General features: G+C 69.2%; 55 protein-coding genes (2 of these 55 only partly in view). 22 read left to right on the top strand and 33 right to left on the bottom strand.

Annotated features, from left to right (window positions below; translation table 11 throughout):
- On the top strand, positions 1-869 hold the 3' portion of the coding sequence (locus LCY71_RS04175; protein ID WP_225335113.1) for an amino acid ABC transporter permease. Its footprint begins 154 nt before the window's first position; the window shows 869 of its 1023 coding nt (coding positions 155-1023); its start codon lies beyond the left edge, outside the window; its stop codon occupies positions 867-869.
- Between the two features lie 188 nt (positions 870-1057).
- Here LCY71_RS04175 and LCY71_RS04180 read toward each other — a convergent pair whose 3' ends face one another.
- Positions 1058-4063, bottom strand: coding sequence for a DUF7282 domain-containing protein (locus LCY71_RS04180; protein ID WP_225335114.1), 3006 nt, complete (start codon positions 4061-4063; stop codon positions 1058-1060).
- 534 nt (positions 4064-4597) lie between these two features.
- Here LCY71_RS04180 and LCY71_RS04185 point away from each other — a divergent pair.
- Entirely contained in the window at positions 4598-5137 is a 540-nt protein-coding gene (locus LCY71_RS04185) for a prolipoprotein diacylglyceryl transferase (protein ID WP_225335115.1), read from the top strand.
- Positions 5138-5400: 263 nt separating this feature from the next.
- The gene (locus LCY71_RS04190; RefSeq protein WP_225335116.1) at positions 5401-6192 is read left to right on the top strand and encodes an alpha/beta fold hydrolase; all 792 of its coding nucleotides are present in this window, start codon (positions 5401-5403) and stop codon (positions 6190-6192) included.
- A gap of 21 nt (positions 6193-6213) precedes the next feature.
- On the opposite strand, the gene LCY71_RS04195 is transcribed toward LCY71_RS04190, so the two are convergent.
- The 3 genes from LCY71_RS04195 to LCY71_RS04205 form a co-directional block, all read right to left on the bottom strand.
- A complete protein-coding gene (locus LCY71_RS04195) occupies positions 6214-7464 on the bottom strand; it encodes an MFS transporter (RefSeq protein WP_225335117.1) in 1251 nt (416 codons plus the stop codon).
- 113 nt (positions 7465-7577) lie between these two features.
- Positions 7578-8243: a class I SAM-dependent methyltransferase gene (locus LCY71_RS04200; protein ID WP_225335118.1), complete on the bottom strand. Its 666-nt coding sequence runs from the start codon at positions 8241-8243 to the stop codon at positions 7578-7580.
- Positions 8244-8295: 52 nt separating this feature from the next.
- Positions 8296-8847: a hypothetical protein gene (locus LCY71_RS04205; RefSeq protein WP_225335119.1), complete on the bottom strand. Its 552-nt coding sequence runs from the start codon at positions 8845-8847 to the stop codon at positions 8296-8298.
- A 115-nt stretch (positions 8848-8962) separates the two neighbouring features.
- On the opposite strand from LCY71_RS04205, the gene LCY71_RS04210 reads away from it, so the two are divergent.
- From LCY71_RS04210 to LCY71_RS04225, 4 genes are all read left to right on the top strand, one after another.
- Positions 8963-9496 (top strand): hypothetical protein, encoded by a 534-nt coding sequence (locus tag LCY71_RS04210; RefSeq protein WP_225335120.1) that lies wholly within the window; start codon positions 8963-8965, stop codon positions 9494-9496.
- A gap of 305 nt (positions 9497-9801) precedes the next feature.
- Positions 9802-11199 carry a hemolysin family protein gene (locus LCY71_RS04215; protein ID WP_225335121.1) on the top strand — a complete coding sequence of 466 codons (1398 nt, stop codon included), beginning with the start codon at positions 9802-9804 and terminating at the stop codon, positions 11197-11199.
- Between the two features lie 151 nt (positions 11200-11350).
- Positions 11351-11962 (top strand): translation initiation factor IF-2 subunit beta, encoded by a 612-nt coding sequence (locus LCY71_RS04220; RefSeq protein ID WP_225335122.1) that lies wholly within the window; start codon positions 11351-11353, stop codon positions 11960-11962.
- Between the two features lie 144 nt (positions 11963-12106).
- Complete coding sequence (locus tag LCY71_RS04225) at positions 12107-13672, top strand: sensor histidine kinase (protein WP_225335123.1); 1566 nt, start codon at positions 12107-12109, stop codon at positions 13670-13672.
- A 54-nt stretch (positions 13673-13726) separates the two neighbouring features.
- On the opposite strand, the gene LCY71_RS04230 is transcribed toward LCY71_RS04225, so the two are convergent.
- The 3 genes from LCY71_RS04230 to LCY71_RS04240 form a co-directional block, all read right to left on the bottom strand.
- Complete coding sequence (locus LCY71_RS04230; RefSeq protein ID WP_225335124.1) at positions 13727-14734, bottom strand: sodium:calcium antiporter; 1008 nt, start codon at positions 14732-14734, stop codon at positions 13727-13729.
- Positions 14735-14829: 95 nt separating this feature from the next.
- Positions 14830-15576 (bottom strand): BGTF surface domain-containing protein, encoded by a 747-nt coding sequence (locus LCY71_RS04235; protein ID WP_225335125.1) that lies wholly within the window; start codon positions 15574-15576, stop codon positions 14830-14832.
- A gap of 50 nt (positions 15577-15626) precedes the next feature.
- On the bottom strand, positions 15627-16424 hold the full coding sequence (locus LCY71_RS04240; RefSeq protein ID WP_225335126.1) for a cupredoxin domain-containing protein: 798 nt from the start codon (positions 16422-16424) through the stop codon (positions 15627-15629).
- A gap of 210 nt (positions 16425-16634) precedes the next feature.
- Here LCY71_RS04240 and rnhB point away from each other — a divergent pair, with 210 nt between their 5' ends.
- A complete protein-coding gene (gene rnhB, locus LCY71_RS04245; protein WP_225335127.1) occupies positions 16635-17267 on the top strand; it encodes a ribonuclease HII in 633 nt (210 codons plus the stop codon).
- Positions 17268-17702: 435 nt separating this feature from the next.
- Here the strand turns inward: rnhB and LCY71_RS04250 are convergent, their stop codons facing one another.
- Positions 17703-19280, bottom strand: a complete 1578-nt coding sequence (locus tag LCY71_RS04250; RefSeq protein ID WP_225335128.1) for a preprotein translocase subunit SecD family protein — start codon at positions 19278-19280, stop codon at positions 17703-17705.
- The gene (secF, locus tag LCY71_RS04255) at positions 19277-20146 is read right to left on the bottom strand and encodes a protein translocase subunit SecF (protein WP_225335129.1); all 870 of its coding nucleotides are present in this window, start codon (positions 20144-20146) and stop codon (positions 19277-19279) included. The genes LCY71_RS04250 and secF overlap by 4 nt, the downstream gene beginning before the upstream one ends.
- Positions 20147-20276: 130 nt before the next feature.
- Between secF and LCY71_RS04260 the strand changes: the two genes are divergently transcribed.
- The gene (locus LCY71_RS04260; protein ID WP_225335130.1) at positions 20277-20582 is read left to right on the top strand and encodes a DUF7968 family protein; all 306 of its coding nucleotides are present in this window, start codon (positions 20277-20279) and stop codon (positions 20580-20582) included.
- 12 nt (positions 20583-20594) lie between these two features.
- On the opposite strand, the gene LCY71_RS04265 is transcribed toward LCY71_RS04260, so the two are convergent.
- Together LCY71_RS04265 and LCY71_RS04270 are read right to left on the bottom strand one after the other, a co-directional pair.
- Entirely contained in the window at positions 20595-21056 is a 462-nt protein-coding gene (locus LCY71_RS04265) for a DUF5812 family protein (protein ID WP_225335131.1), read from the bottom strand.
- A gap of 70 nt (positions 21057-21126) precedes the next feature.
- Positions 21127-21810, bottom strand: coding sequence for a DUF8056 family protein (locus LCY71_RS04270; RefSeq protein ID WP_225335132.1), 684 nt, complete (start codon positions 21808-21810; stop codon positions 21127-21129).
- Positions 21811-21900: 90 nt separating this feature from the next.
- Between LCY71_RS04270 and LCY71_RS04275 the strand changes: the two genes are divergently transcribed.
- From LCY71_RS04275 to LCY71_RS04285, 3 genes are all read left to right on the top strand, one after another.
- Positions 21901-23199, top strand: coding sequence for a phosphoglucose isomerase-related protein (locus tag LCY71_RS04275; RefSeq protein WP_225335133.1), 1299 nt, complete (start codon positions 21901-21903; stop codon positions 23197-23199).
- Between the two features lie 80 nt (positions 23200-23279).
- The gene (locus tag LCY71_RS04280; RefSeq protein ID WP_225335134.1) at positions 23280-24041 is read left to right on the top strand and encodes a CPBP family intramembrane glutamic endopeptidase; all 762 of its coding nucleotides are present in this window, start codon (positions 23280-23282) and stop codon (positions 24039-24041) included.
- Between the two features lie 64 nt (positions 24042-24105).
- Entirely contained in the window at positions 24106-24249 is a 144-nt protein-coding gene (locus LCY71_RS04285; protein WP_225335135.1) for a ribbon-helix-helix protein, CopG family, read from the top strand.
- Here the strand turns inward: LCY71_RS04285 and LCY71_RS04290 are convergent.
- Together LCY71_RS04290 and LCY71_RS04295 are read right to left on the bottom strand one after the other, a co-directional pair.
- Entirely contained in the window at positions 24246-24704 is a 459-nt protein-coding gene (locus LCY71_RS04290) for an NOB1 family endonuclease (RefSeq protein WP_225335136.1), read from the bottom strand. The two genes, LCY71_RS04285 and LCY71_RS04290, sit on opposite strands and share 4 nt — an antisense overlap.
- Positions 24705-24944: a PRC-barrel domain-containing protein gene (locus LCY71_RS04295; RefSeq protein ID WP_225335137.1), complete on the bottom strand. Its 240-nt coding sequence runs from the start codon at positions 24942-24944 to the stop codon at positions 24705-24707.
- A gap of 190 nt (positions 24945-25134) precedes the next feature.
- Between LCY71_RS04295 and infB the strand changes: the two genes are divergently transcribed.
- Both infB and LCY71_RS04305 read left to right on the top strand, forming a co-directional pair.
- Positions 25135-26949 carry a translation initiation factor IF-2 gene (gene infB, locus LCY71_RS04300; RefSeq protein WP_225335138.1) on the top strand — a complete coding sequence of 605 codons (1815 nt, stop codon included), beginning with the start codon at positions 25135-25137 and terminating at the stop codon, positions 26947-26949.
- Between the two features lie 222 nt (positions 26950-27171).
- Positions 27172-27360, top strand: coding sequence for a DUF8015 family protein (locus tag LCY71_RS04305; RefSeq protein WP_225335139.1), 189 nt, complete (start codon positions 27172-27174; stop codon positions 27358-27360).
- 87 nt (positions 27361-27447) lie between these two features.
- Here the strand turns inward: LCY71_RS04305 and LCY71_RS04310 are convergent, their stop codons facing one another.
- The 5 genes from LCY71_RS04310 to truA form a co-directional block, all read right to left on the bottom strand.
- The gene (locus tag LCY71_RS04310) at positions 27448-27801 is read right to left on the bottom strand and encodes a DUF5811 family protein (protein ID WP_225335140.1); all 354 of its coding nucleotides are present in this window, start codon (positions 27799-27801) and stop codon (positions 27448-27450) included.
- A gap of 110 nt (positions 27802-27911) precedes the next feature.
- Positions 27912-28382: a pyruvoyl-dependent arginine decarboxylase gene (locus LCY71_RS04315; protein ID WP_225335141.1), complete on the bottom strand. Its 471-nt coding sequence runs from the start codon at positions 28380-28382 to the stop codon at positions 27912-27914.
- A 281-nt stretch (positions 28383-28663) separates the two neighbouring features.
- The gene (gene pan2 / locus LCY71_RS04320) at positions 28664-29887 is read right to left on the bottom strand and encodes a proteasome-activating nucleotidase Pan2 (protein ID WP_225335142.1); all 1224 of its coding nucleotides are present in this window, start codon (positions 29885-29887) and stop codon (positions 28664-28666) included.
- A 90-nt stretch (positions 29888-29977) separates the two neighbouring features.
- Positions 29978-31780, bottom strand: a complete 1803-nt coding sequence (pepF, locus tag LCY71_RS04325; RefSeq protein WP_225335143.1) for an oligoendopeptidase F — start codon at positions 31778-31780, stop codon at positions 29978-29980.
- A gap of 101 nt (positions 31781-31881) precedes the next feature.
- Positions 31882-32676, bottom strand: a complete 795-nt coding sequence (gene truA / locus LCY71_RS04330) for a tRNA pseudouridine(38-40) synthase TruA (RefSeq protein ID WP_225335144.1) — start codon at positions 32674-32676, stop codon at positions 31882-31884.
- Between the two features lie 126 nt (positions 32677-32802).
- Here truA and LCY71_RS04335 point away from each other — a divergent pair, with 126 nt between their 5' ends.
- Complete coding sequence (locus LCY71_RS04335) at positions 32803-33333, top strand: GNAT family N-acetyltransferase (RefSeq protein ID WP_225335145.1); 531 nt, start codon at positions 32803-32805, stop codon at positions 33331-33333.
- 12 nt (positions 33334-33345) lie between these two features.
- Here the strand turns inward: LCY71_RS04335 and hisS are convergent, their stop codons facing one another.
- From hisS to LCY71_RS04365, 6 genes are all read right to left on the bottom strand, one after another.
- The gene (gene hisS / locus LCY71_RS04340; RefSeq protein ID WP_225335146.1) at positions 33346-34650 is read right to left on the bottom strand and encodes a histidine--tRNA ligase; all 1305 of its coding nucleotides are present in this window, start codon (positions 34648-34650) and stop codon (positions 33346-33348) included.
- Between the two features lie 145 nt (positions 34651-34795).
- Positions 34796-35974 (bottom strand): SDR family oxidoreductase, encoded by a 1179-nt coding sequence (locus LCY71_RS04345; protein WP_225335147.1) that lies wholly within the window; start codon positions 35972-35974, stop codon positions 34796-34798.
- A 271-nt stretch (positions 35975-36245) separates the two neighbouring features.
- Positions 36246-36830 (bottom strand): DUF7411 family protein, encoded by a 585-nt coding sequence (locus LCY71_RS04350; protein ID WP_225335148.1) that lies wholly within the window; start codon positions 36828-36830, stop codon positions 36246-36248.
- Entirely contained in the window at positions 36831-37181 is a 351-nt protein-coding gene (locus LCY71_RS04355) for a DNA-binding protein (protein ID WP_225335149.1), read from the bottom strand. It abuts the gene before it with no gap.
- Between the two features lie 1154 nt (positions 37182-38335).
- On the bottom strand, positions 38336-39271 hold the full coding sequence (locus LCY71_RS04360) for a phosphotransferase family protein (protein ID WP_225335150.1): 936 nt from the start codon (positions 39269-39271) through the stop codon (positions 38336-38338).
- Between the two features lie 187 nt (positions 39272-39458).
- Complete coding sequence (locus LCY71_RS04365; protein WP_225335151.1) at positions 39459-39632, bottom strand: hypothetical protein; 174 nt, start codon at positions 39630-39632, stop codon at positions 39459-39461.
- Here LCY71_RS04365 and LCY71_RS04370 point away from each other — a divergent pair.
- The gene (locus tag LCY71_RS04370) at positions 39626-39850 is read left to right on the top strand and encodes a hypothetical protein (protein WP_225335152.1); all 225 of its coding nucleotides are present in this window, start codon (positions 39626-39628) and stop codon (positions 39848-39850) included. The genes LCY71_RS04365 and LCY71_RS04370 overlap by 7 nt on opposite strands.
- Before the next feature lie 316 nt (positions 39851-40166).
- Here the strand turns inward: LCY71_RS04370 and LCY71_RS04375 are convergent, their stop codons facing one another.
- Entirely contained in the window at positions 40167-40628 is a 462-nt protein-coding gene (locus LCY71_RS04375) for a 30S ribosomal protein S19e (RefSeq protein WP_225335153.1), read from the bottom strand.
- 85 nt (positions 40629-40713) lie between these two features.
- On the bottom strand, positions 40714-41748 hold the full coding sequence (locus tag LCY71_RS04380; protein WP_225335154.1) for a lysylphosphatidylglycerol synthase transmembrane domain-containing protein: 1035 nt from the start codon (positions 41746-41748) through the stop codon (positions 40714-40716).
- Between the two features lie 118 nt (positions 41749-41866).
- On the opposite strand from LCY71_RS04380, the gene thiL reads away from it, so the two are divergent.
- On the top strand, positions 41867-42733 hold the full coding sequence (gene thiL / locus LCY71_RS04385; RefSeq protein WP_225335155.1) for a thiamine-phosphate kinase: 867 nt from the start codon (positions 41867-41869) through the stop codon (positions 42731-42733).
- 21 nt (positions 42734-42754) lie between these two features.
- On the opposite strand, the gene LCY71_RS04390 is transcribed toward thiL, so the two are convergent.
- Together LCY71_RS04390 and LCY71_RS04395 are read right to left on the bottom strand one after the other, a co-directional pair.
- Positions 42755-43897 (bottom strand): site-2 protease family protein, encoded by a 1143-nt coding sequence (locus LCY71_RS04390; protein ID WP_225335156.1) that lies wholly within the window; start codon positions 43895-43897, stop codon positions 42755-42757.
- A 172-nt stretch (positions 43898-44069) separates the two neighbouring features.
- Complete coding sequence (locus LCY71_RS04395; RefSeq protein ID WP_225335157.1) at positions 44070-44315, bottom strand: DUF7123 family protein; 246 nt, start codon at positions 44313-44315, stop codon at positions 44070-44072.
- Positions 44316-44850: 535 nt separating this feature from the next.
- On the opposite strand from LCY71_RS04395, the gene pyrH reads away from it, so the two are divergent.
- The 4 genes from pyrH to argS all read left to right on the top strand — a co-directional run bounded on the left by pyrH (position 44851) and on the right by argS (position 50984).
- Positions 44851-45564 (top strand): UMP kinase, encoded by a 714-nt coding sequence (pyrH, locus tag LCY71_RS04400; protein ID WP_225335158.1) that lies wholly within the window; start codon positions 44851-44853, stop codon positions 45562-45564.
- On the top strand, positions 45561-47339 hold the full coding sequence (lysS, locus tag LCY71_RS04405) for a lysine--tRNA ligase (protein WP_225335159.1): 1779 nt from the start codon (positions 45561-45563) through the stop codon (positions 47337-47339). The genes pyrH and lysS overlap by 4 nt, the downstream gene beginning before the upstream one ends.
- Positions 47340-47423: 84 nt before the next feature.
- Positions 47424-49193: a site-2 protease family protein gene (locus LCY71_RS04410; protein ID WP_225335160.1), complete on the top strand. Its 1770-nt coding sequence runs from the start codon at positions 47424-47426 to the stop codon at positions 49191-49193.
- A 45-nt stretch (positions 49194-49238) separates the two neighbouring features.
- Positions 49239-50984 (top strand): arginine--tRNA ligase, encoded by a 1746-nt coding sequence (argS, locus tag LCY71_RS04415; RefSeq protein ID WP_225335161.1) that lies wholly within the window; start codon positions 49239-49241, stop codon positions 50982-50984.
- A gap of 14 nt (positions 50985-50998) precedes the next feature.
- Here argS and LCY71_RS04420 read toward each other — a convergent pair whose 3' ends face one another.
- The 3 genes from LCY71_RS04420 to LCY71_RS04430 form a co-directional block, all read right to left on the bottom strand.
- Positions 50999-51220, bottom strand: coding sequence for a hypothetical protein (locus LCY71_RS04420; protein WP_225335162.1), 222 nt, complete (start codon positions 51218-51220; stop codon positions 50999-51001).
- Positions 51221-51310: 90 nt separating this feature from the next.
- Positions 51311-51745, bottom strand: a complete 435-nt coding sequence (locus LCY71_RS21795) for a DUF7344 domain-containing protein (RefSeq protein WP_444542724.1) — start codon at positions 51743-51745, stop codon at positions 51311-51313.
- 44 nt (positions 51746-51789) lie between these two features.
- Positions 51790-52632, bottom strand: a complete 843-nt coding sequence (locus LCY71_RS04430; RefSeq protein WP_225335164.1) for a MinD/ParA family ATP-binding protein — start codon at positions 52630-52632, stop codon at positions 51790-51792.
- A 301-nt stretch (positions 52633-52933) separates the two neighbouring features.
- Here LCY71_RS04430 and prf1 point away from each other — a divergent pair, with 301 nt between their 5' ends.
- Positions 52934-54187, top strand: coding sequence for a peptide chain release factor aRF-1 (gene prf1 / locus LCY71_RS04435; RefSeq protein ID WP_225335165.1), 1254 nt, complete (start codon positions 52934-52936; stop codon positions 54185-54187).
- A gap of 327 nt (positions 54188-54514) precedes the next feature.
- Here the strand turns inward: prf1 and LCY71_RS04440 are convergent, their stop codons facing one another.
- Both LCY71_RS04440 and LCY71_RS04445 read right to left on the bottom strand, forming a co-directional pair.
- Positions 54515-54913 carry a DUF6276 family protein gene (locus LCY71_RS04440; RefSeq protein ID WP_225335166.1) on the bottom strand — a complete coding sequence of 133 codons (399 nt, stop codon included), beginning with the start codon at positions 54911-54913 and terminating at the stop codon, positions 54515-54517.
- Between the two features lie 160 nt (positions 54914-55073).
- Positions 55074-55625: the 3' portion of a V-type ATP synthase subunit D gene (locus LCY71_RS04445; RefSeq protein ID WP_225335167.1), read on the bottom strand. Its footprint extends 141 nt past the window's final position; only the last 552 of its 693 coding nucleotides appear in the window; its start codon lies off the right edge, out of view; it ends in the stop codon at positions 55074-55076.

Raw genomic sequence — 55625 nt, forward strand, 5'->3', positions numbered from 1 at the left:
TGGGCCTGCCGGACCTGATCAGGTCCGAGCGGGGCGTCCGCGGGCGCGAGCCCTGGCTCCCGGCGGCGCCGTTCGAGGCGGTCGCCGACGCCGTCGGGGGCGTCGCCGCGGCGCTCGGGCCGGCGAGCCCGCTGCTCGACTGGCTCGTCTGGCTGTTCGACCTCGCCGCCTTCGCGACGCAGACGGCGCCAGCGCTGGCCTCGGGCGCCTACCTCACCGTCCTCCTGACGGTCGTCTCCATGCTGCTGGGCCTGGTCATCGCCGTCCCCGTGTCCGTGGCCCGCGTGTACGGCGGACGCGTCCTCAACCTGCTCTCGCTGGCCTACACGGAGCTGATCCGGGGGACGCCGCTTCTGGCGCAGCTCTTTTTCCTCTACTTCGGGCTGCCGCTGGCGGGCTGGTTCGACGGGTTCGCGTTCGTCGGGGAGGGGCCCGTCCCGCGGTCCGCCGTCTTCGTCGCCGTCGTGGGCTTCACGATCAACTCCTCGGCCTACCAGTCCGAGTACATCCGCGCGGCGCTGCAGTCCGTCGACGAGGGACAGCTGACCGCGGCCCGCGCCGTCGGCCTCTCGAAGCTCCAGGGAATCCGCCACGTCGTCCTGCCCCAGGGCCTGCGCTACGCCATCCCGGGCTGGACCAACGAGTTCGTCTACCTGCTGAAGTACTCCTCGCTGGCCGCGTTCATCACCGTCCCCGAACTGTTCCGCCGGGCCCGGGACATCGGCTCGGACACGTTCCAGTTCACGGACGTCTACGTCGTCGTCGGGGTGTTCTACCTCGCGCTCGTCCTGACCGTCTCGCTCGCGATGGGACGAGTCGAGACGGTGGTCGCCATCCCCGGCCTCGGCAGGACCGGCGACGACCGCTGACCGGGCGAGGCGACCGACCTGCTGGCCGAGCAACCGGACGAGGCCGCCACGTGCGCTCTCGACGTGATCGACGGGGCATAGGCGAGTCGCGACAGCGGCGAGACGGCGTCGCCACTCCTCGTGGCGACCGAAAAAATGAGAACGGCGGTGCGACCGGGGACCGGATCCCCGGGCTGCCGTCGCAAGGGTTACGCGTCCTGCTGGACGGTGACGCTCGCGTTCGCCAGCACCGTTCTGTTGTCGACCACGAACGGACCGTCCTCGGTCCCGTTGGTGGCGACGAAGTCGAACGTCTCGTTGTCGGTCGTCTCCTGATGCGCCATCGCGATCTGGACGTCACCCTGGGTGAGCGCCGACTCCTGGAACTCGGCGCCGGTGACGTTGAACAACTCGATCGTCACGTTCTCGTGCGTTCCGGCCTCGAGGTACTCGGAGACGCCGATGACGCTATCGACGGTCTCGTTAGCCGTGTACAGCGAGGAGTTGTGGATCGCGACGTAGCCGGCGTCGCTCAGCGTGACGCTATCGATCACGACTGTCGAGCCGTTCGAGACCTGGTTCTCGAAGGTCACCGAGGTCTCGTTGGCCGCGACGGCGGTCTCGTTGTCGACGGTTTCGTTGTCGTCGATGATCCCGACGGTTTCGTTGTCGTCGATGATCCCGACGGTTTCGTTGTCGTCGACGTCGGTTTCGTTGTCGACGACGTCGGTCTCGTTATCGACGACGTCGGTCTCGTTGTCGGTCTCCTCGATGATCTCCAGGGTCACCGAGGCGTTGTCGACGACCGGTTCGCCGTCACTGAGGTAGGGACCGTCCTCGGTCCCGTTCGTCGCGACGAAGTCGAACGTCTCGTTGTCGTTCGTCTCCTGGTGTGGCATCGCCGTCAGGCGGTAGTCGTCGAGGACGTCCCGGTCGTACTCGGCTCCGGAGACGTTGAAGAGCGTGACGTTCACGTCCTCGTGCGTCCCGGCCTCGAGGTACTCCGAGACCCCGACGACGCTATCCACGGCCGCATTCTCCGTCGCGTTCTCCGCGTACAGAGAGGAGTTGTGGATCGCGACGTAACCGCCCTCGGGAACGGTGACGTTGTCCACCGTGACGACGGTGCCGTTCGTGATATGCCGCTCGAGGTTCACCGAGGCTTCCTCGGTTTCGTTGTCGACGACGGCCGTGTCGTTGTCGTCGATGATCCCGACGGTCTCGTTGTCGTCGACGTCGGTCTCGTTGTCGACGGTTTCGTTGTCGTCGATGATCCCGTCGGTTTCGTTGTCGTCGACGTCGGTCTCGTTATCGACAATCGCATCGGTCTCGTTGTCGACCATCTCGGTCTCGACGGCTATCGACGCGTTGTCGATGACGAGTTCACCGTCGCTGAGGTAGGGACCGTCCTCGGTCCCGTTGGTGGCGACGAAGTCGTACGTCTCGTTGTCGGTCGTCTCCAGGTGAGGCATCGCGGTCAGCTGCTGGTCCTCCTGGAGCGCGGTCTGATCGAACTCGACGCCGGAGACGTTGTAGAGCGTGACGTTCACGTTCTCGTGCGTCCCGGGTTCGAGGTACTCGGAGACGCCGATGACGCTGCCGAGGGCGTCACCCTCGAACAGCGAGGCGTTGTGGATTGTCACGTAACCGCCCTCGGGGACGGTGACGTCGTCCACCGTGACGACGGTGCCGTTCGAGGTCTGGTTCTCGAAGGTGACCGAGGCCTCCTCGGTCTCGTTGTCGACGACGTCCGTGTCGTTGTCGACGACGTCGGTTTCGTTGTCGTCGATGATCCCGACAGTCTCGTTGTCGTCGACGCCGGTCTCGTTATCGACGACGTCGGTCTCGTTGTCGTCGATGATCCCGACAGTCTCGTTGTCGTCGACGTCGGTCTCGTTATCGACGGCGTCGGCCTCGACGGTTATCGACGCGTTGTCGATGACGAGTTCACCGTCGCTGAGGTAGGGACCGTCCTCGACCCCGTTGCTCACGACGAAGTCGTACGACCCGTTCTGGGTGTCCTCCACGTGAGGCATCGCGGTCAGCTGCTGATCCTCCTGGAGGGCGTCCCGATCGAACTCGGCGCCGGTGACGTTGAAGAGCGTGACGTTCACGTCCTCGTGGTCCCCGGGCTCGAGGTACTCGGAGACGCCGATGACGCTACCGACGGCGTCGCCCTCGAACAGCGTCTCGTTGTGGATCGCGACGTAGCCGCCGTCGCTCAGCGTGACGCCGTCGACCACGACGGTGGTACCGTTCGAGGTCTGGTCCGCGAAGGTCACTGCCGCTTCCTGCTGGTCGGCAGTTTCGTTGTCGACCTCGGTCTCGTTGTCGATGATACCGACGGTCTCGTTATCCTCCGGGACTTCGTCACCCGGGGTAACCTCATCGGGCGTCTCCGTCTCCGTCGGAGTTTCAGTCTCCGTCTCAGTCGGAGTCTCGGTTTCCGTCTCCGTCTCAGTCGGAGTCTCGGTTTCCGTCTCCGTCTCAGTCGGAGTCTCGGTTTCCGTCTCAGTCGGAGTCTCGGTTTCAGTCTCCGTCGGAGTCTCGGTTTCCGTCTCAGTCGGAGTCTCGGTTTCAGTCTCCGTCGGAGTTTCAGTCTCCGTCTCAGTCGGAGTCTCGGTTTCAGTCTCCGTCGGAGTTTCCGTCTCGGTAGGCGTCTCCGTCTCCTCGGGCGCGACGCCCGGGGATTCGATGGTCAGCGTGCCCACGGAGAGGTCCTCGACGGTGAGCGACTCGGCACTCAGGTGTCCGTTCAGGAGGACTCCCTGAAGCGCGGACGCCTCCGTCGAGGCGCCCTCGAAGGTCACGCGGTCGGCCGAGACGCCTTCGAGCGTGACCGATTCGATCTCGGCGTCGATCGTCGCGACGCCGTCTTCGACGGTGATCGACGCCGAGTCGATCGAACCGATCTCGACGCGTTCGGCCTCGAAGCCTTCGACGTTATCGCCGATAGTGGCCTCGAACCCGTCGCGCATCGGCTCGTCCGTGCTCCGGAGCTCGTCCAGTGATATGGTCAGGTTGGACACCGTGACGTTCGACATCGTGACCGTCTCGGCCTGGACGTCTTCGGCGACGACGCTCTGGGCGTTACCTTCCTGCTGATTGGCCGCTCCAACTCCTGTGAACGCGACTGCGGTTCCCGCCGAGAGTACGACGGTCATCGCGAGGAGCAGCGCTTTCAGCCCGCTCGTCGTTGCTGGTGAATCTGTCATGGCATGGATCCATCGGACGTATCGCCGGCAAGCGAGTTTGTTATACAGCGGCCAGATCCCCCAAGGATCGGCTTTGCGCGACGGCAGGCAGACGCGGGATTCGATATGGCGACCCTTGAACGATATGGGGGAGGGTAGGTGCGGCGATACGCAAGCGAGGACCTGGCACCGGAGGAGCGCGGCAGACGGACGCTGTGCCGCGGTCTGGTCCCCGGTTTCCGTCCCGATACCAGTACTCTTGACTTATCACGTGCGGCCGACGCCGTCGTCGTCTACAAGTCGAAACTATAGTAGAAATTGAAACTATTCACACATCGAAGGGCGCCCCGAGTGCCCCTCGAGTGTGTCAGTGCGTTCAATGCTACTATAGCGGGAAAGCGGCCGGACGGATCGGGCAGTTCCTCCAGTGGCCGCTCCCGTGCGGCGGCACCGAGCAGTCACACCGCTCCCGCCGTGCCCAGTCAGTCCACGTCGCCCGACGAGGGCCGGACTGCCGTCCCCAACGGACTTCATCGTGCATACCCAACGGAACACATGGTTCATCTACTGTGGCGAGTCCTGCGCGCCGTCGGACTCCGACGAGAACGCGAAGACGCGGACGGCCGTCGGCCCACGCCTGAGACCGGCATGCGCCGACTCCTTACGCTGCTCGGACTCGTCGGCGTCGCGTACGCCATCGCCAGGCGGCTCGGCGTCGACGCCGTCCCGTCGGCCGGCGAGGTCCGCCGGACTGCCGGCGACGCCCTCCCCGGCGACGCGCACGAAATCACCATCCGGGAACCCGGCGAGGCGGACGAGGAGGGCGACGACGGGACGGAAACGGATGCCGAGGCCGAAGCGGGCGAACCCACCGAGGCCGACCTGCCAGCCGAGGCCGTCGAGGAGCGCACCGTCGAGGACCCCGACGCGGAACCGGCGGAACCCGGGGAGATGACCGTCGACGAGGAGATCTCCGAGGACGTGCTCGACGAGGACGCCGAGTCCGGCGAGAGCGCGTCTAGCACCGAGAGCGACGCGGGCGAGGGTGACGACGACGAAAGCGAGGGCGGCGCTGATCGCTATAGTAGAAAATGAACGCACCGACACACTCGAGGGGCACTCGGAGTCCCCCTCGATGTGTGAATAGTTTCAATTTCTACTATAGGGCGGTCGCGTCGCGTGGCTGGTCCGCGTTCCACGGGCCGCGGCGCGAACGAGCGCGACGCCACGCGGTCTGCGCCGGGCACAGAGTACCTCGCGCACGTAAACGTCGCCGTACCGGGCCCGCGTCTGCGGCCGCGGGGGCCCGACGATCGTAACACGGATATAACAAACTCGGGGGGCCGCGTGGGGACGTTATGAGCCAGACAACCGCCGGGGCGGGGCTGCGCGGCGTCGACGTCGCCGGCCCGCCGGACGGCGAACCGATCGTCTTCGTCCACGGCGTCCTCTTCACGCGGGCGCTGTGGGCGCCCCAGCGCGAGGCGCTGTCCGACGAGTTCCGCGTCGTAGTGCCGGACCTCCCCGGCCACGGCACCCGCTCGGAACTGGACTTCCGGATGGAGCGCGCGCTGGACCTCCTGACGGACGTGATCGACGAGGAGGCCGGCGGGTCGGCGACGCTGGCCGGCCTGTCGCTGGGCGGGTACGTCGCCACGGAGTTCGCGCAGCGCAACCCGGATATGGTCGACGCGCTGGTGATCTCCGGCAGCAGCGCCAACCCCGTGGGCTCGCTGGAGACGCTGACCCGGGCCGTCTCGAAGGCGTCGAACGCGGCGACGAAGAGCCGGCTGGTGCGGCGCGGCGTCGACAAGGTGTCCCGCTGGTGGGTCGACCGCCGGGACCTCCAGCAGGACGTGAAACGCGAGATCAAGGACGCCGGCTTCTACCCGAAGCAGTTCGGCGAAGCGGGCCACGAGCTGGCGGGCCGGGACTTCCGGACCGCGTTCGCGGCCTACCCCGGCCCGGCGCTGGTGTGCAACGGTCGGTGGGATCTGCTCAATCGGCTCGGCGAGAAGGCCCACGCCTCGACCGCGCGGGACGCCGACGTCGAGGTGATCGCCGGCGCCGGCCACGTCTGCACGCTCGAACGGCCCGACGACTACGTCGCGACGATCCGCCGCGTCGTCCGGACGCGGGCGAGACGATGATCGGCGGTTCTCCGGTCGCCGTCAGACCTCCCGCAGCGCCGTCCCGACGATAGTCACCGCCAGTCCGCCGGCCGCGAGGACGCCCAGCCCGGGCCCGAAAGAGCCCGTCAGGTCGCGGAGCGTGCCCACGGCGACCGGGCCGAGGAACCCGCCGACCTCGCCGACGGCGAACACGAAGCCGACGGCCGTTCCCGTGAGCCGCGGACCGACGCCCTCCAGATCCGGCGGGATGGCCCGCACCAGCGGCGAGACGCCGCCGACGCCGAAGCCGGTCGCGAGGACGCCGAAAAGAGCCAGTGGCCCGGTCGCGCCAGCGAGCACGGCCAGCACGCCCGCGGCGGCCGATCCCCCGCAACCGATTATCGCCGCCCGCCTGCGCCCGTAGCGGTCGGCGACGGCCGGGACGGCGAGGACGCCGACGACGTTGGCGACGACGAGCAGGCTCGTCGCCCGGCCCGCCAGCGCCGCTGACAGCCCTCGCGTCTCCAGCACCGTGGGGAGCCATCCCTGCATCCCGTGGATGACGAGCAGGTTCATCGTGCCGACGACGACCACGAGCCGTAGCTCCCGGTGGCCGAGCACCGCGCGCAGGTCCCGGGCGAGCGACGCCCGCGAGAACCCGGTGGCCGCGCCGGCCGCCCCGCCGTCGCCGTCGACCGGCGCCAGCCGCGCGACGGCGAGCCAGACGCCGGCGTAGGCGATCGAGGCGAGCCCGCTGTAGAGGAAGAGGGGCCGCCAGCCGCCCAGCGCCGGCCCGAGGACCGAGCGTCCGACCGCGAACGCCGTCGCCGTCCCCGCCGAGGAGCCGACGAGGTAGATCGAGGAGGGGAAGCCCGTCCGGTCCGGCGGGAACAGCGTGGAGACCAGCTTCGGCAGGCCGAAGGTGATCGCCGTCGCGCCGACGCCCAGCAGTATCGTCGCCGCCAGCAGCGACGGGAACCCCGGCGCGGCGCTGCGGGCCGCCTGTGCGGTCCCGAAGACGACCAGCCCGGCCGCGATGCTCCGGACCGGCCCGATCCGGTCGACCGCCAGCCCGGAGAACAGCGCCAGCGGGACGTACGTCAGCGGGACTGCACCCGTCAGCACGCCGGCCTCCGTCCCCGAGAGGCCCACCTGGTCGACGATCGTCGACAGGTACGCCGGCAACAGGAACCAGACGAACAGCAGACACCCGTAACTCACCGCCCCCGCGACGACCAGGCCGTACGACCAGGCCGTCGAGTCAGTTTCGGGCGTCTCCTCCTCGGCACCGTCGACGTCTTCGTCACTCATCGCCCGGAGATTGGGAAAACGTCGGTAAAAACTCTAGTCGTCTGTCGAGCCCAGTCTCACGCCGTTCGACTGGACGCCGAAAGGCTCGTTCCACTCGCCTTTCGAGCCCGGCCTCACGTCGTTCGGCCGGACGCCGGCCCGAAGACCCGCATCGTGTCCCGCCGGGTCTCCGTCTCGCGGAGCTGCTCGAGCCCCGTCCCCTCGAACACGTCCCGCCAGTTCCGGTAGTACAGCGGGACCTCGCCGTCGACGTAGTTCACCGGCGGATCGTCGCCCCGCTCGTCGTCGCCGTCGTCGCTCGCGTCGCCCGCCGCGCCGCCTTCGCCGTCCTCGTTCTCCACCGTGATCAGGCGCTGGTCGGTCACGCGGGCGATCTCGGAGAAGACCCACGCCGCGTCGGGGTGGACGTGCTGGAGCGTCTCGACCGAGTAGACGGCGGCGAAATGATCGTCCGGGAGGTCGGGCAGCACGTCGTCGAACGCGCCCTCGACGAAGGTGCCGGCCGCGGCGAGGTCGGGGTACTCGTCGGCCATCACGTCGAACGCCTCGCCGTTGACGTCGACGCCGTGGAGGTCCTCGAACCCGCGCTCGTGGAGGTGCGCCAGGTGGCGACCCGAGCTACACCCGAGTTCGAGGACGGGGTCCTCGCTCGACACGGCGTCGGCGAGAGCGTCGCCGACGGCCTCGCTGACGTCGTTGGGGCCGTGGTGGGCGTAGTAGTCCGGCGAGTACGCGCCGCGCCGCTCGGCCCAGAGGTCACGGTTTTCGGGTGCGTCCATGGATGAGCGAGGGGTGCCGCGGGGAAAGGCCTTCGCGTCCGCCGGCGGGCGGTCACTCGTTTCTCTCGTCGGTGCTGTCCGCACTGGTATCGTCACCCGCAGCGACGGTGTACTCGGCGATCCACGGCGGTTCCGACCGCCCGCCCGACCACTCGAAGAGGTGATGCTTGTCGTTGGCGTAGTAGTAGCGGTAGGCGTCGACGTAGTCGTCGGCCGACCACTCGCCCGTCAGCTGCGGCGGGTCGGAGCGGCCCGTCGCTGGCCAGTCGAGGTCCGCGACGGCGTCGCAGTCGAGCGACTGTACGACCGTCCACGAGCCGTGCTCGTCCCCCGGGTCGTGGTCCCAGCGGCGGCGCCACTCCTCGTGGGCGGCGTCGGCGTACTCGTAGAGCCGGCACCAGTTCGCGTGGCTCCGGGCCGCCCAGCGCGTGAGCGGGTGGTGCTCGTGTGTGAAGTACAGGTCCTCGGACTCCGGGTAGCCGTTCACCTGCGCGGCCGTGGTGAGCACCATGGCGCACTCGAAGACGCTGCTGGTCACGTGGGCGTCGACCAGCCAGGCGACCGCCTGATCGACGTCTCGGTCGAGCCAGAACGCGTTGACCATCGGTCCGTTCTACGCCGCCAAGACGGATATGGGGCGTGTCACTACATTGCAACAAAACAGTCAATATTGCTAACAGTTTTCGACCTCCCGCCCCTACGGACCCGTGAGGTCACCGATGAAATCCATACTAAGCAGCCAGAACCCCGAACAGGAGATGGAGAACGCCGCACAGGAGATGGAAGAGGCCATCAGGGACTACGTCGAGAAGTCCGTCGAGGAGGCCCACACCCGGCAGTCGACCGAGGTGGAGATGACCCGGAGGACGTCCGACAGCAGCGGCGGCAGCAAGTTCCCGCTCCTGCTCGCGGTCGGCGCCGCTGTCGCCGTCGCCTACGTACTCCGGAAGCGGTCCGGCCCCGGGTCCGGTTCCGATTCCATGGGCGGGACGGTCGAGAAGGCCTCCAGCAAGATCGAGGAGGTCGCCACCCAGACGGCCGACCAGACGGAGCAGATGAGCCACGAGGCCGCCGACACGGTCCGCCAGACCGGCCAGCAGGTCTCCGATATGAGCGATCAGGCCGCGGACCAGGTCGAGGAGAAGGGCGAGCAGGCCAGCGAGCAGGTCGAGGAGAAGGGCCAGGAGGCCAGCGACAAGGTGGAGGAGAAGGGCGAGCAGGCCACCGACGAGGACCAGGGATCGAATCAGTGACGGCGGGACCGTCGCGGCGGTAGTCGGCGACACGCGTGCCGACACGCCGGGCCGACAGCGCGATCACTGTCGGGTTCCGCGCTGCGAGGGGAGCGCGCCCTCGAACGACCCCACGCTTACATTCGAGCGATTCGCAGACTAGGCAGAGTGGTCACTATCACGCCCCGCGCGCACGAGGATCGCCAGCGACCGATCGACAGCGACGGGCACGGCGTCCGACCGTCGACCGACGGATCTCCCGGCCGGCACTGCGCGCCCGGTCGCCGGGACGATCAACCGCCGACCGACGGGGCGGGGAGCGACCGATGGTAGACGTCCTCTTCTCGGCCGGTCGGGTCGTCGCCGCGCTCTTTCTCGTCGTGCTCAACGGCTTCTTCGTCGCCTCGGAGTTCGCCTACGTGCGGGTCCGGTCGACGGCCGTCGAGGGGCTCGTCGAGGAGGGGGCCGCCGGGGCCGAGTCGCTGCAGAACGCCGTGAACAACCTCGACGACTACCTCGCGACCACCCAGCTGGGCATCACCATCGCCTCCCTCGGCCTGGGCTGGATCGGCGAACCGGCAATTGCGGCCCTGCTGGAACCCGTGCTCGCGCCGATCCTCCCGGAGAGCCTCATGCATCTGATGGCCTTCGCGATCGGGTTCAGCGTCATCACGTTCCTGCACGTCGTGTTCGGCGAACTCGCCCCGAAGACCATCGCCATCGCGCAGGCCGAGCGAATCGCGCTGCTCGTGTCGCCGTTCATGCGGATGTTCTACTACCTGTTCGTCCCGGGCATCGTCGTGTTCAACGGGACGGCGAACTTCTTCACGCGGCTGATCGGCATCCCGCCGGCCTCGGAGACCGAGGAGACGCTCAGCGAGGAGGAGATCCTGATGGTCCTGACCCGCTCGGGCCAGAAGGGCGAGGTCAACACCGCCGAGGTGGAGATGGTCGAGCGCGTCTTCCAGTTCGACGACATCACCGCCCGCGAGGTGATGGTCCCACGGCCGGACGTGGTGACGGTCCCGGCCGACCTCCCGCTGCCCGACCTGCGGGCGTTGATCGCCGAGGAGAAGCACACGCGCTACCCCGTCCTCGACGCGGAGGACGACGACCGCGTCGTCGGCTTCGTCGACGCCAAGGACGTCCTCGCGGCCGTGGACGAGGACGGGAACGCCGACCGGACGGCGGCGGACCTCGCGCGGGACGTCGTCCTCATCCCCGAGACGGCCACCGGCGACGAACTGCTCACCGCGTTCCAAGAGCGTGAGGGCCAGATCGCCGTCGTGATCGACGAGTGGGGCGGCTTCGAGGGAATCGCGACCACGGAGGACGTCGTCGAGGTGATCGTCGGTGACCTCCGCGACGAGTTCGACGTCGCCGCCGGCGAGCCCTCGATCGACCGGCGCGGCGACGGCACCTACGCCGTCGACGGCGGCGTCCCCATCGCGGCCGTCAACGACCGCCTGGAGACGGCCCTCGAGAGCGACGAGTTCGGAACGATCGGCGGGTTCGTCCTCGACGAACTCGGCCGGGCGCCGGAGACCGGCGACCGGATCGAGGCCGACGGCGCCGAGATCACCGTCGAGGCGGTCGACGGCGCCCGCGTGGAGCGCGTGGTCGTCCGCCCCACCGAGGACGCGGCGAGCGGCGACGAGGGAGCCCCCGACGGGGTCGGAGAGCCCCGCGAGGGCGGTCCCGAAGGCGGCGACGGGGCCGAGTGAGGGCCACTCGAAACTCGACCGGCCAGCCGGCGACTCACCGTCGCTCGTCGACCCGTCGGCGGCCACCGTCCACCCGTCCGGCCGCGAATCCGCGCGGTCGTGCTACCGTCACTCGCGGAACGTCTTTACGTCGTTCCCGCCTCCCTCCGGTATGAACTACGACGCTGCCCTCGACAGGGCGTTCGACGCGCTCCCGGACCAGCCCCGCGACGCCGGCGACCGGCTGTCGATCCCCGACCCGGTCGGCCAGACGGACGGCTCGTTCACCCGACTGACCAACCTGGAGGACATCGCGGACGCGCTGGCCCGCGACGCCGACCACGTCCACAGCGCCATCCAGCGCGAGCTCGGTACCGCCGGCCAGTTCGACGGCGGCGAGGCCCGCTACAACGGTTCCTTCTCCGTCTCCGACTTCGAGGAGGCCGTCGACGCCTACGTGACCGAGTACGTCACCTGCTCCGAGTGCGGCCTGCCCGACACCCGCCTCACCCGAGAGGACGGCGTGGACATGCTCCGCTGCGAGGCCTGCGGCGCCTTCCGCCCCGTCGCCAAGAAGCCCGCCGCGAACACCCAGTCCGACCGCCCGACCCTCGAGGAGGGAGAGACCTACGAGCTGAAGATCACCGACACCGGCCGCGAGGGAGACGGCGTCGCCGAGAAGGGCAAGTACACCATCTTCGTCGAGGGCGCCCGCGAGGGCCAGGTCGTCGAGGCCTACATCGACTCCATCAGCGGGACGCTGGCGTTCGGCCGCCTCGCCTGAGGCGGGACCCGCTTCACGTCCGCAGATGGCGGCCGCTCTGCCGTCAGTCGCTGCTTCCCGACCGACCTCGGACAGTCGCGGCCTCCCGGTCCGGGAACCGGTGTCGAGAGGAGGACTTATTGTCGGCATGCCCTAAGCGGCGTCGTGCCCTCTTCGAGCGATCCGCCGGCAGAGGACGCGGACCTGCTCTCCCAGACCACGGTCCTCCGGCTGCTGAACGCGGCTGACCTCGCGTTCGTTCGGTTGACGTCCGACGGCGACGTGGTCGCTGCGAACGCGGAGTTCGAGTCCCTCACCGGTCGGTCCCTGGAAGCGGTCCGAGGCGCGCCGTTCACCGACCTCCTGGCGACGGTCCCGTCCCCGCTCGAGTCGGTGCTGGACGCCAGCGCCGAGGACGGCGAGTCGCTCGCCTTCGTGGTACCGATCCGAACGGCGTCCGGCGACGTCGTGCCGTGCAAAGCCCACCTCGCTGCGACCGGCGGGCGAGACGACGGCGCCGTCGCCCTGCTCCTCTCGCGGCAGTCGAACTCGTCGCTGGACGCGGACGGCCGGGACCGTCTCGACCCCGAACGCGTCGAAGAGACCGCGGCGAAGGCGTTCGTCGCGCTCGCCGACGCGCTCTCGGACGGCATCATCGTCCTCGACACGGCGAGCGAGATCCAGTACGCGAACCCGGCCGTCGAGCGGATCCTGGGCTACTCCCCGGACGAGCTCGTCGGGGGCAGCAAGCTCAGCATCATCCCCGAGCGCCTCCGCGAGAACCACCTGAGCGCGCTCAGCCGGTACCTCGAGACCGGCGAGCGCAACATCGACTGGGAGTACGTCGAACTTCCGGGACAGCACGCCGACGGTCACGAGGTGCCGCTCGGCATCTCCCTGAACGATTTCGTCTTCGAGGGCGATCGCTACTTCGTCGGACTGTTCCGCGACATTTCGCCGCGGAAGGAGGCCGAAGAGGCCCTCCGCGACCGCGAGCGCCGGCTGGAGGAACTGATCGAGGAACTGGAGGCGTCCAACGAGCGACTGGAGCAGTTCGCCTACGCGGCCTCCCACGACCTGCAGGAACCCCTTCGGATGGTCTCTAGCTACCTCCAGCTGATCGAGCGCCGCTACGCCGACGAGCTCGACGAAGACGGCCGCGAGTTCATCGATTACGCGGTCGACGGCGCCGACCGCATGCGAGAGATGATCGAGGGACTGCTGGAGTACTCGCGCGTCGAGTCCCGCGGCGACCCGTTCGAGGCCGTCGACCTCGACGACGTGCTCGCGGAGGTCCGCGACGACCTCCAGATGAAGATCACCGAGAGCGGGGCGGAGATCACCGCCGGCCCCCTGCCGACCGTCCGGGCGGACCGCGGTCAGATGCGTCAGGTGTTCCAGAACCTGCTGGACAACGCCATCGAGTACAGCGGCGACGAACGGCCCCGCGTCCACGTCGCCGCCGAGCGCTGCAACGGCCCGGACGCCCCGGACACCGACGACGACTGGTGGCGGATCTCGGTCGCCGACGAGGGGGTCGGCATCGACGCCGACGACGCCGGCCGCGTCTTCGAGGTCTTCCAGCGTCTCCACTCGCAGGCCGACCACGAGGGCACGGGCATCGGACTGGCGCTGTGTCGTCGTATCGTCGAGCGCCACGGCGGCGCCATCCGCGTCGAGTCCGACCCCGGTGAGGGATCGACCTTCCGCTTCACCCTCCCGGCGGGGTGACCGGCGGTCGACGGCCTCGAACGGGTCCCCGCGGGACCACACCGCCCGTCCGCGCTAGATCCCCCTGACCGTCTCGATGAGGCCGAGGATCTCGAGTGCCATCCACGCGAGGAAGAGCGCGTACAGCCCCAGGAAGCCGTAGGCCTCGCGGTCTGACAGTTCGAGATCCGTCCGCGTGAAGACGATGAACACCAGCGTCGCAAAGGCCAGAAAGCCCATCGTCGGAATCGCGGCGAGGAAGTTGACGGTCGTCGAGCCCCCGAGGAGGACGCCGACGGGAATCGCCACCAGCAGGTTGAACGTGTTGCTCCCGAGGACGTTCGTGAGGCTGGTCACGCCCGACCCCTCTCGAGCGGCGTTGACGCTGACGAAGGCGTCGGGGAGGCTCGTCGCCGCGGCGATGACGGTCAGCCCCCACAGGAGGCTGGGCGTCCCGAAGATCTCGCCGAGATCGAGGGCGGCCCGGACGATGCCCTCGACGCCGACGGCGATCAGGACGAGGGCGACGGCCAGCACGGCCCACTCGCGGCCCACGTCGACGTCCGTCGACCGCTCCGGCGCGTGCTCGCTGACGTCCTGCTGGTGGAGGAAGACGTAGATGCCGTAGGTGGCGATCGGGATGACCGCCAGCGGCGGCGTGAGGATCGCCGCCTGGTTCGTCCCGCCGGGAACGTAGGTCGCCCCGAGCGCGAACATGATGAACAGGACGAGGACGCTGATGATGTAGAACTGCGCGTCCTTGTGGACGACGTCCCTGGTCACCGCCAGTTCGTCGCTGAACAGCGCCGACAGCGCCGGGATCACGAGCAGGTTGAAGATGGCGCTCCCGACGATGGCGCCGACGCCCAGCGAGAACTCCCCGTGGACGACCGTGCTGATGACGACGGAACTCAACTCGGGGAAGCTCGACCCGACCGCGACGACGACGGCCCCGTGGACGGCCACGGGCAGGCCGTAGTACGCGCTGAGTCGCTCGGCGGACTGCTCCAGGTACTCGCTTCCCTTCCAGATGACCGCCGTCGCGACGACCGCGAGTCCGAGCGCCAGCAGGAGGCCGGGCATCGCGTAGCGGTTACTTGCGGGCGGACAAAGGTATGTTCCTCTCGGACGCCGGAAGCGGGGTGACGCTACGGGACCGGCGTCGGCGGTCCACCGGTCTATCGCCCGCTCACGTCTCCCTCGACGGATCGGGAGAACCCGAGCACCTCGACAGTGACGGGCGTCCCGGGTTCCGCGTCGGAGAAGTCCATCGACGCGGACCACGAGCCGTCCGCCTCGACGGTCGGCCGGGCGGTCAGCAGGAACGCGTCGCCGCCCTCGCCGGTGGCAGCGACCGTCAGCGTCGTCCCCGGTGCGACCGTCGTCGTCCCCGAGACGGTCACCGACTCCGGTGGGATCGAAACCGGCTCCTCGGCGTCGATCGTCGCGCTCCGTTCGACCGCCCGAAACACCGCCGAGACGCTCTCCTCCTCGCCGTCGGCCACGTACGGGTTGTCGTCCGTGATCGTGAACGTCGCCCGATAGGGCTGCTCGACCTCGAGGCGACCGCTGTCGACGACCGCGAAGAACCGATCGTTCTCGGCGTCCGTGACGAGCGTGATCGCCTCCAGGGGGACTTCCTCCGGCGGCCGGTTGATCACGTCCGCCTCCTCGACGGTCAGGTCGTAGCCGTACTCGTCGTTCCGGAGGTCCGCGGCGTCGTCGAGCGTCGCGTACAGGCCCGACGCGTCGACGCGGACGACTGCCCAGTCACCGGTGGCGACCGACTGGCGCTCGGTGACCTCCTCGGCGAAGTCGTCCGAGCGGGCGGGGTCCGCTCGCTGCGGAGCGACGCCCGCGACCGCGCCCTCCGTCTCGCGGGGCTGGAGGGACAGCAGGGTCTCCGCCACCACGCGGCCGTCCACGGACGCCTCGACCGGGTACGGCGCCGAACTGAGCGACGGGTCGGCCCCGGCTATCTCCCGCTTGACGGTCCGGATCCCGTCCTCGTCGTCTGCCGCCGTGACGGGGGGTCGTCACCACGGCCCGCGACGAACGTGTCGAGTTCGATCGTCACCACGTCGTCGCCGCTCCCGTCGACGACCGTGAACGAGAGCAAGTAGTTGACGGCCTCGGCTCCGAGCGAGACCCGCACCCGGTCGCGGTCGCCGAGGTCCAGCGTCAGCGACGCCACGTCGCCCACCTGCTCCTCGACGATGTCGGACTCGAATGCCGGCTCGTCCGCCTCCTCCGTCTCGGTCTCGGTCTCCGTTCTCTCCTGTTCGGCTTCGGGCGTCGGGGTGGGTGTCGCCGTGTCCTGTGCCGCCTCGATGGAGACGTCCCCGACCATCGTATTCGGGTGGACCTCACAGAGGTACTCGGCCATCGCATCGGTCGCCTCGAACTCGACGGTCTGGGTCGCGCCCTCCTCGCTGATGATCTCGCTCCGGATCAGGTCCTCGCCGCTGCCGTCCCGGACGACGAAGTTGTGCGGCACGCCGTCGACGTTCTCCCAGACAACCTCGTAGCTCCGCCCCGGCACCAGCGTCAGCGTCGGGTTAGTCTCGTCCTCGATGTCGGCCGGCGCCCGGCCGACCCAGCCGGTCGTGTCGCCGCCGAGTTCGATCTGCTCCGGCTCCGTCTGTGCCGCCCCGAGAACCGGACCGAGACCGATCGCCGTCCCGCCGACGGCGGCCAGCGAGAGGATCGTCCGCCGCGTCGCAAGCGATACCTGTTCGTCCCCGCCGCGTTCGGCGTTGTCTGAGCTGCCCATAGTCTGTTGGAAACCGCGCGTGTCCGGAATCGCCCGCCGTACCGTCCGCCGTCGGAAGCCAGGCCCGAGTTCACTCGGGATGCGACGGACAAAGCGTCCGCTGACCGTTCATCCGATCACCGCCGGTACGGTCAGCTTATCCAGTCGTGGGCGCCGACGGAAGCGACCACATCCAGAACGCATTTGACCGCCGCACGCCAGTCCGTACTCGTGCCATTCGGCGTCGACGAAGCGGGCAAGGGACCGGTACTGGGGTCGATGTTCGCCGCCGCGGTCCGCTGCGATCCCGCCGACCTGCCTGACGGCGTCGGCGACTCGAAGGGCATCCCCGCCGAGCGGCGCGCCGCCCTCGACGTCGAGATCCGCGCGGTCGCCGACGTCGCCGTCGCCGAGGTACCAGTCGACCGCATCGACGACCCCGAGACGGACATGAACGCGCTGACCGTCGACGCTCACGGCCGCGCGCTCGCCGGCGTCGCTCGCGACGGCCTGGCGGGCACCGTCGACGCCGGCGACACCGACGCCGACCGCTTCGGCCGCCGCGTCGCCGAGCGCGTCGACGCTACTGTCACCGTGAACGCCGCCCACGGCGCCGACGAGACCGACCCGCTCGTGGGCGCCGCCAGCATCGTCGCCAAGGAAGCTCGCGAGGCCCACGTCGACGACCTCCGCGAGGAGTTCGGCGCCGTCGGTAGCGGCTATCCCAGCGACCCCACGACCCGCGAGTTTCTGGCCGACTACGTCGACTCCAGCGGCGACCTCCCGCCCTGCGCCCGCGCCTCGTGGTCCACCTGCGAGGACGTGCTGGCAGCGGCCGAGCAGGCCACTCTCGGGGAGTTCTAGGCGACGATCGAACGGCTACTACGGACAGTAGGGATAGCATCCTCAACAGCCAGAAGGCCCCCGGAGTGTCGACTCCCGCGGCTCGCTGCGGTCCTCGAGCTTCGCCCTGCGGTCCTTACGTCGCCGGGGTTCGTCGACACTCCGGCCCCTTTCAGTCCCGGCCGGTTCGGCTGTCCAGGCGGGCGGGATTGAAAGGGGCGCGCCGTTCGCGGAGCGAGACGACGCAAGCACCGTCGTTCGAAAGACGCCGGAGGTGTCTTCCGTGATCACGAGAGAGCTTCGCTCTCTCGAACGACAGCGAACGCAGTGAGCAAGGAGCACAGCGAGTCGCAGCCCGCGAACGGCGCGGGGCTTTCTGGCTGTTCTCGAAACAGGTAGCAGCGGTTGCGGTCGCGGTCGAAACGGATCGAGAGAAAGAAGCTGAAACGACGTTTCCTAGCGCTCCTCGCCCATGACGAGCGAGCGGAGGATGTCGCCGTAGGCGGGGCGAGTCACCAGGACGCCCAGGAGGACGCCGACGATGGTGACGATGGCGAACCCGCGCAGTTGCTGGAGGCTGAGGATGGCCAGCGGGCTCATGGCGATGATGGTGGTCGCCGCGGCCGCACCGATGACCCACAGGGCCTTCCGGAAGCGGCTCTGGAACACCCTGTCGGTCTGGACGTCGCCCTGTTGCAGGATGTCGTCGGCGATGATCACCAGGTCGTCCACCCCGGTACCGATGACGGCGATGAACCCGGCGATGTGGCTCAGGTCGAGTGCCAGCCCGACGCCGGCGGAGAACCCGAGCAACAGGACCACCTCGGAGAGGGCGGTCAGCACCATCGGGACGGCCACCCGGACGTCGCCGTAGCGTGCGATCACGACGCCGGAGACGGCCAGGACGGCGGCGATGGCGGCGATGATCGAGTTGATGCGGGCGTCGGATCCGAAGCTCGGGGAGATGAACGAGATCGAGCCCTGGTCGAGCGCCAGCCCGGTCGGGAGGGCGCCGGCGCGCAGGTTCACGGACAGCTGCTGGGCCTCGCTGAAGTTGTTCGTCGGCAGGCGGAAGCCGGGGTCGCTGGCCCAGCTCCCGTCCATCATCGACTCGGCCAGGCGGGGCTGCATGCCGAAGCTCCCGACGACGTTGCCCTCGCGGACGATCAGGATACAGGGACCGTTCTCGCCGGGCCAGCCGCAGCGGCTCCCGCCGGTGCTGGCGATGCCGGTCTCGACCATGTCCCGCTGGAACTGCTGGGCGGTGTCGCCCTGCTGGACGCTCACGGAGACGTACGGGTTCCCGGCCTGGCTCGTCTGCGGGACGCCGATGCTCGTGAAGTCGTCGTTGGTCGCGACCGTCCGGTTGACGAAGGTGCCGTTCTCGTTCTCGTGGTAGGCCCGGACCTCGACCTGACCGGTGCCGCTCAGCAGCTCGCGAACCTCGGAGCTGTTGGCGTTGGGGACCTCGGCGACGACGAAGTAGCGGTCCTCGCTGACGGAGTAGATCGACCGCACCTGCCCGCCCTGGATGCCGGTCTCGTCGATCTTGTTCTGGAGGACCTCGACGACCTCGCCGCGCGTGTCGCTGGTGACGCCCTGCCGGACCTGGCCGGGCGAGAAGCCGGCCGCTTCGACGGCCGACCTGACGTCCGACTGGGAGGCGTTAGCGCTGCGGACCTCGATGGCCCAGCCGTTACCCGACGTGCCCGTGGGCGGGACGGCCGCGACGTCGCGGGCGGACACGCCGTCGAGGTTCCCGGCGACCTCGGACTGGACGGTGGTCCGGTCGGCGCCGTCGTACTCGATACCGGTCGCGGTCCAGCCGTTCAGCGGCGCCTGGACGCGCGTCCCGCCGGAGAGTTCCAGCCCGTAGCGGAGATTCGTCGGGCCGTCGGTAGTCGTGGCGTTGGCCGCGGTGGCGTTGCTGCCGTCGGTGCCGCCGCCGACGCCGGGGCCGAACAGCAGGAACAGGCTCGCGAGCACGGCGACGACGAGCAGCGTGATCCGGAGGTTGTCGCGGATCCGGCTCATCGGTTCACCCCCTCGTAGACGTACCAGCGCAGCAGCGTGACGTTCATCATGTAGGTGTTCATCAGGTCCGCCGCCAGCCCGAACACGAGCACGAGTCCGATGGCGGTCAGAAGCTGAACCCCGAACAGCCAGGCGGTGAACGCCATGGCGGCCATGGCGCACAGCGACGTGATCGTCATCGTGACGCCGGTGCGCATCGCCCGGTAGGTCGACTCGTAGAAGTCGCCAGAGCGGCGCAGGACGTGCGTGTTCAGCAGGATGTCGGAGTCGACGCTGTAACCGATGATCATCAGGAGCGCGGCGACGGTACCGAGTGTCAGCTCGATCCCGAAGACGTTCATCAGGGCGACCGGAATCACGATGTCGGAGAAGGCCGACAGGACGACGGCGATGGAGGGAACGAACGTCCGGAACAGGGCGAACACGAGGACGCTCATCCCAAGGAAGGCGACGCCGACGCCGATCAGCGCCGTCCGCTGGACGCTCTCCCCGAAGCTGGGACTGATCTGGTTGAGTCCGCGGTTCTCCAGATTCGACGCCGAGGAGACGGCGCTTTCGACCGCCTGCGAATCCGCGTCCGGCCCGAACGTGACGATGTACTCGCCGCTGGCCTGGGCGTACTGAACCTCGGAGATTTCCTGATCGAAGGCGGAGCGAATCGCCGCTTCGCCGCCACCGTCGGTGACGGCCACGCGCAACTGGGTCCCGCCCGTGAAGTCTGTCCCCATGTTCACCGGCGCTCCGTTCAGGAACGTCCAGGCGAGGAGGACCAGCAGGGCGACCCCGAGCACCGCCAGCGGAACCGCGATGAGCTGGCGGTTCGAGTACCGCGTGTAATCGACTTCCGGTACCTCGAATGCGACCATGGGCGTGGGTGTGCCACCTGCCCGAATAAGCCTTCTTATATCCCAGAAGTTGACGGCTGCCGATCCGCCCGCTCGCGGCGGCGACGCGCGTCCGGGAGAGCCTTGTCTGTGGGGCCCGTTACCGTCCAGTATGGAACCAGCCACTGACGTCGTGCTGTCGTACCCGAGCGACCTGAGCGACTGGGGCCGCGACGCCGTCGACCGCTCCTCCTTTCGCGCCTACCTCCGGACGGCCCACGACGAGGCGCGCGAGGGCGACGTCTGGGAGGAGTTCACCGGCGTCGGCTGCTGCGGGGACACGCTGGACGTCCCGCTGCGGGTCGAGCGCGTCGCTGGCGGGCCGGCGATCACCGACGAGACGGCCTTCGAGTTCGTCGACCGCGAGGAAGTCACCGGGGGCGGCGGCTGGCAGGTCCAGAGCGCGGCCGGGCCGTAGCACGCGGACGTCTCACTCCGGCAGGTAGCGCACGCTGACGACGCCGTCGTCGGCCCGGACCTCCACGCGGTCGACGCCGAGGCGGGCTGCCCGCGCCACGGTCTCCTCGTCCGCGATCACGTCCGCGACGGCCGAGTCGGTCCGGTCGGCGTCGACCGTCAGGACGTGGAGTTCGCCCTCGCCGGCCCGCTCGCGGCGGGTGACCTCGCCGACGTCCTGCTCGGCCGCGACGTCGCGGGCCTGCGCAGTGGGCTCGAGATCGCTGCGCTCGACGGGGATCGTCCGACGAGCCTCGACCTCGGCCACGTGGTATGCCACTTCCAGGGGCGGCTCCGGTTCGACGGTTCCCTCGAGGACCATCCGGTCCTCAAGGTCCGGGTTCTCCGAGAGCGTCACGACCTGTCCGTCTTCCACGTCGCGCAGCGTCGCCGTCTCCTCGTCGGCGGCGACGACGAGGAACGTGCCGGTCTTCATGGGCGGTCGTACTCGGTCCCCGCCCTTTGCCCCGTCGGTCCGCGGCGGCTGTGACCCTCGCGGGGGGCTGTCACTGTCGCCAGCGGCGAGCGACGAGCCACATGACGACGGCGACGGCCGTCGGCGGAACCAGCCCGGCCAGCGCCGGGAGCGCGTAGAGCGCGTCGACCACGGGCGCGAGCGGGCCGTCGGCCGGCTGTCGCAGCGACGGCGGGACAGAGATCACGAGCGCGACGTACAGCGACGCGACGAAGCCGAATCCCAGCGCGCCCAGCGTCGCGTCGTAGCCGGCGTCGCCCCGTCCGCGGCGGTGGCGGCGGGCGACGAACAGCAGCGGCGCGACCAGCGGCACGACGACGAGGAACCCGACGAAGACGAAGAAGGCCCGCGAGAACGTGAAGCTCCCGCCGACGGCCCCGCCCGTCTCCCCCAGCAGGACGACCACGCCGAGCGAGAACAGGAGCGCCACGAGCAGCGTCAGCAGGACGCCGACGACGGCGTACGCGCGTAACAGCCACGACTCGCTGGCCCGGACGGCGTAGGGCGCCGCGCCGACGACGCCGCCGTAGGCGTCCCCGTCGTCCGCGTCGGGGTCGGCGGCCGCCGTTCCGTCGGCGCCGTACGCGCTCTCGACGCTCTCGGCTTCGCTGCTCGCCGTTCCGGGACCGCTCCCCGCCGTCGCGCTCCCGTCGCCGGCGTCGGCGTCGCTCGCACCGCTCGCGGTCCCGTCGGCGGCGGACCCGTCCCCTGCCATGGCCGGCGCTTCGCGGCCCCGGAGGTTAAACGGCGTGATGACCGTCGAAGGTGGGCGGTACTTTTGTGTCCGGTAGCCGTCTCCCGATCCATGGAAGTCGACATCGGTAACGCGCTCGCCGAGGCGGCCGACCCGGGCATCGACCGGTCGGCGCTTGAAGACCTGAACGAGCGCGTCGCGGAGGCCCACGAGCGCATCGAGCGCGGGCGGGCGGACGGCGAGTTCGGCTACGCCGCGCTGAACCTGCCCGAGCGGACCGATCCCGACGAGATCCGCGAGGCGGTCGCGCCCGTCGCGGACGCCGAGACCGTGCTGACGGTCGGCATCGGCGGCAGCGCGCTGGGCGCGCGGACGATATCGACCGCGCTCGGCCCCGACGCCGGCGCGAATCACCTCGTGCTGGACAACGTCGACCCGGAGCACGTCCGGCGCGTACTCGACGGGGTCGACCTCGAATCGGCGGCGGTCAACGTCGTCTCCCGGTCGGGCACCACCGCGGAGACGCTGGCGAACTTCCTCGTCGTGCGCGAGGCGATGGAGTCGGCCGGCGTCGACTGGAGCGAGCGGACGGTCGTGACCACCGGCGAGTCCGGGCCGCTGGCCGAACTCGCGACCGAGCGAGACCTGCCGCGACTGGCCGTCCCGGAGGGGGTTCCCGGCCGGTTCTCGGCGCTGTCGTCGGTCGGGCTCGTCCCCGCGGCCATCCTCGGGATCGACCTCGACGGGCTGCTCGCGGGGGCCCGGGAGGCCGCCGACGGGCTGGCGACCTCGCTGTTCGACTGCCCGGGCTACGCCTACGGCGCGACCGCCGTCGCGCTGGAGGATCGCGGCGCGACGATCAACGCGTTCGTGCCCTACAGCGAGCGCCTGGAGCCGTTCGCGGAGTGGTTCGCCCAGCTGTGGGCCGAGAGCCTCGGGAAGGAGGGCCGCGGCCAGACCCCGGCGCGAGCGCTGGGCGCGACCGACCAGCACTCCCAGCTCCAGCTCTACCGGGCCGGCCGCGCCGACAAGCTCGTGACCTTCCTGCGCCCGCGCGAGCGCCCCGAGCAGCGGGTCCCCGACGTCGAGCACGACGACCTCGCGTACCTCGCCGGGACCGACCTGGGGGAGCTGCTGGACACCGAACTGCGGGCGACCGAGGCCAGCCTCGCCGAGGCGGAGCGCCCGAGCGTCCGCGTGGAGGTCGACGCGCTGGATGCCCGCGGGCTCGGGAGCCTCCTCTACGGCATGGAGGCCGCCTGCGTCATGGCCGGTGAGCTGACCGACGTGGACACGTTCACCCAGCCTGCCGTCGAGTGGGGCAAGGAGGCCGCGCGCGACGCCCTCGCCGGCGAGTCGACCGATCGGACGCGGGCGATGGACGAGAAGAGCGAACTGCGCGTCGACTGACCGGCGTCCTCGCCCCGGAGCGCGCTCTCCGCGGCGCGTCAACGGGGGCTATATACGGGCCGGGACCGAAGCCCTCGGCGATGAGTTCGGACCTCTATCGGCCCGCCGACACCGAGGTGCAGGTTCAGTCGGTGTTACACGCGGTCGGGATCGTCGCGCTGGCCTTCGGTGCGGGGGTCATCCTCTCGCTCGTCGGCGTCGTCGGGGTAGGGATACTGACCGGGAACGTGGGGGGCTCCTCGCTGGCGACCAGCGTCGTCGGGAGCGTCCTGCAGTTCGCCGGATTCATCCTCGTCGTCGTCGCCTATCTCGCCGTCAATGACGACTACGACCTCGTCGACTGGCGCGTCCCGACGCTCTCGGACGTCGTCTGGATGGCGGCGGCCTTCGCGGGGTTGCTCGTGTCGGTGTGGATCGTCGGTGCCATCGCCACGGCGCTGGGCGTCGAGAGCGCGCAGAATCAGGTCATCGTACAGGGCCAGCAGGATCCCCGCCTCTTTCTCTACATGATCCCGATCACGATCCTGCTCGTGGGTCCGGGAGAGGAACTCCTCTTCCGAGGGGCCGTCCAGGGGCTACTGCGCCGGGCGTTCGGTCCAGCCCCGGCCATCGCCGGCGCGAGTGTCCTCTTCGGCACGGCACACGTCGTCGCCCTGATCGGCTCCGACACCGGGATCTTCACGTACATCGCCGTGGCCGCCATCCTCGGCGTCATCCTCGGGAGCGTCTACGAGTACACGGACAACATCGTCGTCCCGATCGTCGTCCACGGGTTCTGGAACGCCATGATCTTCGCCGCGCAGTACGCCATAGCGGTCTACGACGTCCCGATGCCGCAGTAACACCGCACGAGTCAGAGGGCCGTCTGACGGAGCTTTATGCGGTCCTCTGAGAGACGCGTGTGCAATGCCGACCCGATACACGGTCGCCTGCGACGACGAGCAAGCGCGGGCGGTCGAGCGGCTCGCCCACCGGTACGGAATCAGCGAGGAGGCCGTCGTCGAGCAGCTGATCGACCTCGGCCTCGAATCGATCGAGGAGCGGTCCTAGGCGGGGTTCTTCCGCGAGAGGTCGCTCCCGCAGATGGGACAGCGGTCGTGGTTCTCGTCGAACTCGCGACCGCAGCCCTGGCACTGGAACAGCCAGTTCCGCTGCTCGTCGATGCCCTCGCGTGCGATGACCTCGACGGGGATCGAGAGCTTCTCGGCGACGTTCTGCATCGCGTAGTCGTCGGTGACCAGACGCCCGTCCAGTTCGAAGGCGGCGGCGATCAAACGGACGTCCGTCTGCGAGAGCTCGGCCAGATCGCCCGACTCGCGGGCCGCCCGCTCGACGCGCTCGACGGTCTCGGGCTCGGGGATGTGCATGTGCATGCCCGACCCCTCCAGGGCGTCGAAGCGGTAGGCGCTCTCGTCCTCCAGTTCCTCGCGGACGAGCGGGATCGAGGAGATCGGTTCGTCGGTGTGGTACTCGTTGATGAACGCGGACGAGTCGAGAACGTACATTTAGCGGTCGATGATCATGTGGTCCTTGACTGCCTGCACGCGGTCGACGGGTACGAGGAGTCGACCGGTCTCGTCGCGCTCGAACCGGGTCTCCCCGAGCGCCTCGATCGGATCGATGACGAGGTGCTGGAGCCGACCCGTGTCCAGATCCATCGTGATGTTGTACAGGCTCCCGAGTTCGGCACCGTCCGTCCCCATGACGTCCTTTCCCGAGAGGTTCTCGGCGAGTATCTCGGCCATATTTGTCCTTCCGAGTGGGATACTATAAACGCCACGGGACGTCTGACGCGCGTCATCGGCTGACCGGGCGATCGAGCCCCGGCCGGCCGCGGGACGACTGCGCCGGACGACGGCCGCCCGCGGTCCCATGACGATGCACTTTTGTGACGCGCCCGACCTATCTCAGGTAACTTCTGGACGGTGATTCTCTATGGCCGAAACCGACACAGACGCCGACGGGGAGCCCGACCCGGGAGCGCTGCGAACGCCGATCGCGGCGGTCCTCGGACACGTTGACCACGGGAAGACTAGCCTGCTGGACGAGATCCGCGGCTCCGCCGTCGCGGCCGGCGAGTCCGGCGCGATCACCCAGCACATCGGGTCGACGCACGTCCCGCTCGAGGTCATCTCGAAGATGGCCGGCGACCTCGTCGACCCCGACGACTTCGACCTGCCGGGCCTGCTGTTCATCGACACGCCCGGCCACCACTCGTTCTCGACGCTGCGCTCCCGCGGCGGGGCGCTGGCGGACATCGCCATCCTCGTCGTCGACGTCAACGACGGCTTCCAGCCCCAGACCTTCGAGGCCATCGACATCCTCAAGCGGACCCAGACGCCGTTCATCGTCGCCGCCAACAAGATCGACACCGTGCCTGGCTGGAACCCCAACGAGGGCAGTCCGGTCCAGATCACGATGGACGACCAGTCCGAGCGCGTCCAGTCGGACCTCAACGAGAAGCTCTACGAGATCATCGGCGAGCTCTCGGACAACGACTTCTCCGCGGACATGTACTGGCGCGTCCAGGACTTCCAGAACAACATCGGCGTCGTCCCCGTCTCCGCCGAGACCGGCGAAGGCATCCCCGACCTGCTGACGGTGCTGATGGGGCTGTCACAGCGCTACCTCAAGGAGGAGATGACCATCGACGTCGGCGGCCCGGGCGTCGGAACGGTGCTGGAAGTCACCGAGGCCCGCGGCTTCGGGACGACCGTCGACGCCGTCGTCTACGACGGTACCATCCGCGAGGACGACCAGCTCGTCGTCGGCGGCCTCGACGGCCCGATCACGACGGACGTGCGCGCCCTGCTGAAGCCCCAGCCGCTGGCGGAGATCCGCACCGAGAAGCAGTTCGAGCGCGTCGACGAGGTCGCGGCCGCCGACGGCGTCAAGATCGCCGCGCCGGACCTCGACGACGCCATGGCCGGCGCGCCGATCCGCGTCGTGCGGGACCGCGACGTCGGCGAGGTCATCGCCGAGGTCGAGGCCGAACTCGCCGAGTTCGAGGTCTCCACCGCGGAGGAGGGCATCGTCATCAAGGCCGACACGCTGGGGTCGCTGGAGGCGCTCGCCGGCACGCTCGAGGAGAACGAGATCCCGATCATGCGCGCCGAGGTCGGCGACGTCGCGCCGCGGGACGTCCGCGTCGCCGAGACGGCCGGCGAGCCGATCCACCGCGCCATCCTCGCGTTCGGCGTCGACGTCCTCGGCGACGCCCGGCGGCTGGCCGAGCAGGAGGACGTCAACGTCTTCGAGCACGAGGTCATCTACCAGCTCATCGAGGACTACGAGGACCACGTCGAGGCCATCGAGACGGCCCAGCAGGACCAGATCCTCGAGAACATCACCCGGCCCGCCCGCTTCCAGATCCTCACGGACCACACGTTCCGCCAGAACGACCCCGCCGTCGTCGGCGTCGAGATCGGCGGCGGCCGCCTCCGGCGCAACTCCCGCGTCGTGAAGTTCGACGGCGACGAGCCCGAGCGCGTCGGCCAGCTCAAGTCCATCCAGGACGAGGGCGAGGACGTCGACGAGGCCACGACCGGCGAGCGCGTCGCCGTCTCCATCGACGGCCCCACCGTCGGCCGCGACATCGAGGAGGGCGACGAGCTCTGGACCGAGATCCCCGAGAAGCACGCCAAGATCCTCGAACAGGAGCTCACCGAGGACATCACCGCCGACGAGCGGGAAGTCCTCCACCAGTACCTGGAGACCCGCCGCAACCGGGACCCCTTCTGGGGGAAGTGACCGCCGAGTAGCGCGGGCTCTCTCTTCTCGTCGTCGCTCGTCGTGGATCGCCGTGGAGCGACGCGTCGTCACGTGAGCGCTCCCGATAGCGACTACCGTCCGTCGTGGCGGGCGACCCCGCGCTTTTGTGCCGTCGACCCGAAAGAACGGGTACGACAGTCACCACGAGGCGGCCAGCAGCGGGTAATAATATTTAATTAGAAGGCGCTCGTCGTCGCACACGTGTCCCCCAGCCCCTCGCTCGCGACGGCGGACCTGGTGCTGGTCGCCGTCGCGGTCTCGATGCTCGTCGCGTGGGTCGCAGCAGCCGTTACCTCCTTACAGCTCGGGGTGGCGCTCGGCGCGGGGAGCGTGCCAGCGTCGGGCACCATCGGCTACGCGCTGTTCTACGACCCGCCGAACGAGGACTGACGGGCTGTCCGCCGCGGTAGCGTCGCGACTGTCCAGTGAAACCGACGGCGAAAACCCGCGTCTCGATCGACGACCCCCGTCGACCCCTTACTGTGCGGCGGGCACCGCGCCGTCTCCCATCGCCTGTTTCACCTGGAGGGCGGCCGACGCGGCGAGTCCGTGCACCAGGTCGGTGCGTTCCTCGTCGGAGATTCGCACTTCCTCGTCCCCCTCGGGCGTGTAGTTCGCGCTCACCACGGACCCCACCGGCGGCTGGACGGCGATCGTCGCCTGCGGACCCGACGCGGCGTCGGTGATCTCGGACCCGATGGCGAACTCGCCGGGCAGCACTTCGCGCAGGCCGCTCGCGACGGTAGAGAGGTCCCGGCGCAGCGCCTTGCGCTGTTCGGGCGTCAGCGTGACTGCCTCGTCCTGGGGCCCGAACGACGTGTTTCCATACATTTGCGGTTCGGCGCACCTAAGGCAACCTGGGATATAAACACGGCGATGAAAGGCGCCACGGGCGCACACCCGTCGATGGCTCGCGAGTCAGTCGCTGACCGAACGGCCGCTCACAGCGCCGGCCGACTCTCGCCGTAGACGGCACACACCACGGCAGCGGCGTACTCGTCGTCGGGTGCGACCGACCGGACGACCACGTTCTCGTCGACGAAGTTCCAGTCCCGCAGCGTCTTGCCGTGGGCCAGCCCCCGCTCGACCTCCTCGCGGACGTGATCCGGGTCCTCGCCGTCCACCTCGTAGAAGATGCCGCGGCCGGACTCGCTGCGCGCCCAGCCGACGGCCGCCGTCGCCCGCTCGCCGGGCGCCGCCGTCGCCGAGGACTCGACGACGTGGAGCTCCTCCCCCACGGGCCCCAGGTCGGGCGCGGTGCCGACCGTCTCGATCGGCGGCCCCGCGGGGATGACCGAGGAGAGGGTCACGAGGTTGTAGTTGTGGACGCCCGCGGCTGCCAGCGCGGCGTCGAACGCGGCGAGTTCGGTGGGACCGGTGTCCGTCCCCCACACGATCCGAATGACGCTCACGTCCCGGTTTCGACGGCGCTACGGGTAAGGGGTTTCGTTTCGACGGTGCGGAGAAGTGGTATCGTCACCAGCATCCGCGCCGAACGGAGTGAGGCACGGTTCACCGGACGCGAGCGAACGGAGTGAGCGCGCCGTCCGGGAGTTTTTCGCCACCGGAAGACTCGCTCTGCTCGTCTTCCGAGCCCTGTCTCGCTACGCTCGACAGGACCACGTTTTTGCAAGGGGGGGTTCCCGCAGGTCGCCGGAGGCGACCGAGGAAACCCTCCGCAGCAAAAAGGTGGTCAGGCGAAGGCGACCGGCGTGCCGCTCTCGTCCTCGGTCTCGTCCTCGACCTTCTCGAGGGCGTTCTGGAAGTCGGCCATTCGGACCTCGGTGCGGTCGTCGCGGATGGCGAACATCCCGGCTTCGGTGGTCAGCGACGCCAGTTCGGCGCCGGAGAAGCCGTCGGTCCGGTCGGCCATCTCGCCGAGGTCGACCGTATCGGCGACGTTCATGTCGCGGGTGTGGATCTCGAGGATGCGCTCGCGGCCCTCGTGGTCGGGGTTGGGGACCTCGATGAGGCGGTCGAAGCGGCCCGGGCGCAGGATGGCGCGGTCGAGCATGTCGAAGCGGTTGGTGGCGGCGATGATCCTGATTTCACCGCGCTCGTCGAAGCCGTCCATCTCCGACAGCAGCTGCATCATCGTCCGCTGGACCTCGGCGTCGCCGGAGGTCTTGGACTCGGTCCGCTTGGCCGCGATGGCGTCGATCTCGTCGATGAAGATGATGGCGGGCTCGCGCTCGGCGGCGAGCTCGAAGAGGTCCCGCACCAGGCGGGCGCCCTCGCCGATGAACTTCCGGACGAGTTCGGAGCCGGCCATCTTGATGAAGGTGGCGTCGGTCTCGTTGGCGACGGCCTTGGCCAGCATCGTCTTGCCCGTGCCCGGCGGGCCGTGCAGCAGGACGCCCGACGGCGGGTCGATGCCGATCTCGCGGAACTGCTCGGCGTTGACGAGCGGCTCCTCGACCGCCTCGCGGACCTCGCGGATCTGCTCCTCGATGCCCCCGATGTCGGCGTACGTGACGGTTGGGGAGCCGTCGACCTCCATCGCCTGCGCGCGGGCGTCGGTCTCGGCCTCGAGGATCTCCTTGACGCTGAAGGAGTCGTTGATCGCGACCCGGTCGCCGGCGTCGAGGTCCTCACGGATGGAGGGGGCGACCTCGGTCAGCACCTCCTGGTTGTTGCCGTGCTGCTTGACGACGACGCCGTCGTCGGTCAGCTCCTCGGCGGTGGCGATGTACAGCGAGGAGGTCTTGAGCATCTCGTTCTCCCGCTCGATACGGTCGACGTCGTCGGTGAGGTCCGCCTGTCGCTCGCGGGCGGCGTCGAGCTGGTCCTCCAACTCCTCGTTGACGTGAACGAGGTCGACGTAGTGCTCCTCGAGCGCCTCGAGGCGCTCGTCGGGGGTCATATCGGGGTCAAGGTCCAACCGGGGCCGCTCGGGAAGCGAGGGACTGCGCGACATCTGGTTGTCGGTTCTACGGTACTGGAACACAAAGTGCCTTTGGATCAGGGGGTCGACCGGCGGCGAAGGGCCGACCGCATCCCGCCGACGTCAGGAGAGTTGCTCGAACTCGTCGAGGTAGTCGCCGTACGTGTCGATCGCCGACTCGACGGGGTCAGCCGAGGCCATGTCGACGCCGGCGTCCCGCAGGAGTTCGAGGGGGTACTTCCGGGACCCGCTGCGGAGGAACTCCCGGTAGCTGCGGGCCGCCGGTTCGCCCTCGTCCAGAATCCCGTCCACGAGCGCGACGGCCGCCGAGATGCCCGTCGCGTACTGGTAGACGTAGAACGCGCGGTAGAAGTGCGGGATGCGCATCCACTCGCGGGCGATCCGGTCGTCGAGTTCGGCGGTCGCGTAGTAGTCGCCCTTCAGCTCCGCGTAGAGGTCGTCGAGCCGATCGGCGGTGAGCGGGTCGCCCTCCTCGACCATCCGATGGGTGCGATGCTCGAACTCGGCGAACATGGTCTGGCGGAACAGCGTCGAGCGGAACCGCTCCAGGTACTCGTTGAGGACGTGCCGGCGCAGGCGCTCGTCCTCGACGGTCTCCAGCAGGTGGTGCGTGAGGAGGGTCTCGTTGACCGTCGACGCCACCTCGGCGACGAAGATCTCGTAGCTGGAGTAGATGTACGGCTGTGACTCGCTGGTGTACTCCGAGTGCAGCGAGTGGCCCAGTTCGTGGGCCAGCGTGTACATCGAGGAGACGTCGTCCTGGTAGTTCATCAGGATGTACGGCTGGGAGTCGTAGGTCCCGCCGGAGTAGGCGCCGGACTGCTTGTTCTCGGTCTCGTAGACGTCGACCCACCGGGACTCCAGGCCCTCGGCGACGCGGGACTGGTAGTCCTCGCCAAGCGGCGCGACGGCGTCGACCACGTACTCGCGCGCCTGATCGTATTCGACGTCCGGAGACTCCTCCCGGACGAGCGGGACGTAGAGGTCCCACATCCGCAGCTCGTCGTCGTCCGTTCCCGCCGTGACGGCCTCGCGCTTCAGGTCGGCGTGGCGGTGGAGGGCGCCGAGGTTCTCGCGGACGGTGTCGACGAGCGTATCGTACACCTCCACGGGGACGTTCGGGCCGTCCAGCGCCGCCTCGCGGGCGGTGTCGTAGTTTCGCGCCCGCGCGGTCTTCACGTCGGTCTTGACGCTGTTCTTGTAGGCCGCACCGACGGCGTTGCGGACCGTCTCCCACTCGTCGTAGAACGCCTCGTACACCCGCCGTCGGAACTCGCGGTCGGGGTTCTTCTGGAGCGTCGTGAAGTTGTTGAGCGTGATCGGCTGGGGCTCGCCGTCGGGGTCGTCGACCGTCGGGAACGCCATGTCGGCGTTGGCGAGCATGTTGTACACCTCGCCCGGGGCGCCCGTGACCTCGCTCAGTTCGGCCATCAGCTCCTCGACCTCCGCCGAGCGGGTGTGCTCTTTCATCCGGAGCACGTCGTCGAAGTAGTGCTCGTACTCGGCGAGGTCGGGCTCCTCGTCCATCATCGCCTCGACGTCCGCCCACTCCAGCCCCTGGAGTTCGGGCTCGAGGAAGCTCCCCGCGCTGGAGGCGTCCGCGGAGAGGGACTCCGTCCGCGCCGCCAGCGCCTGGTACTCGTCCCGGGTCGTGTCCTCGTCCTTCCGCATCCGGGCGTAGGCCGAGACGTCCGCCACCGTCCGCATCAGCTCCTCGTAGGTCTCCAGGGTCGCCAGGAGGGTCGCGGCGTCCTCCGTGGCGCGGCCCTCGTAGGCGGCCAGGTCGCCGACGAGCCCCTCGGCGGTCTCGAAGTCGGACTCCCACTCCTCGTCGTCGGCGTAGAGGGATTCGAGATCCCACTTGTACTCCTCGTCTACCTCCGATCGCTCGGGCACCGAACTCATTGCGCCGGGGTTGGGTCGGTCCCGACGTAAGCCTTTCCGGGTCCGTGCCCGCTGGACGCCGTCCAGATCCGATCCGTGAACCGATCGGGACGGTGCTGGCCCTACAGCCCGTCCAGCACCTCGCCGGCCACTCGCGCCCGCGTCCGCCACTCCGCCCGGCGCTCCGCGAAGACGGCGCGGGCGCTCCCGGCCGCCGCCTCGTCGACGGCGAACGTCAGCGACGGGTACGCCACGTCGACGAGGACCAGCGGGTACGCCGGCGCGGGCGGGACGCCCTCGTGGCCCGGCAGCGGCTCCGGCGCGAGCGCGCGGCCGACGCGGTCGAGGTCTGCGTCGCCGGTCGCCACGGCGCCGATCAGCGAGACGAGCCGCCGGACCAGCTGGCGGGCGAACCCGCCCGCCCCGAAGGTGAGCGCGAGGTGGTCGCCGTCGACGGACAGCGACGCCGAGAGGTCCCGCACCGTCCCGTCGTCGTCGGGCGTCAGGTTGTGGAAGTCGTGCTCGCCGGCGAGCGCGTCGACGGCCGCGCGGGCCCGCTCCGGGTCGGCGTCGGGCGCGTGGAGGTGATAGACGTACTCGCGCGCGACGGCGTCGTGGGTCGCGTGGAAGCCGTCGGGGGCGTCCGCCCGGGCCCAGGCGCGCACCTCGGCCGGGAGCTCGGCGTTGAAGGCGGCCGGCGAGAGCCACTCGGGCGCCTCGAACGCGACCGTCTGGGCGCGCGCGGAGACGCCGGCGTCGGTCCGGCCCGCCGCGGCGTACCCCTCGGGCACCCGCTCGTCGCCGACGCCGAGGGCCGCCAGCGCGTCCAGAATCGCGTCCTCCACCGTCGGAACCGACGGCTGGCGCTGGAACCCCCGATACGTCCGGCCGTCGTACGCGATCCGGTAGGCGTCCATGGGCCGACTCAGCGGCGCGGGCACTTCACGGCCCGGTTCTGTCGCTCGCCGACCGCTCCCGGTGAGTTTTCACGACCCGGGAAGGGAGTACCGGGTTTAGGTGGCTCGGGCCCGAAGGTCGGACCGATGACATCCGACGCCGCCGCGGCGGACCGCTTCCCCCGGCCGCCCCTCTCCTTCGTCGACGCGGCGGATCGGGGCGTCGAGGTCGAGACGCTCGACGGCCCCGACGGGGCGGTCGACGCGCTGGCCGAGATGTACGCCGACTTCGCGGCCGCCGACCGCGCCCAGGGCCTGCCACCGCGGACGGAACCGCGGATCCGCGACTGGGTCGAACAGTTGCTCGACGAGGGGATCAACGTCATCGCCCGCCACGGGGACCGGACGGTCGGCCACGCCGCCCTGCTGCCCTACGACGACACCTCCGAACTCGTCATCTTCGTCCACCCCGACTACCAGGAGGCCGGCATCGGCTCGCGGCTCATCCGCGCGCTGCTGGGCCACGGGCAGGAAACGGGCATCGGCCACGTCTGGCTCTCCGTCCAGCAGGACAACCACGTCGCCCGCAGCCTCTACCGCTCGGTCGGCTTCGAGACGATCGAGAGCCACGAGATCGAGTACGAGATGGAACTGGACCTGCTGCCGGCCGAGGAGTAGGCGGGCGGTGCGCTACGCGTAGTCGTCGAAGGTCGGGCGCTCGCGGTCGCCGGGGAAGTCGTCGACCGGCGCCGTGGTCTGGTCGCCCGACGCCATGTCCTTGACGGTGACCTCGTCGTTCTCGAGGTCCTGCTCGCCGACGATGACCACCGTCTCGGCGTTGATCGAGTCGGCGTAGCCCATCTGCGCGCCGAAGCTCCGGCCGGCGACGTCAGTCTCGACGACGTGGCCGCGGGCACGCAGGTCCCGCGCGACGCGGGCGGCGACCGGACGGGTGTCGCCCACCTGCAGGACGTAGTAGTCGGTCGACAGCGCCTCCTCGGGCCAGACGCCGGCGCGCTGGCAGAGCAGTCCCAGCGTGGCGTGCCCCGGCGCGAACCCGACGGCGGGCGTCGGCTGACCACCGAAGCCCTCGATGAGGTCGTCGTAGCGGCCGCCGCCGAACACCGAGCGAGACACCTCGCCGGTCGAGTCGAAGCACTCGAAGACGACGCCGGTGTAGTAGTCCAGCCCGCGGGCGGTGGTCAGCGAGACGGTGCAGTACTCGCGAGCGCCGAAGTCCTCGGCGGCGGAAAGCACCGCTTCGAGGTTCTCGACGGCCTCGCCGACCTGCTCGGAGCCGGACCACTCCGCGAGCGTGGCCAGTTCGTCGGTGTCGACCTGGAGCATCTCGTCGAACTCCTCGGCCTGGTCGACGGAGAGGCCCGCCGCGGTCAGTAGCTCGAAGTACTCCTCGCGGTCGACCTTCGCCCGCTTGTCGACGGCGCGGACGGCCTCGGGGGCGTCGACGTCGGCCTCGAAGGAGTCCAGCAGCCCGGAGAGGATGTCGCGGTGAGAGACGCGGAAGTCGAAGTCGTCGGCAGTCAGCCCCAGTTCGGTCAGCATGTCCGCGGCGACCGCCAGGACCTCCGCGTCGGCGTCTGGCTCCGACGACCCGAAGACGTCGACGTTGGTCTGGTAGAACTCGCGGAACCGGCCCTGCTGGACCTGCTCGTAGCGCCAGAACGGCCGCGTCGAGTACCACTTGATCGGCTTCGACAGCTCCTGCTGCTTCGCGACGACCATCCGGGCGACCGTCGGCGTCAGCTCCGGGGTCAGGGCGACGTCGCGGCCGCCCTTGTCCTCGAAGCTGTACAGCTCCTCGACGATCTCCTCGCCGGACTTGTCGACGTACATCTGCGTCTGCTCCAGGGCCGGCGTCCCGATCTCCCGGAAGCCGTAGCGGCCGGCCACCGACTCTAGCTGGTCGGTCACCCACCGTCGGGCCTGCATCTCCTCGGGATAGAAGTCGCGAAAGCCCTTGATGCGGTCGTACATGTCTCCCCCTTCTGGGAGAGCGCAATTGAAACTGTCCTTACGCGCGTCCGGGGTGGCCGGGCGTCGGTGACCGAAGCCGGTCCGCGCGTCCGCCGGGGGACGGCGTCTCCCGGGACCGACCAGCGTGTCTACGGGAGGACCGCCTTCACTGCTGGCGGAACCGGTCGATGGCGTCCTTCGCCGACTTCGCGGCCGCCGCGGTCGAACCGACCTCCTCGATGGGGATCGACGTCGCTCCCTCGGGCTCCTCGACGTCCTCGACGTGACCGCGGACCCTGAGGACGGGCTCATCGTCCTCGCGGCGGCGGAGGGCGCGGTAGCCGGCCGCCAGCGCGAGGCCGGCCGCGACGCCGACGCCGGCGACGACCCCGCCCGACAGCGGCGCGCGCTCCGAGAGCCGAGTGTAGAGGCTCGACCCGGCCACGTGGCCCTCGTAGTCGCCACGCTGCTCCAGGTCGCCGACCGGCTCGTCGAGGACGTTCTTCTCGGACGTGCGCGCGGGTTGATCCTTCTTCTGCTGGCTGACGAACGTCGTGGACATGAGCCTGTCCGTGAGGCCCCTGGCGTACGTGCCCATCGCCGACAGCCACTTCGCGCCGCCGCCGACGTACACGTCGCGCCGGGGGCTCTCGGCGGCGTTCAGGATGGCCCGCGCCACCGTCTCGGGCGCGTAGACCGGCGGCGGGAAGTCCGCGGCCTCGTCCATGTAGTTCTTCGCGTGCTCGCGGTACGGCGTGTCGATCGCGGCCGGCTTGATCAGCGTCACCGAGACGGGCGCGCCGTCGGCCATGAGCTCCGCACGCAGGGCGTCGGTGAACGCCTTGACGGCGTGCTTCGAGGCCGAGTAACTCCCCTGTAGCGGGAGCGCCTGGTCCGAAGCGACGCTGCCGACGTTGACGATCGCACCGGGCTTGTGTCGGTTCCGGTAGTGCGCCGCGGCCGCCAGCGAGCCGTACAGCAGGCCCCAGACGTTGGTCTCGAACTGCTCGCGCATGTCGTCGACCGGCGTCTCGTCCAGCCGCCCGTAGATGAACTGGCCGGCGCCGTTGACCCAGGTGTCGAACCCGCCGTAGGTCTCCTCGGCGACCGCGACGATCTGCCCGGCGGCCTCCGGGTCGCCCACATCGGTCGCGACGTACACCGCTTCGCCGCCCGCCTCGGAGATCTCGTGGGTCAGGTCGTCAAGCGCGTCCTCGCTGCGGGCGACCAGCACCAGGCGCGCGCCGCGCCTGGCGGCCGTCCGCGCGGTCGTCAGTCCGATGCCCGACGTCGCCCCGGTGATCACGATCACCTGATCCTCGACCGGCCGGAGGTTCGGGGTCACGCGTCGCACCTCCGGTCGAGACTCGCCGTGGCGTCCGTGCGCCGCTGTGCGACCGCGCGCCGAGAGAGCGCTCTGCGCTCTCTCGTGCTCCCGCGTCGTCTCCGAACACGCCGGGACCGCCGAGAACTGATCTGTGGCTGGGACATGCGAAATCACTCCGACGCCGCGCCGGTGTCCGTACCACGGCCACGACGCCCTTCACGCCGGGGCCTGTATTCGCAGGGGGAACGACCCGCGCGTCAGCCGCCCCGTAGCGGTCCGCCGCTGCACCCTATCGGCGGCCGACGACGCGCGACTGGACGTGTTCGGGGAACACCTCGCCGACGGCCCCGGACCCGTACTCGTCGGCCAGCAGCGCCCGCAGTTCCGTCTCGTAGTCCGCCTTCGGGACCGTCTCGCTGGGGCCGGTCTCGACCGACAACTTCCGCTCGACGAGGTCGTCGACGGCTCCGCGCCCGTAGCCCGACAGCGGCGCGACGTAGTCGACCCCGAAGCGGTCCTCCAGGCTCTGGGCCAGCGACCGGTCGACCGCCGGCGCGCGGTCGTCCCGCCGGGTCCCGTCGACGACGACGTCGGCCGTCGCCGCCACCGTTTCGAGCGCGTGCTCGTGGACTAGCTGGATTCCCTCGCTGGGGTAGCCGTCCGCGACCATCCGCTCGACGGCCGCCTCGGCCACCTCGCGGTCGAGTTCGACCGCCTCGAAGGGAAAGCCGAGCGCCTCGGCGGCCGCCCGTCCCTCGGCGGCCACGTCGCGGATCCCGAACGTGCAACTCACGAGCGTGACGTCGTAGAACGGCTCCAGCAGTAGCCCGGCGAGCGCCGAGTCCTTGCCCCCGCTAAAGAGCACGCGGGCCATCTACCGGCGCTTGATGTCGAAGCTCTGCGAGTCCGGCGTGATCTCCTTCAGCAGCTCCTTCATCTGGTCCTCGTCGATCTTCCCCTGCACCCGGCCGCTGCGCGCCAGCGAGATGACCTGCTGTTCGATCTGTTCGCCCACCTGCGGCTTGGACATCTTCACCGTGTTCAGGCGCTTGCGCGCCCCGTCGGTGAGGTTCTGGCGCAGCAGCGCCTTCTTCTTCGCCTCCGCCTGCTGCTGGGCCGCCTCGCGGGCCTCGTCGTCCTGCCCACCCTGCTGTTGCTCGCGGAGCTGCTCCATCTTCTCCTCGCGTAGCTTCTCCAGTTCCTCCTCGTCTGGTTCCCCGCTCATACGTACGAACAGATACCGACTTCTGCCGGAAAACTCTTTCCGACCCACCTTTTTGCTGCGGGGGGTTTCCTCGGTCGCCTTCGGCGACCTGCGGGAACCCCCCGCAGCAAAAAGGTTGTCCTGCTGAGCGGAGCGAAGTGGTTCGAGAGAGCGAAGCTCTCTCGTCATGCCGAAAATCTTCGATTTTCGAGCACAGGGCTCGAAAGACGAGCGAAGCGAGTCTTTCGGTGGCGAAAAACTCCCGGAAGCGTCTACGGCGCTTCCGGTGTCCTCCGGAGTTTGACATCCTCCCCGCCCTGAAGGGCGAGGATTCCCACGCGTGGGGCATCGGGCCGTTCCCAAGCCCCCGAGGGCAACTTCCTCCCACGAAGGGAGTACCGGGTTCGTGCGACTCCACGTCAGGGTGGTGAGCGCGTGGTGACACCGACTCGTAGCGAGTCGCCCTGCTTGTGGCGCTCCCCACGCCCAGTCCACGCGGACTGTGCGAACGCGGGGATTCACGTCCCTCGTTTCGAGGGGCGCGACACGGGCCGTGCCATCGACCGTACTCCGCCACGCCGAATCGTGGCGAAGTGCAACCGCGAACGGAGCGTGTTTTGGTTAAGCCGTCACCCCCTCCCGTACACGAGCGTTACCGCCCGATTCCAGCGGGGCTACGGATTCTGTGAGGACGGCGAACGAGTCTCAACCACGTACTCACCACCTCGTTGTGAACCGAAGTGGTAGGCGTGGAACCGTCCGTGTCGGTGGGAAGCGACCCCGAGTCTTCCAATTGATACTTTACGCGATTGGCTTGGACTACGGCACGATGCCGGGTTACTTGATAATGTCGGTTGTAGAGGGTTTGTCGGATTCGTCCCCGCGCTGAAGCACGGGGCTTTCTCCTTGCACTCCCGTAATCCGATTCTCGTCGCTCTCGACGCCGATGGCTTCCAGCCCGTCCGCCGCGCGGCGCGCGTGAAGTACCCCTCCGCGCAGCCGACGTCCAGCAGAGTCTCGTGCTCGTCCGCGAGGTATCTCTGCACGAACGACCACCGCTGTTCGTTGTCGCTCCTGAGCGGACAGTACGGCTCGCACGAGTCCCGGTCCGCGTCGTCCATCATGGTTGTGTGATGGCGTCCGTCGTGGCTATCGGATGGCGTCGCCTGCCGTGACTATCGGATGGCGTCGAGGTACCGCTCCATCTCCGCCTCGGCCTGGGCGGCGGCCTCCTCGCTCGTGTCGTCCCACTTGTCGAACAGCCCCAGGTTGTAGACGTGCCAGACCGCCTCGTAGACTGGTACGCGGTCCTCGTACCCCTCGGGGAGCGAGCCGGCGCGCTCGGCGTACCCCTCGTGCAGGACGTCCCTGACCCACTCGTCGTCGTCGAACAGGAACTGCTGCTCGGCCCGGTAGAGTTCGTAGGCCGGATCGCCGACGTGGGATATCTCCCAGTCGACGAACCCGATCGCCCCGTCGAGTCGGAAGAGGTTCGGTTGCGCCGGGTCCCCGTGGGTCAGTACCGCGGGCGCCTCGTCGAGGAGGGGCCGGTTCCCCTCGACGGCCGCGACGACCTCGTCGAAGTAGCCCTCGAAGCGATCCGTCGACGACCGCGCTCGCTGGGCCTCAATCTCGTCGACGAGCACGTCCGTCCACGTCCCGCCGTCGAGGACCAGTTCGCCGGGACCGCCGCCCTCGACGTGGCCGTGGCTCTCGAACGCGGTGTCGTGTACCTCCGCCAGAGCGGCCCCGACCCGTCGCGTCGTCGCTACCCGCTCGGCGTCGTCCCACTCCGGCCACCCCTCGGCGACGTTCCGGCCGTCCATCGGCGCCGTCGCGAGGTACGGCGGGTCGCCGCCGGCGTCGGACGCGACGACGGTCGGAACGGCCACGTCGCGACGCGAGCGGACGTAGTCGATCACGGCGCACTCACGGGCGACGCGGGACCCGTCGCCGTCGACCGCCGCCTTCAGGAAGACGGACTCGCCGTCCGCGAATTCGACGGCGACCGTCTCGTTCTGATCGTTCCAGGAGATGCCCGCCGGCCGCAGGTCCGCGACGCTACGGCCGGGAAAGGCCTCGTCCAGAACCGGTTCGACGGTGCCAGTCACACCGTACGACGTCTCCCGTGCGGAATTTAGTAATTGCGACGGGTTGTTAGATAGTAGCAATCGGAGCCGACCGACCGGTCCGCAGGCGAAACGGTGGCGGTCGAACGGCTCTGGCAGGTCCCGTTACACCGGAGCCAAGCTGGCGACGCCGCTCTGGGGAACTGTCGCCGGCTCGTCCCGACGTGCCTTAGCGGGCGAGCCCCGCACCGAGGGTGGCGACGCCCGTGAGCAGCGGGTTCGCAGTCTGCGCGAACACGGCCAGCGCGACGAGTGCGAGACAGCCCAGTATCGACAGGCCACCGAGTACGGAGGGGTAGCGCCTCGCGTCGGGGTCGTCGCTCGGAATTCCTGGCTGTGTCATCTGCCGTTCCTGCAGAGTCTCTCGAAGAGCGGCTTTATTCTCTCCCTCTGATACATCACGGTCAGTACGGCACGCTGGCGACCTGTCCGGGATCGGACTTCGATCGGCTCCTCGACGCGACGCCCGGGACGACCGGGGTGACCGTGCTGTTCCCCGAGCGCGAGTACACGGCGACGCTCCCGGTGCTGTGCGAACGGACGGCGATCCAGAACGAGTGAGTGCAGCGGCGTGCCGGCTGTTGAGAGACGCCCGGCGGGAACCGGAGGTTTGGAGGCGGTAAGCGCAAGCATCCGCGGCCGCAGGCCGCGGGTCACTCCGAGCGCGCTGGAGGCGCGCCTCGGAGCAGTTTTTCGCGAACGTTTTTGCGAGGAGTGGTTAGTGCGCGAAGCGCGCTAACCCGACGTGGTTCGAAAGAGCGCGAAGCGCTCTTTCGTCATTGCGGGAAATCGGAGATTTCCCGCTTGCAGTCAGATTCCTTTGGAATCTGACGACATCACGAGAGAGCTTCGCTCTCTCGAACGAACGTAAAAAGGTTCAGGCGTAGCGCTCGAGCTCCGGCCGGTCAAGGTCTTCGAGAACCTCGCCGGCGAGGTCGTCGAGGAAGGAGCGGCCGTCGGGGGAGACGCGGCGGCCCTCACCGCCGGCGGCCTCGATGTAGCCGACCTCCTCGAGCTGCTGGAGGACGGTCCGGATGATGTTCCCGGAGGCCTTGCTCTTCTGGGGCGGGCGGACCTGATAGCGGTTCGAGCCCTTCTTGGAGCTGCCGTACTCGGTGCGGAGGCTGTTGACGCCGACGGGGCCGTCGACGGCGACCTTCCGGAGGACGCTGGCGGCGCGGCGCTGCCAGAAGTCCTCCTGCTCGGGGGGCAGTTCGCGGTCGGCACCGGTCTTGGTGAACTCGGCCCAGTCGGGCGCGTCGATGGCGTCCTCGTCGGCGAGCTCGTCCGCGGCGGCCTCGATGAGCTCGTCCGCGGGAACGTCGTAGAGCGTCGTCATTGACGTTTCATTCCGGACGGCGTCATTTAAGGGCATCGTTAGCGACCGCTGTCGAGAGGCGGTGGCACGCGCCGTGGCGCGGCGATCAGCGGTCGCGCTCGGTCACCTGGCCGGCGCCCAGCGTGGCGGCGACGCCACCTCCGATCAGGGTCGGGAGCCAGTAGGTCGCGCCGCGGTGGAGGAGGACGGCGGAGGTGGCGACCGCCAGGGAGACGCCCGTCGTCGGGACCAGGAGCGTCGCGATGACCGTCTCGATGGCGCCGGAGCCGCCGGGCAGCGGCGTGACGCTGGCGATGGCGCCGACGGGGACCACGAGGAGAACGGCGGCGACGGGGACCGTCTCGCCGAGCGCGAACAGGGAGAGCCACAGCGAGCCGCAGAGGCAGAGCCAGCCGAGCGCGGAGAAGCCGATGGCCTCCAGCAGCGTCTCCCGGTCGGCGGCGACGCGGTCGATCGAGCCGAAGAAGCTCTCGATGCGCTCCGCGACGACGGCCTCGGTCGGCGGCGTTCGGCCCGGGAGGACCCGGGAGACGAGGCGGACGACAGGCGTAACGGCCCGGGCGACGGCCGCCTCCAGTTCGTGGCGGTAGCGCCAGCCGAGGTAGGCGCCGACGGGTAGCGCGACCGCGAGGCCGGCGACCGCGACGGCGGCGAAGCGCAGGTCGCGGCCCAGCCGGACGGCGCCCGCAGCGACGAAGACGAATCCGATGATCGCGTAGCCGACGGAGGGGACGAAGTGGAGGGTGTCGACGCTGGCGATGGACGCCAGACCGTTCTCGTACTCGGTGTCTGCGGCTTCCGAGATGAGCAGGGCGCTGAGCGGCTCACCGCCGGCCTGTCCGAAGGGGGTGACGTTGTTAGAGAAGATGGCCGCGGTGAACACGAGGATCGCCGTGTGGGCCGGGACGGGCGCGCCGACGGCGTCGAGGACGGACTTGAGTGCCATCCCCCAGGCGCTCAGCCACAGCGTGGCGACGACCAGCAGGAGCGCGACGATCGGGAGCCGTGCCTGTGAGAAGGCGTCAAGGACGTCGTCGACGCCGACGAACCAGACCAGTCCGGCGAGCACCGCCAGCGCACCGGCGAATCCAAGCAGCGTCGGCAGTCGATCGGTGCCCATACCGGCGACACTGGCGGCGAGCGTTTCAACCCACCGGAAGATAACGGAGAGACGCGGACCTGGGCCGGCGAACGGCGGGACCGCGGGGATTTTGGTGGCAGCCCCGCAACCGGGCGGCATGGACGAACGGGCGGCGCTGGCCGCGATCGCGGACCGGCTCCCTGCGACGGGCGACGACTGCGCCGTCGTGGACGGGCAGGTCATCACGACCGACATGCTCCACGAGGCGACGGACTTCCCGGCGGGGACGACCCGCTACACCGCGGGCTGGCGCGCGGTCGGTGCCTCGCTGTCCGACGTGGCCTCGATGGGTGCCGCCGCCACCGCCGCCGTCGCGGTCTACGCCGCCCCCGAGTTCGACCCCGAGGAGCTGTCGGCCTTCCTCGACGGCGCCGCGGACGTCTGCGAGGCCGCCGACGCCGAGTACGTCGGAGGCGACCTCGACGGCCACGACGAGTTCACCGTCGCCACGACCGCGCTGGGGGAGACTGACGATCCGGTGCTGCGGTCCGGCGCGACGCCCGGCGACGCCGTCTGCGTGACCGGGACGCTCGGCCGGAGCGGGGCCGCGCTCCGGCACTTCGAGCGGGACGACGTCGAGCGGGGCAACGAGCTGTTCCGGTTCGAGCCCCGCGTCGCGGCCGGGCGGGCCCTGGCCGAGCACGCGACGGCGATGATGGACTCCAGCGACGGCCTGGCCCGGTCGCTCCACCAGCTGGCCGAGGCCAGCGACTGCGGGATGGACGTCGAGACGCCGCTCCCCATCGACGAGAGCGTCGACGCCGTGGCCGACGACGGCGAGGACCGGCTGGAACTCGGCGCGTTCTTCGGCGAGGACTTCGAGCTCGTCTGTACGCTGCCGGAGGATCGGATAGATGACGCACGTGCGTCCGTCGACGCGGGGCTGACCCACATCGGGACGGTGACAGAGGGCGGGGTCACGCTCGACGGCGAGCCGCTGCCCGATCGGGGCTGGACGCACTGATCGCCGCCAGGACCGTCGCGGTCAGGGACTCGATATCTCGAAGGGCACCGGCGTGAAACACGCCAGCCCCAGCAGGAGCGTCAGCAGGGCCAGCGCCCGCCGCTTCGAGCCGAGGCCGTCGTCCCGGATCGGCGTCGCCGGGCCGGCGTAGGCCAGCCCGGTCGCCAGCAGCCCCCACATGATCCAGATGCCGATCGAGTCGGTCACGTCCCGGACGAAGTACACGTAGCCCGCGAGGCCGAAGAGGGCGGCCGGCACGGCGGCGGCGACGGTCTCCTGACGGTCGCCGACGACGGCCCTGACGATGTGGCCCCCGTCCAGCTGTCCGACGGGGAGGAGGTTCAGGAACGTGATGAACATCCCGACCCAGCCGCCGAACACGACGGGGTGGTAGGCCCCGGACTGGAGTTTCCCGAGCGTGCCGGTCGCGGCGGCGATGGCCTGCAGCAGCAGCGGGTGATTGAACCGGACGACCACGGCATCGGGGTCGGGTATTCCCTGCTGGACCGCGAGCGGATCCAGCTGGAGCCCGATCGCCGACACGACTACGGTCGCGACGAGGCCGGCCAGCGGCCCCGAAGCGCCGATGTCGAACAGCGCCCGTCGGTCCGGGATGCGACCTTTCATCCGGATGACGGCGCCCATCGTCCCGATGAGCGTCGGGAAGGGGATGAAGTACGGGAGGGTGGCGTCGACCCCGTGGTACCGGCTGGCGACGTAGTGGCCGAGCTCGTGGACGGCCAGCACCCCCAGCACCGCGGCTGCGAAGGGCCAGGCACGGAGGATCGCGATCGGGTTCGACGGGTCGATCTGGTACCACCGGACGGCGCCGACGAAGAGCGTCGAGCCGCTCGTCAGCAGCGCGAGGACGACGTTCGTCCACGGGATCCCGTCGACGCCGATCGACAGCGGACGGGCGACCAGCACCCACCCGTGGGTCGGGACCGTCGTCTCCGAGTCCGGGACGTACTCCCGCTGGAGGCTGATCTCGTAGCCCCGGTCCCTGAAGAGGTCCCAGAGACGTCGCTCGACGTCATCTGGGGGAACGAGCGGGTCGCCGACGTACAGCAGACGGTCGCCGTCGCGGCGGACCTGATACACCTGAAACGCCGAGTCCAACCGGTCGGGCGCTGGAGCGTCTGCCGGCGTCGCGGACCCGTCCATCACTCTGCAGATAGTCCGTGCGCGGGCATAAAAGCAGGGACGACGGCTCGCGAGCGACGCGACGGCGTCAGGCGGGGACCGGGCGGCGCCGCAGTGACCGCGAGAGGGTCAGCCGGCGCGCGTTCCTGCACCGCCGGTCGTCGCGCCAGTCGTCCGCGGGCGATCGCTCGCCTCAGGCCGCTTCGACCCGCCAGGTCGTCGCGCTCGTGTACGACCACTTCTCCACGTGGAGGTCCTGGGCGGAGTCTTTCAGCTTCACCATCAGCGCGCCGATCTCCTTCGGCGACAGACCGACCTCGTCTGCGATGAACTTGCTCTTGAAGTACACCTCACCGTCGGCCGCCTTCTTCTCGAGGAAGGACTTCAGGCGCTGTTCTTTGGAGGGCTCGTCGTTGGAGGGCTGCGCAGTAGCGCTCATCTGTGTCACCTCAGCGTCTCCTTACCGCCGGGGGAGCATATAAAGGGAGGAACCTTAGCGTTGCTTCGTGAACTTTCAGGCTAAACGCGAGGAAAACGTACGTTTTACCACTGTTTTAGCTTCCGCTAGACGTTTTACAGAGCCGTCTGAGTCGGTATCGTCCGGTCAGCGATTCCCCCTCTCGAATCGCACGTCAGCCCGGTTCAAGCATCGACTGAACGCACGATTTACAGAAATTCTTGCCGATAGGTGACGGCCGGCAGACGTCCGTCAGACGGGCCGGCGTCCGCGCGAGCGAAGCGAGCGCGGGCTCGACAGGCGATCGGCGGGAGTCTGTCGGTGTCCTGGCAAGCAAAGCGAGCCGGGGCTTGCGGGACGAACGCAGTGAGTCCCGGGCGTCCACGCGACCGAAGTGAGGTCGGGTTCGAAAGCTCACGGACGATCACCCCGGTGGCGAGTGAAAGCAGTCCGCACTCGACGGTGCCGGAGACGGGCTTGACAACCCTTAAGAGCGCATCGCGGTTACGGCGACCCAATGAAAGTAGTCGTCTCCGTCGGCGGGAGCGTCCTCGTGCCGGACATGGAACCGGATCGGGTCGACGCCTACGCCGACGCCATCGAGGCGCTCGACGAGGCCGGACACACGCTCGGCGCCGTCGTCGGCGGCGGCCCGACCGCGCGGGAGTACATCACGACCGCGCGCGAACTGGGCGCCAACGAGATCGAACTCGACCAGCTCGGCATCGAGGTGACCCGGCTCAACGGCCGCCTGCTGATCGCGGCGCTCGACGACCGGGCCGCGCCGACCCCGTCGGAGAGCTACGACGAGGCCCGCGAGGCGATGCGCCGCGGCGACATCCCCGTGATGGGCGGGACCGTCGCCGGCCAGACGACCGACGCCGTCTCGGCCGCCCTCGCCGAGTACGTCAACGCCGACCTGCTGATCTACGCCACGAGCGTCCCCGGGGTGTACAGCGCCGACCCCGACGAGAACGACGACGCCGAGAAGTACGACGAGATCACCGCCGGCGACCTGGTGGACCTGATCGGCGGCATCGAGATGACCGCCGGGAGCAACGCCCCGGTCGACCTGCTGGCCGCGAAGATCATCGAGCGGGCCGGGCTGCGGACCATCGTGCTCGACGGGACCGACCCCGAGGCTGTCCGGCGGGCGATCGAGACCGGCGAGCACGAGGGGACCGACGTGGTGCCGGCCGAGGCGGCCGCGCCCGACGAGTGGGAGCGATGAGCGGGAGCCTGCCCGACAGACACGACCCGTACTCCCTGGGCGGCCGCCGCGAGGGAGGCGGCGACGACGGGCACAACGAGTTCTGGGCCGACGACGTCGCCGACGAGATCGAGGCGCGCGACCCCGACGAGCCCATCGTGATCAAGGGGGCCATCTCGCCGTCGGGCGTCCCCCACCTCGGCAACGTCAACGAGATCATGCGCGGCTACGTCGTCGCCGAGGTGCTCCGCGAGCGGGGCCACGAGGTCCGGCAGGTGTTCACCACCGACGACCGCGACCCCCTGCGGAAGCTCCCCCGCAAGCTCGCCGACCTGGACGGCAACGTCGTCGACCTGGGCGAGGTCAACGCCGGCGCGCTCGGCAAGAACCTCGGCCGCCCCTACACCGACATCCCCGATCCCTTCGGCTGCTGTGACTCCTACGGCGACCACTTCTCGCAGCTCATCGCGGACTCGGCCGAGCTGCTGGGCGTCGACATCGAGGTCCTCTCGACGACGGACCTCTACGAGGACGGCGAGTTCGAGGAGCTGACCAGACACGTACTGGAGAACCAGGGCCGCGCGCGCGAGGTCCTGAGCCAGTACCAGGACAAGGTCGACGACGAGTACGTCCCGTTCAACCCCATCTGCTCCGAGTGCGGGAAGATCACCGAGACGGTCACGGACGTCGACCTCGACGCCGGCACCGTCGACTACCGCTGCACGGACATGGAGGCCGGCGATCGGACCATCGAGGGCTGCGGCCACGAGGGGACCGCGACGCTGCGGGAGGGCAAGCTCCCCTGGCGCTTCGAGTGGCCAGCCGGCTGGGACGTACTGGGCGTCGACTTCGAGCCGTTCGGCAAGGACCACGCCGAGGGGTCGTGGCCGTCCGGCGTCGACGTCGCCGAGAACGTCCTCGGCGTCGAACCGCCCGTCCCGATGGTCTACGAGTGGTTCACGCTGGACGGCGAGCCGTTCTCCTCCTCCGAGGGCCACGTCGTCCTCGCCCACGACGTCCTCGACGTGCTCGAACCCGAGGTCCTCCGGTACTTCTTCACCAAGGACCCGAGCAAGGCCCGTGACTTCTCCATCGAGCGGCTCGATCAGCTCGTCGACGAGTTCGATCAGCTCGAGCGGCGCTTCTACGGCGAGGAGGACGCCGGCGAGCGCGAGCGACGCCTCGCGGATCGGGCCTACCCCGTCGCCATCCGCCCGACCGTCGCCGACGTCTTCGACGCGGACCTCCCCGGCGACGGCTGGCTCGACGTGGCGACGGATCCGGACGCACGCGCACGCGTAGACGACCTCGTCGAAGGGCGCTTCTCCGACCGCGCCCGCGTCCCATACACCTTCGCCGCCGTCCTCGGGATGTTCGACGACCCCGAGCTGCGGGCCGACGTCGCTCGCAAGGAGGGTCACCTCACCGAGGACACGCCCGAGTGGGCCCGCGACGTCGCCCTCGGCCGGGTCGACCTGGCCAGCGAGTGGGCCCGCCGCACGGACAACGAGTTCAACTACGAGCTGAAGCGGGCCGAGCAGCCCGAGGTCGACCTCGACCCCGCCGTCGCGGACGCGCTGGACGAACTGGCCGACTTCGTCGACGCCGGTCACGACGGCGAGGCCATCCAGGGCGAGATCTACGAGACGGCCAAGCGCCACGACGTCGACATGGGCGAGCTGTTCGGCGCCGGCTACCGGCTGCTGTTCGGCGAGGACGAGGGACCGCAGCTCGGTCCCTTCGTCGCCAAGCTCGACCGTGAATTCGTCGTCCGGCGGTTCCGGCGCGAGGGGTAGTTCTCACCGCGTGGTCACCCGGAAGTTGCCGACGGCCGGCGGAGTCCAAACGCTCTTTTGCGACAGGCCCGTGCCTCCGGGTGAATGGTGAGCGCGCTCACGTGGGTCCTCGCCGGTATCGTCGCCTACACCTTCGTCGGGATGGCGTTGCGTGCGCGGGGGTTGCTCCCCGACTACATCCGGCTTTCGGGACCGATCACGACGTTACACACCGGCCGCGGGCGGGCGTTCCTGGATCGACTGGCCGCCCGGCGGCGGTTCTGGCGCGCCTGGGGGAACCTGGGCCTCGGGATCGCTCTCGTCGTCATGGTCGGCTCCTTCCTGCTGGTAGTGGTCGGGGCCTACAGCGCGATCGTCGATCCCCAGCCGACCGCTCTGAACGAGCCCCGGAACGTGCTGGCGATCCCGGGCGTCAACGACTTCCTCCCGCTGTCGGTCGCTCCGGAGATCGTCACCGGCCTCGTCCTGGGCCTGATCGTCCACGAGGGCGGCCACGGCCTGCTCTGCCGGGTCGAGGACATCGAGATCGACTCGCTTGGCCTGGCCTTCTTCACGCTGATTCCCGTCGGCGCCTTCGTCGAACCCGACGAGGAGGAGCTTCGTGAGGCCTCCCGGGGCGCCCAGCTCCGGATGTTCGCAGCGGGGGTCACCAACAACTTCGCGCTGTCGCTGATCGCACTGGCCGTCCTCTTCGGGCCGGTGATGGGGGCGTTCGCCGTCGTCGACGGCGCGCCCGTCGGCGGCGTCGTCCCCGGATCCGCGGCCGACCAGGCCGGGATCGACCGGGGCGACGTCCTCACCGAAGTCGACGGACAGCGGGTCGCGTCGGCGGGCGACCTCGACGCGGTGCTGGCCAACACCTCCGAGCGGACGATCACCGTCGACCGCCGCGAGGGCGACCCCGTGTCGGTGAACCGGTCGCTCGTGGTCACCAGCGCCAGCGCCGACAGATCGCCGCTCGGGATCAACGCGACCGTCACGGCCGTCAACGGGACGCCGGTCTCCACGGAGCGGGGCTTCGAGCGAGCGGCGCGTAACGCGACCGTCGCCGCCCTGGAAACCGACGGCGGCGAGACGGTGACGGCCCCGCTGGGCGCCGCCGTCCGCGTCGCCGAGGACGGACCCCTCGCCAGCGAGGACGCACCATCGGGCGAGCGGCTCGTGATCACCAGCGTCGGCGACCGACGCACCGCGACGGCGGCCGACCTCACCGACGCCATCGCGAGCCAGTCGCCGGGCGAGCCGGTGACCGTCGTCGGCTACGTCGACGGCGAGCGCCAGCGCTACGAGGTCACGCTGGCGGAGGCCGACACCGTCGGCGCCGCCCTAGGCGTGGCCTCGATCGAGCAGGGCACCAACGGCTTCGTCGTCGACGAGTTCGGTATCAAGGACTACCCCGCGGGCTCGTTCCTCGAGATCCTCGGCGGCGACGCCGAGGGCACCGCGGCCGGATCGCTATCCTTTGCCCAGCGGGTGTTCTTCGTGCTGCTCCTGCCCTTCGCCGGCGCGGGCGCCGCGGGCATCGACTTCAACTTCGCCGGCTTCACCGGTATCGCTACCAACTTCTACGAGGTCGAGGGGGTCCTCGGCGCGTTCGGGACCGAGCCGGCGTTCCTGGTCGCGAACCTCCTGTTCTGGGCGGGGTGGATCAACCTCGTCATCGGCCAGTTCAACTGCGTCCCGACGTTCCCGCTGGACGGCGGCCACCTCCTCCGGGCCGGCACGGAGTCTGTCGTCTCGCGGCTCCCGCTGCCGGACAAGCGCCGCGTCGTCACCACCGTCTCGGTGACCGTGACGCTCGTGATGATCGGGTCGCTGCTGGGAATGGTGTTCCTGCCCCAGCTGCTGGCCTAGCCGAGGTTCGTTACCCCTATACCGGCCGCAGGGATAGGGCCGCGTATGTTTCGCCAGACCCGCGCGGAGGTCGAGGACGCCCTCGAAGGGGCGCTGGCCGCGCTCGACCTCCCCACCGACGACCTCGGGATCGAGGAGCCGCCGGAGGACGTCCCGGCCGTACTGGCCTCCAGCGTCGCCTACCGGCTGGCCGGCGAGGTCGGGGCCGCCCCGCCCGAGGTCGCCGGTCAGGTCGCCGACGAGATCGACGCCGACGAACTGACCTACGTCGACGGCGTCGCGACGCAGGGACCGTACCTGAACTTCCTGCCGAGCGAGGCCTACTTCGCCGAGACGCTCGATGCCGCACAGGACGACGACTACGGCCGCCTGCCCGACCGCGACACCAGCCTCGTGCTGGAGCACACCTCTGCCAACCCGACCGGTCCTGTCCACGTCGGCCGCGCCCGCAACCCCATCATCGGGGACGCGCTGGCCCGCGTGCTCGACTTCGCCGGCTACGACGTCGACCGCCACTACTACGTCAACGACGCCGGCCGCCAGATCGCCGTGTTCACCTGGGCCTACGAGACCTTCGACGAGGCCGACCTCCCCGAGCCAGAGCGGGACTCTCCCGAGTACGAGATGGTCCGCTACTACCGCAAGGGCAACTCCTTCCTCGAAGAGGGCGACCCCGACGAGGTCGAGGAGGCCGAAGACGAGATCCAGTCGATCCTCCAGGGCCTCGAAGCGGGCGACGACGAGGCCTACGAGCGCGTCTCGGAGGTCGTCGACACCGTCCTCTCGGGCATGCGCGGGACCCTCGAACGCCTCCCCGCCGAGTTCGACGAGTTCGTCAAGGAGACGCGGTTCATGCGCGACGGCTCCACCGACGACCTGGTCGACCGTCTGCAGGACCTCGACTGCGCCGTCTACGAGGACGACGCCTGGCAGCTGGACCTCCCCGGGTTCGAGAAGAACCTCGTCTTCCTCCGCTCGGACGGCACCTCGCTGTACACGACGCGGGACCTGGCCCACCACGAGTGGAAGCTGGAGAACTACGACGAGGCCGTCACCGTCCTCGGCGAGGATCACAAGCTCCAGGCCGACCAGCTGAAGGCGACGCTCGAGTTGCTGGGCCACGACACCGACCGCATCCGCTCGGTCCACTACTCCTGGGTGAACCTCCCCGAGGGCGGGATGAGCACTCGCGAGGGGACCGGCGTCGACCTCGACGACCTGCTCGACGAGTCAGTCGACCGCGCCCGGAAGGAGGTCGAACGGCGCATGGACGAGCGGATCCGCGACGACGACCTGACCGAGGCCGACGTCGAGCGCATCGCCCGTCAGGTCGGTATCGGTGCCGTCCGCTACGACGTCGTCTCCAAGCAGCCCACGAAGGGCATCACCTTCGAGTGGGAGCGCGCCCTGGACTTCGAGGCCCAGTCGGCCCCCTACGTCCAGTACGTCCACGCGCGCTGCTGTGGTATCTTGGACGAGGCCGGCGAGACGCCCGACCCGGACGACGTCGACGCGTCCCTGCTCGAGACCGACGCAGAGCGCGACCTCCTGCGGGCCGTCGCGCGCTTCCCGGCCGTAATCGAGGAGAGCGCCGGCGAACTCCGGCCCCATGTCGTCGCCACCTACACCCGGACGCTGGCCGAGCGGTTCAACGCCTTCTACCGGGAGTGCCCCGTCCTCGACGCCGACGACGAGACTCGCGAGGCCCGCCTCGCCCTCGTGGCCGCCGCCCGCCACGCGGTCGCCAACGCCCTCGACATGCTCGGCGTCGAGGCGCCCGACTCGATGTAGCGCCGCGGGCGATGCTACCGGTCTGAGTCGGTCAAGCGCTTCAGGAGCGATCCGACGACGGAGACGCTAATCAGCAGCACCACTCCGACACCGGCGAGTCGAAACGAGAGCGCTTCCGAGAGACCGAGCAGCTCACCGAACACCGGCGTGTCGAGTGGGACGCTCCCGCCGACGCCGAACGCGAGGAGGAAGATTCCGAGCGCGGCGAGCAGCCCGGCGGCGTCCTGCCGGTCCATACGCCTTCCTGCCCGACGCGCGTCAAATTCCTTGTGGGCGACCTCCGTGCCCGGAACGGACGGCGAGACCGGAGGACACTGGCCCGCGATTCAGTCCAGAGCGAGGTCGCCCACTCGCTCGTAGGCCGTCTCGAGCCGCTCGTTCTCGTGGTAGCGGATCATCTGACTGCGGACGTCGTAGTCGACGACGCCGGCGTCCGCCAGTTTCGGGAGGTGGTGGTGCTGGAGGGCGACCTGCACGTCGTCGTGGTTCGGCTGCGCTCCCTGCTTCTGTCCGATCCGCAGAACGATGTGTTTCGTCGCTTCCTCGAACGGTCCGGCGTTGCCGGGCTGGTCCATCAGGTACTCTAGAAGCGCGCGTCGGTGCTGGTTCGCCAGAATGTCGAGAACGGCATCGAGAGAGCGGGATCTCGTGCAGCCATGGTTCGTCAGGCTCGTTCGACGGCTCCTCGTTTGGCGCCATTCGTGCTCACATCTACCATACGTCACGCTCTTCTCACAGATGGTTCTAGTCACCCAGAACACAGTTCGCGAGCGAGCCGAGCGTTCGCGGGGAGAGCGGCCGGCGATCAGTTGAACAGGCCGAATACGCCGCCTGACTCGTCGTCATCGCCGGTATCGGCCGACCCCTCCGCCTCGGCCGCGTCCGCTTCGTCGTCCTCGACGAACCACTCCTCCTCGACGACCGTTTCGAGGTCGCCGGGGTCGGCGCCCGTGAAGAAGATCTCGTCGAGGTGCGCGGTCAGCCCCTGGAAGGCCCGGGCGGCGCGGCTATCGGGCGCGTTCAGCACCAGGGGTTCCCGGCTGGTGGCCTCCAGGTCGTCCGGAACGACCGCGAGGAGGTGGTGGCCGAGTTCGTCGGCGATGGCGGGGACGTCGGTGTGGCGGGTGACCCGGTTGAGGACGGCGCCGATGACCTCGCCGCCGTCGTCGATGCGGTCGGCGAGCTGGGCCGTCTTGACTGTGTCCCCGACGGCGACGTCGTCCGGCGTCGTCACCAGCAGCACGCCGTCGGAGAGTCCCAGCGGTACGGCCACCTCGTGGCTCAGGCCCGCTCCCGTGTCGATCAGGACCGCGTCGTAGGCGTTCCGGAGCGTCCTGATCACCTTCCGGAGCTTGGCGGGGTCCGCGTCGGCGAACGCGTCCAGGGACTGCTCGCCGGGAATGATGGTCAGCCCGCCCGGCGCGTCCGTCAGGGCGTCGCTGACCGCCGCGCCGCTGGCGAGGACGTCGTGGACGCTGGTCCCGTGCTCGATACCGAGCATAGCCCCCAGGTTCGCCATGCCGAGGTCCGCGTCGACGACGACCACGTCGTGCCCCATCTCCTGCAGGGCGACCCCGACGTTGACCGCCGTCGTGGTCTTGCCGACCCCGCCTTTACCGCCCGCTATCGTACAGACGTACCCCGCCATATTTCGTCTATCTCCCCCCAAGGAAGGCAATCATATAAACCCGCCGCAGCAGCCCGGGGCCCGCTCGCGGTGGCGCCTTCGAGCCTCCGCTCCCGCTCGCTTGGAGGCGCTCACTGCGTTCGCGCCTCCCTGTTCGCGTGTCGCCTCACTTCGTTCGGCTCCCGCTCACTTCGAGGTCTCACTACGTTCGACCTCGCTGCTCACGGCTCGCTCCGCTCACCGTTCGCCTGAAGGCGGCCCGGCCTGCGGCCGCGCCGCCCTGTCAACAGTTTCTTACGCGCCCTACGCTTAAACCACCCCAATGAGTGAGTCCGAGCGAGAGCAGTCTGACAAACAAAAATACGAGTTCAAGAAGGTCATCGAGGACCTGAAGGACTACGAGGGATCAGGAACGCAGCTCGTCTCTATCTACGTTCCCGAGGACAAACTGATCAGCGACGTCGTCGCGCACGTCACGCAGGAGCACTCTGAGGCTTCTAACATCAAGTCGAAGCAGACGCGGACGAACGTGCAGGACGCCCTGACGAGTATCAAGGACCGCCTGCGGTACTACGATACTCGTCCGCCGGATAACGGGCTCGTACTGTTCTCCGGTGCCGTCGACGCCGGCGGCGGACAGACCGACATGATCACGGAAGTGCTGGAGAGCCCGCCCCAGCCCATCGAGTCGTTCCGGTATCACTGCGACTCGCACTTCCTGACCGAGCCACTCGAGGAGATGCTGGCCGACAAGGGCCTGTTCGGCCTCATCGTGCTGGACCGCCGCGAGGCCAACGTCGGCTGGCTCCGCGGCAAGCGCGTCGAGCCCGTCAAGTCCGCCTCCTCGCTGGTGCCCGGCAAGCAGCGCAAAGGTGGCCAGTCCGCCCAGCGGTTCGCCCGCCTTCGGCTGGAGGCCATCGACAACTTCTACCAGGAGGTCGCGGGGATGGCCAACGACCTGTTCGTCGCCGAGCGCCACGAACTGGACGGCATCCTCGTGGGCGGTCCCTCGCCGACGAAAGACGAGTTCCTCGACGGCGACTACCTCCACCACGAGCTCCAGGACAAGGTCATCGGCAAGTTCGACGTCGCCTACACGGACGAATCGGGGCTGTACGACCTCGTCGACGCCGCCAGCGACGTCCTCGCCGAGCACGAGATGCTGGAGGACAAGCGGGCCATGGAGGAGTTCTTCGAGCAGCTCCACGACGGCGAGAAGGCCACGTACGGGTTCGAGCCCACACGCGAGAACCTGATGATGGGCGCCGTCGACCGCCTGCTCATCTCGGAGGACCTCCGGCAGGACGTCGTCACCTACACCTGCGAGAACGGCCACGAGGAGCGCGAACTGCTCGACCGACGGGAGGAGACGCCAGAACACACCTGCGACCGCTGCGGCGACACCGTCTCCGCCGAGGCGGGCGAGCGCGAGGACGCCATCGACCACCTCATGGAGATTGCCGACCAGCGGGGCACCGAGACGCTGTTCATCTCCACTGACTTCGAGAAGGGCGAACAGCTGCTCTCCGCCTTCGGCGGCGTCGCCGGCCTCCTTCGGTACTCTACCGGCGTCTAAACACTTCGCTCACGGCCACGGATCACTCGCGTTCGCAACCCCGTAGTTGCTCCCACTCGTTCCACCGAGACGGTTCCAGCGAGCGGTTCTGACGGCTCTGTCACGGGGGTGAAGAGACGTGGGAAAGGGAAACCGGCGCGCCTGTGGGCGCGCCGGTGCGGCATTCAGGTGGCATGGGAAGGTGGTGCGTGGGGTGGGGGACTGTGGGCACAACACCGCTGCAGGGTAGCAGCCTGACGGTCCGCTCCCCGATGCCGCATCTGTTCGAAGACCCCCTTCGTATAAATGGACTGTACCTTACTCGTTAGGTACCGGCGTTCGCCGAGGTCACAGCAACTGCTCTAGCTGGCGGCGTCGGCCGGCGAGGTCGACGCCGCTATCGACGTCCGGGTCGTCGGCGAGGCGGTCGAGCGTCAACAGCGGGTCCACGCCCTCGCGCTCGACCAGTTCGAGTAGCGCGGCGATCTCGTCGCGGTGGGTGGCCAGCGACGAGAGCAGTCCCAGCAGGAGCGCGAACGGCACCGCCGCCGACGGCGCGTCGGGGAACGCGTCGCTCACCCGGCCGAAATCGGGAACCTCCGCCGGCGGATCGGCCACCGGGCGGAGCGCGAGACAGCGCGGACACAGCGCCGCACCCGGATCCTCGCCGGGCAGGTACTCGCGGAGCGAGGCCTCGACGGGAAACGCGAGCATCGCCGCTCCGCACTCCGGACAGTCGCGAGTCATGGACGTCCCTGCACGCGCGGACGGCAAAAAGGCGCGGGGCTCTCGCCTCGCTCTGGTCGAGGTCGCTCCCGTGGTCAAAATCTCGCGGCTCGCGTGTCGTTCGCTTTGCTCACTCCCGCTCGCTCAATAGGATGTCGCGAGCGAAGCGAGCGACATCCCGTCAGTCGTCCGCGGCGACAGTCGCAGGCTCTTCTTCCTCTTCGGCGGCCTCGCGCTCGGCCCGCTCTTCGTCTTCCTTCTTGGCCTTGATCTTCTTCATGCGGAAGATCTCCTCGCGCTCCTGCTCCTCGAGCTTCTGCTCGATGTACTCCTTGTTCGAGTGGAGCTCGGGCAGGAGCTTGAACTCGAGGGCGTTGACGCGGCGCTTGGTCGTCTCGATCTCGTCCAGCATCTTCTTCATCGCCGTCTCGACCTCGGCGGCGAGGATGACGTTCTCGATGAGTTCCTCGTAGGCGTCGGCGGCCTCGTCGATGCGCGCCGAACTGCCCATGACGCCGTAGCCGCGCTCGTCGAGTGACTTGCGGACCTTGCTGGACTCGATCTGCGGGACGACGACGCCCATGATGTTCTTGGACTGCGTGGTGATCTCCGGGTGTTCCTTCAGCGCAGCGGCCGCGCCCCGCACCGCGACGTCACCCTCCATCGCCCGCGCCATGTCCATCGAGTGCTGGGCGCGGTCGTAGGAGTCCTCCAGTTCCGAGCGGACGTCCTG

The organism is Halomicrobium urmianum, from assembly GCF_020217425.1.
Taxonomy (GTDB): Archaea; Halobacteriota; Halobacteria; order Halobacteriales; family Haloarculaceae; genus Halomicrobium; species Halomicrobium urmianum.

Excerpts from the sequence above, each read along its gene's own strand:
- LCY71_RS04180 (WP_225335114.1), bottom strand. The coding sequence starts at position 4,063 with ATGACAGATTCACCAGCAACGACGAGCGGGCTGAAAGCGCTGCTCCTC.
- LCY71_RS04185 (WP_225335115.1), top strand. The coding sequence starts at position 4,598 with ATGGTTCATCTACTGTGGCGAGTCCTGCGCGCCGTCGGACTCCGACGA.
- LCY71_RS04190 (WP_225335116.1), top strand. The coding sequence starts at position 5,401 with ATGAGCCAGACAACCGCCGGGGCGGGGCTGCGCGGCGTCGACGTCGCC.
- LCY71_RS04195 (WP_225335117.1), bottom strand. The coding sequence starts at position 7,464 with ATGAGTGACGAAGACGTCGACGGTGCCGAGGAGGAGACGCCCGAAACT.
- LCY71_RS04200 (WP_225335118.1), bottom strand. The coding sequence starts at position 8,243 with ATGGACGCACCCGAAAACCGTGACCTCTGGGCCGAGCGGCGCGGCGCG.
- LCY71_RS04205 (WP_225335119.1), bottom strand. The coding sequence starts at position 8,847 with ATGGTCAACGCGTTCTGGCTCGACCGAGACGTCGATCAGGCGGTCGCC.
- LCY71_RS04210 (WP_225335120.1), top strand. The coding sequence starts at position 8,963 with ATGAAATCCATACTAAGCAGCCAGAACCCCGAACAGGAGATGGAGAAC.
- LCY71_RS04215 (WP_225335121.1), top strand. The coding sequence starts at position 9,802 with ATGGTAGACGTCCTCTTCTCGGCCGGTCGGGTCGTCGCCGCGCTCTTT.
- LCY71_RS04220 (WP_225335122.1), top strand. The coding sequence starts at position 11,351 with ATGAACTACGACGCTGCCCTCGACAGGGCGTTCGACGCGCTCCCGGAC.
- LCY71_RS04230 (WP_225335124.1), bottom strand. The coding sequence starts at position 14,734 with ATGCCCGGCCTCCTGCTGGCGCTCGGACTCGCGGTCGTCGCGACGGCG.
- LCY71_RS04240 (WP_225335126.1), bottom strand. The coding sequence starts at position 16,424 with ATGGGCAGCTCAGACAACGCCGAACGCGGCGGGGACGAACAGGTATCG.
- LCY71_RS04250 (WP_225335128.1), bottom strand. The coding sequence starts at position 19,280 with ATGAGCCGGATCCGCGACAACCTCCGGATCACGCTGCTCGTCGTCGCC.
- secF (WP_225335129.1), bottom strand. The coding sequence starts at position 20,146 with ATGGTCGCATTCGAGGTACCGGAAGTCGATTACACGCGGTACTCGAAC.
- LCY71_RS04260 (WP_225335130.1), top strand. The coding sequence starts at position 20,277 with ATGGAACCAGCCACTGACGTCGTGCTGTCGTACCCGAGCGACCTGAGC.
- LCY71_RS04265 (WP_225335131.1), bottom strand. The coding sequence starts at position 21,056 with ATGAAGACCGGCACGTTCCTCGTCGTCGCCGCCGACGAGGAGACGGCG.
- LCY71_RS04270 (WP_225335132.1), bottom strand. The coding sequence starts at position 21,810 with ATGGCAGGGGACGGGTCCGCCGCCGACGGGACCGCGAGCGGTGCGAGC.
- LCY71_RS04275 (WP_225335133.1), top strand. The coding sequence starts at position 21,901 with ATGGAAGTCGACATCGGTAACGCGCTCGCCGAGGCGGCCGACCCGGGC.
- LCY71_RS04280 (WP_225335134.1), top strand. The coding sequence starts at position 23,280 with ATGAGTTCGGACCTCTATCGGCCCGCCGACACCGAGGTGCAGGTTCAG.
- LCY71_RS04285 (WP_225335135.1), top strand. The coding sequence starts at position 24,106 with ATGCCGACCCGATACACGGTCGCCTGCGACGACGAGCAAGCGCGGGCG.
- LCY71_RS04290 (WP_225335136.1), bottom strand. The coding sequence starts at position 24,704 with ATGTACGTTCTCGACTCGTCCGCGTTCATCAACGAGTACCACACCGAC.
- LCY71_RS04295 (WP_225335137.1), bottom strand. The coding sequence starts at position 24,944 with ATGGCCGAGATACTCGCCGAGAACCTCTCGGGAAAGGACGTCATGGGG.
- infB (WP_225335138.1), top strand. The coding sequence starts at position 25,135 with ATGGCCGAAACCGACACAGACGCCGACGGGGAGCCCGACCCGGGAGCG.
- LCY71_RS04310 (WP_225335140.1), bottom strand. The coding sequence starts at position 27,801 with ATGTATGGAAACACGTCGTTCGGGCCCCAGGACGAGGCAGTCACGCTG.
- pan2 (WP_225335142.1), bottom strand. The coding sequence starts at position 29,887 with ATGTCGCGCAGTCCCTCGCTTCCCGAGCGGCCCCGGTTGGACCTTGAC.
- pepF (WP_225335143.1), bottom strand. The coding sequence starts at position 31,780 with ATGAGTTCGGTGCCCGAGCGATCGGAGGTAGACGAGGAGTACAAGTGG.
- truA (WP_225335144.1), bottom strand. The coding sequence starts at position 32,676 with ATGGACGCCTACCGGATCGCGTACGACGGCCGGACGTATCGGGGGTTC.
- LCY71_RS04335 (WP_225335145.1), top strand. The coding sequence starts at position 32,803 with ATGACATCCGACGCCGCCGCGGCGGACCGCTTCCCCCGGCCGCCCCTC.
- hisS (WP_225335146.1), bottom strand. The coding sequence starts at position 34,650 with ATGTACGACCGCATCAAGGGCTTTCGCGACTTCTATCCCGAGGAGATG.
- LCY71_RS04350 (WP_225335148.1), bottom strand. The coding sequence starts at position 36,830 with ATGGCCCGCGTGCTCTTTAGCGGGGGCAAGGACTCGGCGCTCGCCGGG.
- LCY71_RS04355 (WP_225335149.1), bottom strand. The coding sequence starts at position 37,181 with ATGAGCGGGGAACCAGACGAGGAGGAACTGGAGAAGCTACGCGAGGAG.
- LCY71_RS04365 (WP_225335151.1), bottom strand. The coding sequence starts at position 39,632 with ATGACACAGCCAGGAATTCCGAGCGACGACCCCGACGCGAGGCGCTAC.
- LCY71_RS04375 (WP_225335153.1), bottom strand. The coding sequence starts at position 40,628 with ATGACGACGCTCTACGACGTTCCCGCGGACGAGCTCATCGAGGCCGCC.
- LCY71_RS04380 (WP_225335154.1), bottom strand. The coding sequence starts at position 41,748 with ATGGGCACCGATCGACTGCCGACGCTGCTTGGATTCGCCGGTGCGCTG.
- thiL (WP_225335155.1), top strand. The coding sequence starts at position 41,867 with ATGGACGAACGGGCGGCGCTGGCCGCGATCGCGGACCGGCTCCCTGCG.
- LCY71_RS04390 (WP_225335156.1), bottom strand. The coding sequence starts at position 43,897 with ATGGACGGGTCCGCGACGCCGGCAGACGCTCCAGCGCCCGACCGGTTG.
- LCY71_RS04395 (WP_225335157.1), bottom strand. The coding sequence starts at position 44,315 with ATGAGCGCTACTGCGCAGCCCTCCAACGACGAGCCCTCCAAAGAACAG.
- pyrH (WP_225335158.1), top strand. The coding sequence starts at position 44,851 with ATGAAAGTAGTCGTCTCCGTCGGCGGGAGCGTCCTCGTGCCGGACATG.
- lysS (WP_225335159.1), top strand. The coding sequence starts at position 45,561 with ATGAGCGGGAGCCTGCCCGACAGACACGACCCGTACTCCCTGGGCGGC.
- LCY71_RS04410 (WP_225335160.1), top strand. The coding sequence starts at position 47,424 with ATGGTGAGCGCGCTCACGTGGGTCCTCGCCGGTATCGTCGCCTACACC.
- argS (WP_225335161.1), top strand. The coding sequence starts at position 49,239 with ATGTTTCGCCAGACCCGCGCGGAGGTCGAGGACGCCCTCGAAGGGGCG.
- LCY71_RS04420 (WP_225335162.1), bottom strand. The coding sequence starts at position 51,220 with ATGGACCGGCAGGACGCCGCCGGGCTGCTCGCCGCGCTCGGAATCTTC.
- LCY71_RS04430 (WP_225335164.1), bottom strand. The coding sequence starts at position 52,632 with ATGGCGGGGTACGTCTGTACGATAGCGGGCGGTAAAGGCGGGGTCGGC.
- prf1 (WP_225335165.1), top strand. The coding sequence starts at position 52,934 with ATGAGTGAGTCCGAGCGAGAGCAGTCTGACAAACAAAAATACGAGTTC.
- LCY71_RS04440 (WP_225335166.1), bottom strand. The coding sequence starts at position 54,913 with ATGACTCGCGACTGTCCGGAGTGCGGAGCGGCGATGCTCGCGTTTCCC.